The sequence below is a fragment of the Nocardia sp. NPDC052112 genome (genome assembly GCF_040680135.1).
In the GTDB taxonomy this organism is placed as follows: Bacteria; Actinomycetota; Actinomycetes; order Mycobacteriales; family Mycobacteriaceae; genus Nocardia.
Map to the genome: position 1 here is coordinate 76,614 of NZ_JBFAWD010000006.1, position 56,571 is coordinate 133,184.

53 protein-coding genes and 1 pseudogene are annotated in these 56,571 nt (G+C 65.5%); 32 read left to right on the plus strand and 22 right to left on the minus strand.

Translation table 11 applies throughout. The features are described from left to right. The 5 genes from AB0L58_RS12965 to AB0L58_RS12985 all read right to left on the minus strand — a co-directional run. On the minus strand, positions 1-326 hold a 326-nt coding region (locus AB0L58_RS12965; protein WP_364385823.1), incomplete at its 3' end, for a hypothetical protein. A gap of 237 nt (positions 327-563) precedes the next feature. Continuing rightward, positions 564-1,664: a DUF4344 domain-containing metallopeptidase gene (locus AB0L58_RS12970; protein ID WP_364385826.1), complete on the minus strand. Its 1,101-nt coding sequence runs from the start codon at positions 1,662-1,664 to the stop codon at positions 564-566. A 217-nt stretch (positions 1,665-1,881) separates the two neighbouring features. After that, positions 1,882-2,523, minus strand: a complete 642-nt coding sequence (locus AB0L58_RS12975; protein ID WP_364385829.1) for a DUF305 domain-containing protein — start codon at positions 2,521-2,523, stop codon at positions 1,882-1,884. Next, complete coding sequence (locus AB0L58_RS12980; protein WP_364385832.1) at positions 2,520-4,091, minus strand: hypothetical protein; 1,572 nt, start codon at positions 4,089-4,091, stop codon at positions 2,520-2,522. The genes AB0L58_RS12975 and AB0L58_RS12980 overlap by 4 nt, the downstream gene beginning before the upstream one ends. 198 nt (positions 4,092-4,289) lie before the next feature. Continuing rightward, positions 4,290-4,844, minus strand: a complete 555-nt coding sequence (locus AB0L58_RS12985) for a VOC family protein (RefSeq protein WP_364385835.1) — start codon at positions 4,842-4,844, stop codon at positions 4,290-4,292. Positions 4,845-5,356: 512 nt separating this feature from the next. On the opposite strand from AB0L58_RS12985, the gene AB0L58_RS12990 reads away from it, so the two are divergent. The 3 genes from AB0L58_RS12990 to AB0L58_RS13000 all read left to right on the plus strand — a co-directional run bounded on the left by AB0L58_RS12990 (position 5,357) and on the right by AB0L58_RS13000 (position 8,108). Further along, positions 5,357-6,637 carry a lipase family protein gene (locus AB0L58_RS12990; RefSeq protein WP_364385838.1) on the plus strand — a complete coding sequence of 427 codons (1,281 nt, stop codon included), beginning with the start codon at positions 5,357-5,359 and terminating at the stop codon, positions 6,635-6,637. 419 nt (positions 6,638-7,056) lie between these two features. Further along, a complete protein-coding gene (locus tag AB0L58_RS12995) occupies positions 7,057-7,683 on the plus strand; it encodes a hypothetical protein (RefSeq protein ID WP_364385840.1) in 627 nt (208 codons plus the stop codon). Next, positions 7,680-8,108 (plus strand): hypothetical protein, encoded by a 429-nt coding sequence (locus AB0L58_RS13000; protein WP_364385843.1) that lies wholly within the window; start codon positions 7,680-7,682, stop codon positions 8,106-8,108. Before AB0L58_RS12995 ends, AB0L58_RS13000 begins: the two co-directional genes overlap by 4 nt. 15 nt (positions 8,109-8,123) lie before the next feature. On the opposite strand, the gene AB0L58_RS13005 is transcribed toward AB0L58_RS13000, so the two are convergent. Then, a complete protein-coding gene (locus AB0L58_RS13005) occupies positions 8,124-8,531 on the minus strand; it encodes a hypothetical protein (protein WP_364385846.1) in 408 nt (135 codons plus the stop codon). Positions 8,532-8,827: 296 nt separating this feature from the next. Between AB0L58_RS13005 and AB0L58_RS13010 the strand changes: the two genes are divergently transcribed. The 3 genes from AB0L58_RS13010 to AB0L58_RS13020 all read left to right on the plus strand — a co-directional run bounded on the left by AB0L58_RS13010 (position 8,828) and on the right by AB0L58_RS13020 (position 16,268). Then, positions 8,828-14,290, plus strand: a complete 5,463-nt coding sequence (locus AB0L58_RS13010; RefSeq protein ID WP_364385849.1) for a carboxyl transferase domain-containing protein — start codon at positions 8,828-8,830, stop codon at positions 14,288-14,290. A 190-nt stretch (positions 14,291-14,480) separates the two neighbouring features. Then, on the plus strand, positions 14,481-15,122 hold the full coding sequence (locus tag AB0L58_RS13015) for a cutinase family protein (RefSeq protein WP_364385852.1): 642 nt from the start codon (positions 14,481-14,483) through the stop codon (positions 15,120-15,122). 81 nt (positions 15,123-15,203) lie between these two features. After that, positions 15,204-16,268 carry a sulfite oxidase gene (locus AB0L58_RS13020; protein ID WP_364385855.1) on the plus strand — a complete coding sequence of 355 codons (1,065 nt, stop codon included), beginning with the start codon at positions 15,204-15,206 and terminating at the stop codon, positions 16,266-16,268. Here AB0L58_RS13020 and AB0L58_RS13025 read toward each other — a convergent pair. Then, positions 16,255-16,560: a hypothetical protein gene (locus AB0L58_RS13025; RefSeq protein WP_364385858.1), complete on the minus strand. Its 306-nt coding sequence runs from the start codon at positions 16,558-16,560 to the stop codon at positions 16,255-16,257. The two genes, AB0L58_RS13020 and AB0L58_RS13025, sit on opposite strands and share 14 nt — an antisense overlap. Before the next feature lie 59 nt (positions 16,561-16,619). On the opposite strand from AB0L58_RS13025, the pseudogene AB0L58_RS13030 reads away from it, so the two are divergent. Then, positions 16,620-17,216 (plus strand): annotated as a pseudogene (locus AB0L58_RS13030) (phosphoribosyltransferase); the annotation flags it as partial. On the opposite strand, the gene AB0L58_RS13035 reads toward AB0L58_RS13030, so the two are convergent. From AB0L58_RS13035 to AB0L58_RS13055, 5 genes are all read right to left on the minus strand, one after another. After that, complete coding sequence (locus AB0L58_RS13035; RefSeq protein ID WP_364385861.1) at positions 17,197-18,300, minus strand: CapA family protein; 1,104 nt, start codon at positions 18,298-18,300, stop codon at positions 17,197-17,199. The pseudogene AB0L58_RS13030 and the gene AB0L58_RS13035 overlap by 20 nt on opposite strands. Before the next feature lie 236 nt (positions 18,301-18,536). Beyond that, complete coding sequence (locus AB0L58_RS13040) at positions 18,537-18,971, minus strand: ester cyclase (protein ID WP_364385864.1); 435 nt, start codon at positions 18,969-18,971, stop codon at positions 18,537-18,539. A gap of 14 nt (positions 18,972-18,985) precedes the next feature. Next, positions 18,986-19,882 (minus strand): RNA polymerase sigma factor SigJ, encoded by an 897-nt coding sequence (gene sigJ, locus AB0L58_RS13045; protein ID WP_364385867.1) that lies wholly within the window; start codon positions 19,880-19,882, stop codon positions 18,986-18,988. Further along, positions 19,879-21,063, minus strand: coding sequence for an FAD-dependent oxidoreductase (locus AB0L58_RS13050; RefSeq protein WP_364385870.1), 1,185 nt, complete (start codon positions 21,061-21,063; stop codon positions 19,879-19,881). The genes sigJ and AB0L58_RS13050 overlap by 4 nt, the downstream gene beginning before the upstream one ends. 119 nt (positions 21,064-21,182) lie before the next feature. Next, positions 21,183-21,893, minus strand: coding sequence for a TetR/AcrR family transcriptional regulator C-terminal domain-containing protein (locus AB0L58_RS13055; protein ID WP_364385873.1), 711 nt, complete (start codon positions 21,891-21,893; stop codon positions 21,183-21,185). Positions 21,894-21,976: 83 nt separating this feature from the next. Between AB0L58_RS13055 and AB0L58_RS13060 the strand changes: the two genes are divergently transcribed. Genes AB0L58_RS13060 through AB0L58_RS13075 form a run of 4 tightly spaced genes read left to right on the plus strand, consistent with a single transcriptional unit; the run spans position 21,977 to position 26,062 of the window. Then, positions 21,977-23,077, plus strand: a complete 1,101-nt coding sequence (locus AB0L58_RS13060; protein WP_364386665.1) for a hypothetical protein — start codon at positions 21,977-21,979, stop codon at positions 23,075-23,077. A gap of 16 nt (positions 23,078-23,093) precedes the next feature. After that, a complete protein-coding gene (locus AB0L58_RS13065) occupies positions 23,094-23,654 on the plus strand; it encodes an ester cyclase (protein ID WP_364385876.1) in 561 nt (186 codons plus the stop codon). A 27-nt stretch (positions 23,655-23,681) separates the two neighbouring features. Further along, positions 23,682-25,271 carry a zinc-binding dehydrogenase gene (locus tag AB0L58_RS13070; RefSeq protein WP_364385879.1) on the plus strand — a complete coding sequence of 530 codons (1,590 nt, stop codon included), beginning with the start codon at positions 23,682-23,684 and terminating at the stop codon, positions 25,269-25,271. Next, positions 25,268-26,062, plus strand: a complete 795-nt coding sequence (locus tag AB0L58_RS13075) for an MBL fold metallo-hydrolase (protein WP_364385882.1) — start codon at positions 25,268-25,270, stop codon at positions 26,060-26,062. Before AB0L58_RS13070 ends, AB0L58_RS13075 begins: the two co-directional genes overlap by 4 nt. Before the next feature lie 22 nt (positions 26,063-26,084). Here the strand turns inward: AB0L58_RS13075 and AB0L58_RS13080 are convergent, their stop codons facing one another. From AB0L58_RS13080 to AB0L58_RS13090, 3 genes are read right to left on the minus strand one after another with little or no spacing between them, the layout of a single operon-like run. Beyond that, positions 26,085-27,119, minus strand: coding sequence for an alcohol dehydrogenase catalytic domain-containing protein (locus AB0L58_RS13080; RefSeq protein ID WP_364385885.1), 1,035 nt, complete (start codon positions 27,117-27,119; stop codon positions 26,085-26,087). A 33-nt stretch (positions 27,120-27,152) separates the two neighbouring features. Further along, positions 27,153-27,572 carry a cupin domain-containing protein gene (locus AB0L58_RS13085; RefSeq protein WP_364385888.1) on the minus strand — a complete coding sequence of 140 codons (420 nt, stop codon included), beginning with the start codon at positions 27,570-27,572 and terminating at the stop codon, positions 27,153-27,155. Between the two features lie 32 nt (positions 27,573-27,604). Further along, positions 27,605-29,077 (minus strand): MFS transporter, encoded by a 1,473-nt coding sequence (locus AB0L58_RS13090; RefSeq protein WP_364385891.1) that lies wholly within the window; start codon positions 29,075-29,077, stop codon positions 27,605-27,607. 102 nt (positions 29,078-29,179) lie between these two features. Here AB0L58_RS13090 and AB0L58_RS13095 point away from each other — a divergent pair, with 102 nt between their 5' ends. The 3 genes from AB0L58_RS13095 (at position 29,180) to AB0L58_RS13105 (ending at position 31,330) form a co-directional block, all read left to right on the plus strand. Continuing rightward, positions 29,180-30,064 carry a helix-turn-helix transcriptional regulator gene (locus AB0L58_RS13095; RefSeq protein ID WP_364385894.1) on the plus strand — a complete coding sequence of 295 codons (885 nt, stop codon included), beginning with the start codon at positions 29,180-29,182 and terminating at the stop codon, positions 30,062-30,064. A 307-nt stretch (positions 30,065-30,371) separates the two neighbouring features. Then, complete coding sequence (locus AB0L58_RS13100; protein ID WP_364385897.1) at positions 30,372-30,797, plus strand: nuclear transport factor 2 family protein; 426 nt, start codon at positions 30,372-30,374, stop codon at positions 30,795-30,797. Next, positions 30,794-31,330 carry a nuclear transport factor 2 family protein gene (locus AB0L58_RS13105; RefSeq protein WP_364385900.1) on the plus strand — a complete coding sequence of 179 codons (537 nt, stop codon included), beginning with the start codon at positions 30,794-30,796 and terminating at the stop codon, positions 31,328-31,330. Before AB0L58_RS13100 ends, AB0L58_RS13105 begins: the two co-directional genes overlap by 4 nt. Positions 31,331-31,364: 34 nt before the next feature. Here the strand turns inward: AB0L58_RS13105 and AB0L58_RS13110 are convergent, their stop codons facing one another. Continuing rightward, entirely contained in the window at positions 31,365-32,243 is an 879-nt protein-coding gene (locus tag AB0L58_RS13110) for a helix-turn-helix domain-containing protein (protein ID WP_364385903.1), read from the minus strand. Between the two features lie 181 nt (positions 32,244-32,424). Between AB0L58_RS13110 and AB0L58_RS13115 the strand changes: the two genes are divergently transcribed. The 16 genes from AB0L58_RS13115 to AB0L58_RS13190 all read left to right on the plus strand — a co-directional run bounded on the left by AB0L58_RS13115 (position 32,425) and on the right by AB0L58_RS13190 (position 49,029). Next, on the plus strand, positions 32,425-32,637 hold the full coding sequence (locus tag AB0L58_RS13115) for a hypothetical protein (RefSeq protein ID WP_364385906.1): 213 nt from the start codon (positions 32,425-32,427) through the stop codon (positions 32,635-32,637). Beyond that, positions 32,637-33,509, plus strand: a complete 873-nt coding sequence (locus AB0L58_RS13120) for an ABC transporter permease (RefSeq protein ID WP_364385909.1) — start codon at positions 32,637-32,639, stop codon at positions 33,507-33,509. The genes AB0L58_RS13115 and AB0L58_RS13120 overlap by 1 nt, the downstream gene beginning before the upstream one ends. Beyond that, the gene (locus AB0L58_RS13125) at positions 33,509-34,363 is read left to right on the plus strand and encodes an ABC transporter permease (protein ID WP_364385912.1); all 855 of its coding nucleotides are present in this window, start codon (positions 33,509-33,511) and stop codon (positions 34,361-34,363) included. Before AB0L58_RS13120 ends, AB0L58_RS13125 begins: the two co-directional genes overlap by 1 nt. Before the next feature lie 3 nt (positions 34,364-34,366). Then, a complete protein-coding gene (locus AB0L58_RS13130) occupies positions 34,367-35,680 on the plus strand; it encodes an MCE family protein (protein WP_364385915.1) in 1,314 nt (437 codons plus the stop codon). Continuing rightward, positions 35,677-36,714, plus strand: a complete 1,038-nt coding sequence (locus tag AB0L58_RS13135) for an MCE family protein (RefSeq protein ID WP_364385918.1) — start codon at positions 35,677-35,679, stop codon at positions 36,712-36,714. The genes AB0L58_RS13130 and AB0L58_RS13135 overlap by 4 nt, the downstream gene beginning before the upstream one ends. A gap of 7 nt (positions 36,715-36,721) precedes the next feature. Continuing rightward, on the plus strand, positions 36,722-37,774 hold the full coding sequence (locus AB0L58_RS13140) for an MCE family protein (RefSeq protein WP_364385921.1): 1,053 nt from the start codon (positions 36,722-36,724) through the stop codon (positions 37,772-37,774). A gap of 100 nt (positions 37,775-37,874) precedes the next feature. After that, positions 37,875-38,990: an MCE family protein gene (locus tag AB0L58_RS13145; RefSeq protein WP_364385924.1), complete on the plus strand. Its 1,116-nt coding sequence runs from the start codon at positions 37,875-37,877 to the stop codon at positions 38,988-38,990. A gap of 16 nt (positions 38,991-39,006) precedes the next feature. Continuing rightward, positions 39,007-40,125 carry an MlaD family protein gene (locus AB0L58_RS13150; RefSeq protein WP_364385927.1) on the plus strand — a complete coding sequence of 373 codons (1,119 nt, stop codon included), beginning with the start codon at positions 39,007-39,009 and terminating at the stop codon, positions 40,123-40,125. Continuing rightward, positions 40,122-41,396: an MlaD family protein gene (locus tag AB0L58_RS13155; protein WP_364385930.1), complete on the plus strand. Its 1,275-nt coding sequence runs from the start codon at positions 40,122-40,124 to the stop codon at positions 41,394-41,396. The genes AB0L58_RS13150 and AB0L58_RS13155 overlap by 4 nt, the downstream gene beginning before the upstream one ends. Positions 41,397-41,441: 45 nt before the next feature. Next, on the plus strand, positions 41,442-42,311 hold the full coding sequence (locus AB0L58_RS13160; protein WP_364385933.1) for a hypothetical protein: 870 nt from the start codon (positions 41,442-41,444) through the stop codon (positions 42,309-42,311). A 67-nt stretch (positions 42,312-42,378) separates the two neighbouring features. Next, positions 42,379-43,581, plus strand: a complete 1,203-nt coding sequence (locus AB0L58_RS13165) for a cytochrome P450 (protein ID WP_364385936.1) — start codon at positions 42,379-42,381, stop codon at positions 43,579-43,581. 32 nt (positions 43,582-43,613) lie between these two features. After that, positions 43,614-44,450 carry a mycofactocin-coupled SDR family oxidoreductase gene (locus AB0L58_RS13170; protein ID WP_364385939.1) on the plus strand — a complete coding sequence of 279 codons (837 nt, stop codon included), beginning with the start codon at positions 43,614-43,616 and terminating at the stop codon, positions 44,448-44,450. Between the two features lie 15 nt (positions 44,451-44,465). After that, complete coding sequence (locus AB0L58_RS13175) at positions 44,466-45,458, plus strand: NAD-dependent epimerase/dehydratase family protein (RefSeq protein WP_364385943.1); 993 nt, start codon at positions 44,466-44,468, stop codon at positions 45,456-45,458. A gap of 37 nt (positions 45,459-45,495) precedes the next feature. Next, positions 45,496-46,500, plus strand: coding sequence for a LacI family DNA-binding transcriptional regulator (locus AB0L58_RS13180; RefSeq protein WP_364385946.1), 1,005 nt, complete (start codon positions 45,496-45,498; stop codon positions 46,498-46,500). 142 nt (positions 46,501-46,642) lie between these two features. Next, positions 46,643-48,100 (plus strand): aldehyde dehydrogenase family protein, encoded by a 1,458-nt coding sequence (locus AB0L58_RS13185; RefSeq protein ID WP_364385949.1) that lies wholly within the window; start codon positions 46,643-46,645, stop codon positions 48,098-48,100. Positions 48,101-48,678: 578 nt separating this feature from the next. After that, positions 48,679-49,029, plus strand: coding sequence for an Lsr2 family protein (locus AB0L58_RS13190; protein WP_364385952.1), 351 nt, complete (start codon positions 48,679-48,681; stop codon positions 49,027-49,029). A gap of 259 nt (positions 49,030-49,288) precedes the next feature. Here the strand turns inward: AB0L58_RS13190 and AB0L58_RS13195 are convergent, their stop codons facing one another. Then, positions 49,289-50,014, minus strand: coding sequence for an SDR family oxidoreductase (locus tag AB0L58_RS13195; RefSeq protein ID WP_364385955.1), 726 nt, complete (start codon positions 50,012-50,014; stop codon positions 49,289-49,291). A gap of 91 nt (positions 50,015-50,105) precedes the next feature. Between AB0L58_RS13195 and AB0L58_RS13200 the strand changes: the two genes are divergently transcribed. After that, complete coding sequence (locus AB0L58_RS13200) at positions 50,106-50,525, plus strand: MarR family transcriptional regulator (RefSeq protein ID WP_364385958.1); 420 nt, start codon at positions 50,106-50,108, stop codon at positions 50,523-50,525. A 66-nt stretch (positions 50,526-50,591) separates the two neighbouring features. On the opposite strand, the gene AB0L58_RS13205 is transcribed toward AB0L58_RS13200, so the two are convergent. The 3 genes from AB0L58_RS13205 to AB0L58_RS13215 form a co-directional block, all read right to left on the minus strand. After that, entirely contained in the window at positions 50,592-51,722 is a 1,131-nt protein-coding gene (locus AB0L58_RS13205) for a site-2 protease family protein (protein ID WP_364385961.1), read from the minus strand. 89 nt (positions 51,723-51,811) lie between these two features. Beyond that, positions 51,812-52,924, minus strand: coding sequence for a ThiF family adenylyltransferase (locus AB0L58_RS13210; protein WP_364385964.1), 1,113 nt, complete (start codon positions 52,922-52,924; stop codon positions 51,812-51,814). A gap of 121 nt (positions 52,925-53,045) precedes the next feature. Then, the gene (locus tag AB0L58_RS13215) at positions 53,046-53,168 is read right to left on the minus strand and encodes a hypothetical protein (protein ID WP_364385967.1); all 123 of its coding nucleotides are present in this window, start codon (positions 53,166-53,168) and stop codon (positions 53,046-53,048) included. Positions 53,169-53,720: 552 nt separating this feature from the next. Here AB0L58_RS13215 and AB0L58_RS13220 point away from each other — a divergent pair. Further along, the gene (locus tag AB0L58_RS13220; protein ID WP_364385970.1) at positions 53,721-54,266 is read left to right on the plus strand and encodes a hypothetical protein; all 546 of its coding nucleotides are present in this window, start codon (positions 53,721-53,723) and stop codon (positions 54,264-54,266) included. Between the two features lie 222 nt (positions 54,267-54,488). On the opposite strand, the gene AB0L58_RS13225 is transcribed toward AB0L58_RS13220, so the two are convergent. Together AB0L58_RS13225 and AB0L58_RS13230 are read right to left on the minus strand one after the other, a co-directional pair. Next, positions 54,489-55,292 carry a hypothetical protein gene (locus tag AB0L58_RS13225; RefSeq protein WP_364385973.1) on the minus strand — a complete coding sequence of 268 codons (804 nt, stop codon included), beginning with the start codon at positions 55,290-55,292 and terminating at the stop codon, positions 54,489-54,491. Between the two features lie 84 nt (positions 55,293-55,376). Further along, entirely contained in the window at positions 55,377-56,384 is a 1,008-nt protein-coding gene (locus AB0L58_RS13230; RefSeq protein WP_364385976.1) for a hypothetical protein, read from the minus strand. Positions 56,385-56,571 lie beyond the last annotated feature (187 nt).

The following is a 56,571-nucleotide window of genomic DNA, read 5'->3' on the forward strand; positions in this document are numbered from 1 at the left end:
AGGCCGGGGGTCTGGCTCGGCTGGGCTGTGGCGTCCTGTGGATCGATCGTGGTGGTGTCGCCTGGCTGGGCTCCGCCGAGTTGGTTCATGATGTCGTCGAGGCCGGGGGTCTGGCTCGGCTGGGCTGTGGCGTCCTGTGGATCGATCGTGGTGGTGTCGCCTGGCTGGGCTCCGCCGAGTTGGTTCATGATGTCCTCGAGGCCGGAAATCTGGCCCACCTGGGCCGCCCCGTCCTGCGCATTCACCGTGGCATCGCCGAGTAGCGGGGTGCTTTGGGAAACCTCGGCCGAGATCGCCGACGCATCGAATGAGTATTCCTGAGACAATTCATGCCCTCCATGGGTGTCTGTCGTCGAATTGTGGATGGGCCAATCCACGTCTGGACTTCCCGGTACCAATGGCTCGTGATCCATGGTCCGGGCGTACGACGGCCGAAAATAGACACCTGAGGGGGATCAAGCCCACACCCTTGGTAGCGGGCATTCGCCCCGAAGGTTGATGCCGGGCCCGCCCGCGTCGTCGAGCGCGTCCATTGTCGTAGCGACGCAGTCGAGACGACTCGCCTAGCGAGTAGGGGGGGTGGAATGCGTTTGGCTGGTGGTCGCACTCGGGGTGTTGCCGGCGGTGGCGGGGGCACCAAGGCTGGTCTTGATGTAGGGGTTCAGCAGGGTCTCCCACGCCGCCTTCATTCTCTTGTATTCGTCGGGACACCCGGCGGCGCGCTGATATGGCAGGAACCCCTTGACCTCTGGCTCACCCGGTTTGTTCACCAGCACGCCGAGCACATTGGGTTGGGAGCCGTAGGCCCAGCACTCCAGGTTGTACGCGCGTACCTGACTGAGCGAGTGTTCGTCGGCGAAGCTGCGCGCATCGAGACTTCCCGGGTCGTCGGAGACGTCGAACCAGAAGTCGGAAGCCGCAGCCACGCCACCGGCGCCGAGGGGACCGGGGATGGTCAAGAGGACCAGGGCACCGAGCTGGTCCGCGGAGTCCTCTTCGCGTCCTGTCGCGGGGAGCGAATACAGGTTGATCGCCATATGTGCGGACTCGTGGAAGGTGATCATGCGCGTGATGCCGTCGAAGTAGAGGTTGAAAACGTCAGTAGTTCCCAATTGTTCCGTAGGTCGTTCAGCCTGCGCCTTCGCATATCTCTCAGCGACCGCGAACATCTCGTAACAAAGGATGAACGACTGGTTCTGTGGATCCCAGTAGGCGTTGAACTCGCCACATTCCTTGGCGATGACGGGAATGTCCTTGGGTAGCTTGTACATCGCCCCGAGGGCGTCGGTGAGCTCTTCGAGGACCTTGTTGTCTTGAATGGCCTGCTTGCCTTCTTTGGCGAGGTCCGAAGCCATCGCACGCTCGTACTTGGGCACGAACTTTCCGGTGTCCGGCACCTTGCTCGCAGTTGCGGCACTCGCCGTCCCCTGCGATGCCGGCTTTCCGTCGTTATCCGATGAACATGACGTGGTCGCCGCGGCCAATATGGCCACCGCCCCAGCCCATCGACACCATTTGGGAATCATTGCAATACGCCTCTCCAGATCGCAGGGCGCCCACACGCGATGATTGCCAAATGGTAGCAAGGTCTCGCGCTCGGCATGTGTGGTTTTCCCGTGGATCGACGAGGCGTCGTTTCGAGAAGCAATGTTCACTGAGGTCACGACAATTCTTTGGGTCGCTTATCCCCGGTTCGACGCTGTCTTCTCTGTCGTGCTGAAAGGTGGAAATGGCTTAGCTGTCACGTAACCGGACGACTCGAGTGTCGGTGTGTTCGCTGGCCGAGGCCCGGTCGCCGGCGCAGGGGAATCCCCGGGTGCGCTCGGCTCGGAATGCCGCGACGGGGCCGACGGTCACCAGGTCTGCAGCGCCCTCTTTCGGTCAGCTCGGGGTACTTCGCTGTGTCAGCACCAGCATCAGGCCGACTTCACGGCTCTGGGTGTCGATCATCTCGCGGGCCGCCTGTTTGACGATGCCGCTCGACAATTGGCGATCGGCCGCTTGGGCCATCTGGATGCCACCGGCATGGTGACGCTGCATGAGTCGCAGGAACACCACATCGGCGTCGACGCCGCGGGCCGCGGCCAGTGCGTCGAGTTCGGCCTGGGTCGCCATACCGGGCATGAGGTCGGCGGTGCTGGTTGCCGTTGCGTGCTGGTGTTGTGCGAGATTCGGTTGGTCGGTGCGCATCCAGGCCATCGGGTGCGGATTGATCGTGACCACGCGAGCCATTCGGAGCCAGCCGAGCAGCATGCCGATCTCGGTGCGCTGGGTATCCGAAATCTGTTGTGCCAGTGCCCGTACCGTCGGGTCGGCCCCGGCGTCGAGTCGCTGTGCCATGAGCAGTGCCTGGCTGTGGTGGGCGACCATATCCTGCACGAAGCCGATTTCGGTGCCGGTGAGGACGGGCGGCGCGGGCTCGTCATCGGCGATCAGCAGCGGTCGGATGGCGGCGCCGACCGCCAGCAGCAGAACGGCCAGGCTGACCAGTGCCGCACTCTTGGTCCAGGTTCGCCGGGTCATGAGCCGATGGTCGAGTGCTGATCGGCAGGCGGGGTATAGGCGCTCGAATCCAGTTGCAGCGCAAGGAATCCATTGTCGGCACAGGTGGTCCACAATTGATTGCCGCGCCATTCCGGTGCCGAGAAGCACCAATCCGAGGAGAGGTCGCCGAAGGCGAGCATGCCCGAGCGCGGGCCGGTGGCCTCGGACAGATCGAACTGGCCCTGCAACATGGTCTGGACCACTGTCGGCGCCGCGAGCAGCGGCGGGCCGATGATCGAGGCGAGTGCGTGCGGCGAGTTCGTCAGCTCGGCGTTGTGCCCGGTGTGCGCGGGCGGGTTGTAGTAGGCGATCTCGCGGATGTCGAGCGGGTCGCGGACATCGAATACCCGGATGCCGGACGAGGTCCAGCTACAGGCCAGCGCGGTGGGATCGACGGGCCGGTCCGCAGCGCAGTAGTGCGCGTCATAGGCGAACAGCGAGCCGCCCGCGGCGGAAGCCAGCGCGATGTCCTGGTTCTGGGGCAGATCGATCTCCAGTTTGATGGTGTTGCGCAGGCGTGGATTCGTCGCGTCGGACACGTCGAACAGCTTCACGCCGCCGGATCCCGCCTCATTGGTGGCGAAGACATACGGCGTGCCCTGATACGTGACCGGAACACTGTGCTGGGTAGCCCAACCGTCGGTCCAGGCGAGGTCGGCCAGTTGGCGCACCTGCGGATTGGGATCGCGGCGCTGGACGGCGCTGATATCGAGGACCATGAGTCCACCGAAGTTATTGGCGAGATACATGGTGTTGCCGTCGGGACCGAATCCGAAGCCGTGCATGGATAATCCGGGCAGGCTCTGCCAGATGACGCGCGGATGCGCCGGATCGGTGAGATCGACCGCGCTGACCAGGCCGGGTGCGACGCCCGAGCTCCAGTAGGTATTGCCGTCGGGGGAGAACCCGCCCTCGTGTGCGGTGATCGGCAGTGGCATGTTCACACTGGTTCCGGTGCCCGGGTTGAGCAGGCGTGGATGTGCGCAATCGGAGATGTCGTAGACCGAAAGCAGACCCGCACCGGTCAGGAACGGCACACCGGTACCGACGAGCAGCTTGCGAGTTTCGTTGACCTTCAAGCTTTCCCACGTGCCCGCCAACATCGCCGGTTCGCTCAGCGTTGCGGTCGGCACCGGCGCGGAGGGATCGGTTACGTCGAGCACCTGCACACCTTGTTCGGGTCCCATCAGGTTGCCCGGGAAGAAGGTGCCGACGTAGGCGCAGTGATCGAAGCTGACCGAGGAGATACCCCCGCCGCGCCCCGGGTAGTTCCCGAGCTGGGACATATTGCAGCGGTAGCCGAGGGTGCTGCGGCCGCTGTTCCGGTCCGCGGCCGGTACATCGCCCTGGTGTCCGGATTCCGGGGCGGAGCCGGTACCGCATTCGGCGCGGGCGACGGCGATATCGGTGCGGCCCGAGATTTCGCGAACATTGCCGGTCGGATCCGACTGTGGTTGGGCGGCAAGCATTCCGGTCGGCACCAGCAGTACGGTGGCCGCGACCGTCACCAGGGAACGCCGAACCGGAGGGAGCAACGATGATGTCATGGTGGCCCTCGGGGTGGAGGGTTGCCTTTCGTGTGCCTTCGTATGAGTCGATACCGGGTCGGCCGCGGGTGGTCCGTCGATCGGCGGCTGCGGAAATCCGTTGAGGGTGCGACGGCCAGGGTGGCGGCTGTGCGATCTCGCAATCCGGACTGTGCTGTCCGGTTACATTCGGTAGTTTGCGCGAGGCGCCATCCGCAGTCAAGACCCATGTGTTGACTGGTCGGCGTTCTTTCCCGTAGCGAAGCGTTGCCAGACCGTATGGTCGGCACGTGGACCACCGGGTGTATCCGCACCGTGTCGGGTGATCTCCGCCGCGAGGTCGAGCGGCAGGGTCGGCGCGGTCATATCGCTCAACTCCCGCTCGATCGCGGCATCCGGCACCAGCCAGCACACCTCGAATTCGATGCCGTCGGGGTCGACCCCGTACAGCGCCTTGGTGACCGCGTGATTCGACGCTCCGGTCAGGGCACCCGCGGCCCGCAGCGCATCCCGCATCCGCCCCAGCTCGCGCAGCGTGTCCACCTCCCAGGCCAGGTGGTACAGCCCGACCCGTCCGGTGCGATGCGCGACAGCCGGTTCCGTGGATCGGAACAGGCCCAGGTCGTGGTCATTGGCCGAACCGGCCGCCTGCAGAAAGACCCCACCCGGAATCGCGCCGATCTGGCGGAAGCCGAGGACCTCTCGGTAGAACGTGGCCGAGCGCTCCACATCCGCGACGAACAGCACGGCATGGTTCAGGCGATGGATGGGCACGAAAGTCGCTCCGTTTCCTCGGTGCTCGACCGATGCGAAGGCCCGCGGTCGGCGGACCGCATCGGGCCGGTCATGTGCGTATGCGTTTCCGGGCGAACGGTTTATCGACCGGCTGTCCCGCAATCTTCATAGCAACGGATGGACGCCGTATCCCTGGTCGACTTCCGCTGAGCGGAAACCCTGCTGGATCACTGATCACGTCGGCAGGTTCACCGGCATGTCGTGTCCCTGGAATCCGGCGTGGTAACTTGGTTACCACCCGATAACCGGGTTACTTGAAAGCTTCGACGACGCACGCAACTCGTGCGGCGCTCGCCCGGACCGCGATACAGGTCGTGGCGTCGACATCATCGACGCGACCCACCGTGTCCGATTCGTATGGGGCACAACTCCTTTCACTTCAACTAGCGCGCGGTCGGTGCGCGCGGGAGCTCCGCAGAGAAAGAAGCAGGATGTCAGGACAATGGCACTGGTCCGCGTCGAATCGGCGGCAGATGAACATGTTTCGGCATGTGACAGCCGTCGCGAGCGCAATGGGCCTGGCCGCCGTGATCGCCTGCGCCGGGCCGGGACCGGCCGCGGCCGACCCGGTGCACGATTTCTACCTTCCCCCGGCACAATTCGATCCGGCGCGTGGCGCCGTTATCAAGACGGTCGATACCGCGGTGTATCCGGCGCAGCCGACGGACAACGGCCGGTGGCCTATTCCGGCGAAACAGGTCATGTACACCACACGCACCGAGGACGAGGTTCCGGTGGCGGCGACCGGCATCTTCATCGACACCGACCAACCCTGGCATGGGTCCGGCCCGCGACCGACCATCATCATCGCCCCCGGCACCACGGGCCAGGGCGATCAGTGCGCGATGTCGCTGGCTTTCGCCACGGGGGTGTACGCCAGCGTCACGCCGCCGACTCTGTCGGTCAATCAGGAGGCGCTCGCGGCATCGGCGTGGAATTCCTTGGGCGCGCGCGTTTTCGTCACCGACTACATCGGCATGGGCACACCCGGAATTCACACCTACGTGAACCGCATCGAGGAGGCGCACGCTGTCCTCGATGGCGCCCGCGCCGCGAATGCCCTCTCCGGCAGCGGAGCCGACACCCCACTCGCGTTCTGGGGGTATTCGCAGGGCGGCGGGGCAACGGCGGCGGCCGCCGAGATGCAAGCCGGCTACGCCCCCGAACTGAATCTGAAGGGCACCTGGGCCGGGGCGCCGACGGCGGACCTCACCGAGATTCTGCGGCAGGTCGACGGCGTGCTCATCAGCGGTGTGACCGGATTCGCCGTCAACGGCGTCCTCGCCCGCCATCCGGACCTGCAGCCGCAACTCGACGCGCGCACCACGCCGGCGGGCAAGGCGTTGCTGCGCGAGTTGGCCGACGAGTGCATCGCCGATGTCATTCTCCGGCACCCGTTCATGCGATCCGCCGACATCACCGTCGACCACCGCCCGATATCCGATCATCTGCGGGAGATCCCGGAAGTCGTCGACATTCTGGACCGACTGCGTATCGGCGCACTGACGCCGACCAGTCCGGTATTCATCACCAGCGGCCGCAATGACGACACGGTTCCCTACGGGCAGGCCAGGCAGCTCGCGACCGACTGGTGCGGCCACGGCGCGACCGTCACTTTCCGCACCAACGACCTGCCGCCCATCCTGCCTCGGACCACCATCCCGAACCACTTCGGTCCGGAGCTCATCGACGGCTACGGAACCAACAACGCGATCGGCTACCTCGTCGACCGTTTGAACGGAATACCTTCGGCGGGATGCGCTTTCGACTGAAAGTAACGGAGTTGCCATGGAGTGCAACCCCGCCGTGCTCGAGGCCTACTACCACGTCCGGTCGGGCCCCGGCGGACACCAGCTCGACACCCAAGGCATTTCGGCCATGCGTCCTGTCGCCGAAATCGCTGTCGGCGACCTCGACACGGATTACCTGGCGGACATTTCGATAATCCTCGCCAACCTGGCTCCGGCCCTCATCGGCCGATTTCGCCACCGGCACACTGGAAATCACCGGAATCGATTTCGCCCCCCCTCGACGGAATCGCCGAAGTGGCCGAGCGCTGCCTGATGTGAAGGGGCCGACCCGATCTCGATGCCGTGCGCGTATCGCATCGTCGCGCGCTGACAGATTGACAATGAGTGTATTGATGTAACACACTCTCGGGGTTTGCGGTCGTCGGAAGGGAGGCTGGCCGGTGACCGATAACGCCCGTGCGGCGCTGGAGTTGGTTCGTGATTCGAGCCAGTTCAAGTGGTATGTGATCCCGCTACTGCTGATCGTCTTCTACGTGTATGCCACCGAGGTGGAGCGACGGAACTGGAACGTGCTGTTCGGTGGGCTGGCGCTGTGGGGGATGGACTGGTTCAACGAGATCTGGAACGCCGTGGTCTTCCACATCACCGGTCGCGCCCCGGTGTGGGGCGCGAGCGGGCCGACTGCCTATCAGATCCTCATCGGGCTCAATATCGAGATCTGCTTCATGTTCGCGATCATGGGTGTGGCGGCTGCGAAGCTGTTGCCACCGCGCGAGATACGTGTGCTCGGGCTGCCCAACCGTCCGGTGCTGGTCGCGGTGAATGCGGCACTGGCCGTGGGCGTCGAGATCATGCTCAACGGAATCGGCGTGCTGACCTGGGACTGGTCCTGGTGGCAGGCGGGCTTCCCGCCGCTGATCTGGCTGATCGGCTACGTGCCGTTCTTCGCGGCCTGCTTCTGGGTTCACGATCTGCCCACGGTGCGGGCCAAGGCCGTGGTCGTCGGTGCGATCCTCGGCGTCGACGCGGTGGCTCTCGGTGTCTTCGGGGCGCTGGGGTGGTTGTGAAAACTCTCGCTCGTTTCGCGCTCACCACCGCGCTCACGTTCGTATTCACCGGGCTCACCACGTATTCCGCGACTGCCGAACATCCGCCGTGTACCTTGCTCGGCACAGTGGGAACTCCCGAGGCGGTAAGCGATCAGTCCAGCGCGGGCCTGGACCTACTGCCGCCCGCCGATATCGCACTGCCCCCCGACGGGCTGCGCCAGCTGCCGCAGCGGCGGGGGATAACCGATCAGCCGCGCCATCTCGACGGCACCGTGGAGGTCCCGGCCGAGATCATGAATACTCTTGCGGACCAACCCGAACCGATCCGGCACTTCATCGACGAGCAGCTGAGCGGACGCCGGTTCACCGATACCGATGTCACGGTCACCGCGCAGTCGCTCACTGTCGCGGGACTCGGCTCGGTCCTGTCACGCGCCGGATAGCCGCATTGCGGGCCGTCAATTCGCCTTGTCGGTGTTCAGGCTCGCGGCGATGAGGTTCTCGGCAGCGAAACGGGCGATGGTGCAGGCCTGGCGGGTATGGGCTTCCGGGTGCGCGGTGCGCTGCTCCAGCGTGGCCCGAATCCGATCCAACGATGCCGTGGCATCGCTGGTGGCTCGGCGGAGCACGGTGTAGCGGTGGTCTAGTTCGCGGTGCGCGAGGTCGATGTCGTGGCAGTGGCGGCGGAGGTCGGCCACGTAGTTGAGCAGGTCGGCGACCTCACGCGTGGTCAGGGTGAGGGTGGGGTGCTCCGCACCGGACAGGATCGCCTCGCCCGCGACCTCGGCGCAGCGCGCATGCAGTACATCGAGAATGTCGGCCACCCGGATCACCTCCCACACCGCGCTGGAGAACGAGAGAAACATTGCTGGTCAACGCATCCGACTGCGGTTGGTCGCGAATCGACGCTCCCTCTCGCCTGATTGCTTCGATCGACACGCAACTCGACTGCGACCGATCACGGGTACGGTACTGGAAGCCGGCCGGCCGAGGAATTCCGCCACTAGTGTCATAGGCACAGAGGAAGAAATTCCCACGATACGCGCGGGTAACCACCTGACGCTGTGTAATTGCACGCGATCGAGGTGCAAACTACGCGGGACCGGCAGTCGCAAACCGTCGCCCGACCGGGCCAGTGCTGTGGAATGGAAGGAGTTGGCGCGTGTTCAGCCGCATCGCCATCGTGAACCGGGGAGAGGCCGCAATGCGCCTCATCCATGCCGTCCGAGATCTGGCCGCGGAGACCGGGCGACCGATCGAAACCGTCGCGTTGCACACCGATGTCGATCGGAACGCGACATTCGTACGCGAGGCCGACATCGCATACGACCTCGGTCCGGCGTCCGCGCGCCCGTATCTGGACCTGAAGGCGCTCGAACTCGCTCTGGTGACGACCAAGGCCGACGCCGCATGGGTCGGTTGGGGTTTCGTCGCGGAGGATCCCGCGTTCGCCGAGCTCTGCGAGCAGATCGGCGTCACCTTCATCGGTCCGAGTCCGGACGCCATGCGCAAACTCGGTGACAAGATCGGTGCGAAACTGATCGCGGAGGAAGTCGGCGTGCCGGTCGCGCCCTGGAGCCGCGGTTCGGTCGAAACCGTGGACGCGGCCATCGCGGCCGCCGCCGAGATCGGCTACCCGCTGATGCTGAAGGCGACCGCCGGTGGAGGCGGCCGCGGTATCCGGGTGATCACGAACGAGGCCGAACTCGTCGATGCCTATGAGCGCACCCGGCAGGAGGCCGCACGCGCATTCGGCAGTGGCGTGGTGTTCCTGGAGCGGCTGGTGACCGGCGCCCGGCATGTCGAGGTCCAGGTGATCGCGGACGGCCAGGGCACCGCGTGGGCGCTCGGCGTCCGCGATTGCTCGGTGCAGCGGCGCAATCAGAAGGTCATCGAGGAGTCGGCGTCACCGGTCCTGCGTCCCGAGCAGGCGGGCGAACTCAAGGCGTCGGCGGAGCGGTTGGCGATCGCGGTCGAGTATCGCGGCGCGGCGACCGTCGAGTTCCTGTACCACCCGGGCGACGAGCTGTTCGCATTCCTCGAGGTCAATACCCGCCTGCAGGTCGAGCACCCGATCACCGAGTACACCACCGGTTTCGACCTGGTTCGGGCGCAGCTGCTGGTGGCATCGGGCGGCAAGCTCGAGGGCGAACCTCCGGCCGAGCGCGGACACGCGATCGAGGCCAGGCTCAATGCCGAAGATCCGGACCGCGACTTCGCGCCCGCTCCGGGCCGTATCGCGCGGCTGGATCTGCCCGCCGGGCCGGGCATTCGAGTCGATACCGGCGTCAGCGAGGGCGATACGATTCCGGCCGACTTCGACTCGATGATCGCCAAGATCATCGCCTATGGTCGCGACCGTGACGAAGCGCTCGGCCGGCTGCGCCGGGCGGTGGCGCAGACGAGGGTCGTCATCGAGGGCGGCGCGACGAACAAGAGCTTCGTGCTCGACCTGCTGAACCAGCCCGAGGTGATCGACGCCAGCGCCGACACCGGCTGGATCGACCGTGTTCGCGCCGAGGGCCGCCTCGTATCGCATCGCCACTCCGCGATCGCGGTGGCCGTTGCGGCCATCGACGCGTACGAAGAGGACGAGCGCGTCGAGCGGCACCGGCTGCTGTCCACCGCGGCTGGTGGACGTCCCCAGGTACAGCACGAGAGCGGTCGGCCGCACGACCTCAAACTGCGCGGGGTCGGCTACCGGGTGCGTGTCGCACGGATCGGTGCGCATCGGTTCCGCATCGGCATCGAGGCGGGCGGTGAAATGCGCGCCGCAGATGTCGATCTCGAGCGCTTCGACCGCCACACCGGGCAGATCGTGGTCAACGGCACCCGCTACCGCGTGATCACCGGCACGCACGGGCCGATCCATCTGGTCGATGTCGACGGCGTGACGCACCGGATCAGCCGTGACGAGGGCGGCGTCGTCCGCTCGCCCGCCCCCGCACTGGTCGTTGCCACGCCGCTGGCGATCGGTGCCGAGGTCGAGGCCGGTGCACCGGTGCTGGTTCTGGAGAGCATGAAGATGGAAACGGTGCTGCGCGCGCCGTTCCGGGCTCGGTTGAAGGAATGCGCGGTTTCGGTCGGCACCCAGGTCGAGACCGGCGCCCCGCTGCTGCGGCTGGAGCCGCTCGTCGAGGACGACGAGGACGCGGACGCCGCGGAGGTCGCGTCGGTCGAGCTGGACCTGCCCGGCGAGCCCACGCCGGACCGACCGCACGAGCGTACCGCCCGCAGCCTGCAGGACCTGCGCAGTTTGCTGCTCGGCTTCGACGTCGACCCGCACGACGAGCGCCGGGTACTCGACCATTACCTCTCCGTGCGCGGCGCGGCCATCGCCGACAACCGCCGGCCACTCGCCGACGAGATCGAACTCGTGCAGGTGTTCGCCGACCTGTCCGAACTGAGCCACAACCGGTCGTCGGACGAGGACGGCAGCCAGGACCATGTCCACAGCGCCCGCGAGTACTTCCACACCTATCTGCAGAGCCTCGATGTCGAGCGAGCGGGGCTGCCGGAGTCGTATCAGGCCAAGCTCGCCAAGGCGCTCGGGCACTACGGTGTCGCCGAACTGGACCGTTCCCCCGAACTCGAGGCGGCGGTCTTCCGGATCTTCCTCGCCCAGCAACGGCCGTCGGACACCGTCACGGTCATCACCACCTTGCTGCGCGAGTGGCTGCGCGAGCCGGTGCCGGACCGGGCGCTGCGCGAGCCGGTCGGTCTCGCACTGGAGCGGCTGGTGGCCGCGACACAGGTGCGCTTCCCGGTCATCGCCGATCTGTCCCGTGGCCTGGTGTACGCCTGGTTCGGCCAGCCGCTGCTGCGGCGCAACCGTGCCCGCGTCTACACCAATGTCCGCAAACAGCTGAGCCACCTCGACGCGCATCCGGAAACGCCCGATCGCGCCGACCGCATCTCCGAGATGGTGCGCAGCACCGAGCCGCTGGTGCGGCTGCTCGGTCAGCGGCTGGTGCGCGGGCGTGCCGACAACACCGCCATGCTCGAGGTGCTGACCCGCCGATACTACGGAAACAAGGGGCTCTCGGGTGTACACACCCGAGAGGCCGGCGGCTGCACCTTCGTGATCGCCGAGCGCCGGGGCCTGAGTCTGGTGTCGGCGGCGGTGAGTTTCGACGCGCTCGACACCGTGCTGCGCGGTCTCACCGAACTCGCGAGTGTGGCCGCGTCCATCGAGGTCGATATCTACCTGAGCTGGGAGAAGCAGCCGGAGGACTTCGACGCGATGGCGGCGGCGCTGCAGGAAGTGCTCGGTGCGCGGCCGCTGCCGAACCAGATCCACCGGATCACCGCCACCGTCGCCGGCAGCGGTGGTGCGGTGATGCACCATCACTTCACCTTCCGCCCGTCCGCCACCGGCATGGTCGAGGAGCGGTTGATCCGCGGCCTGCATCCGTACATCGCGGAGCGGATGCAGATGAAGCGGCTGCGCAAGTTCGACCTCACCCGGCTCCCGTCCTCGGACGAGGAGATCTACCTGTTCCGCTGCGTCGCGAAGGAAAACGCGTCCGACGAACGTCTCGTCGCGTTCGCGCAGGTACGTGACCTGGCCGCGTTGCGCGAGCACGACGGCCGCCTGTTGGCGCTGCCGACGGCCGAGAGCACCATCGCCACCTGCCTCGACTCGATCCGCCGCGCGCAGTCGCAGCGGCCGTCGGCCAAGCGGTTCCACACCAACCGCATCGTGATGTACATCTGGCCGCCGGTCGAGGTGACCCGCGCCGAACTGGAGACGATCGTCGAGCGCGTGGGGCCGACGACCGCGGGCGCCGGGCTGGAGGAAATCCTGCTCATCGCACGGCACCGGGACCGGAAGACGGGCGAGCTGATCAAGGTCGCCGTGCGCATCTCCTTCGACGCCACCGGCGGCACCGAGGTGACCATCGGCGAGCGATCCGACGATGTGGTCGAGCCGCTCGACGAGTACCGGCAGAAGGTGCTGCGGGCCAGCAGCCGCAACACCGTGTACCCCTACGAGCTGACCGGTCTGCTCGGTGAATTCGCCGAGTACGATCTCGACGCCGACCACACGCTCGTACCGGTCGACCGGCCCAAGGGACGCAATAAGGCCGCGATTGTCGCGGGCGTGGTCAGCACGCCGACCGAGCAGTATCCGGACGGCATCACCAGGGTGGTGCTGCTCGGTGATCCGACGAAATCGCTCGGCGCGCTCTCGGAACCGGAGTGCCGTCGCGTGATCGCCGCGCTGGATCTGGCCGAACGGATGCAGGTGCCGCTGGAGTGGTACGCGCTGTCCTCCGGCGCCCGGATCTCGATGCAGTCGGGCACCGAGAACATGGACTGGGTCGCGGGGGCGCTCAAACGGATCGTCGAATTCACCCAGGACGGCGGCGAGATCAATATCGTGGTTTCGGGCATCAATGTCGGCGCGCAGCCGTATTGGAATGCCGAGGCCACCATGCTCATGCACACCAAGGGTGTGCTGGTGATGACGCCGGACTCGGCGATGGTGCTCACCGGTAAGCAGGCGCTGGACTTCTCCGGTGGTGTATCGGCCGAGGACAACTTCGGTATCGGCGGCTACGACCGGGTGATGGGCCCGAACGGGCAGGCGCAGTACTGGGCGCCGAACTTGCTGGCCGCGCGGGACGTGCTGATGTCGCACTACGACCACACCTACGTGGCGCCCGGCGAGCAGTCGCCGCGGCGGACAAGCACCACCGACCCGGTCGATCGCGATGTCTCCGACTTCCCGCATGTCGTCGCGGACAGCGACTTCACCACGGTCGGCGAGATCTTCTCCGCCACCGCGAATCCGGACCGCAAGAAGCCGTTCGACATCCGGACCGTGATGCGAGCGGTGGCCGACCAGGACCACGCGGTACTGGAACGCTGGGCTGGGATGGCCGACGCCGAGACGGCCGTGGTCCAGGATGCGCGGCTCGGCGGTATCTCGGTGTGCCTGCTGGGCATCGAGTCCAGGGGCGTGCCGCGCCGCGGCTATCCGTCCACCGACGGCCCGGACACCTACACGGCGGGCACGTTGTTCCCGCAGTCGTCGAAGAAGGCCGCGCGGGCTATCAACGCGGCCAGCGGCAATCGGCCGCTCGTCGTGCTGGCGAACCTGTCGGGCTTCGACGGCTCGCCGGAATCGATGCGGAAGTTGCAGCTCGAGTACGGTGCCGAGATCGGGCGCGCGATCGTGAACTTCCAGGGCCCCATCGTGTTCTGCGTGATCTCGCGCTATCACGGCGGTGCGTTCGTGGTGTTCTCGAAGCTGCTCAACCCGAATATGACCGTGCTCGCGTTGGAAGGCTCGTTCGCCTCGGTGCTCGGCGGCGCCCCCGCGGCCGCGGTGGTGTTCGCTGGTGAGGTCGATGCCCGTACGTCGGCCGATCAGCGCGTGCGCGATCTCGAGGCCCGCGCCGCGAATGCGGTCGGTGCCGACCGTGCGGCACTCACCGCCGAACGTGACGAGGTCCGGTCCGCGGTTCGCACGGAGAAACTCGGCGAGGTCGCGGCGGAATTCGACCGCGTGCACAATATCCAGCGTGCCGTCGAGGTCGGTTCGGTCGACGCCATTATCCGCGCCGCCGAACTGCGCCCCCGCATCATCGAAGCCATCGAGGCCGGCCTGCCTGGGTGACCCCTTGATTGCTGAAACAATCGGCCGTTTCGGTGCCTATGTGGGGCCCCGAAACGGCCGATTGTCGTCGCCCCCTTGTGTCTCGCAGCGGAGTACATTGAGACTTGTCGCTGACAAGTGTCACTCGACGCCTCACAACGATGTGAGGGCTGAGGAAGCACTTCTCACAACGGCGTGAGAGGTGAGGAAAATGGGCGACCGAAAGGTGGTTCTGTTCAAGAAGTGGCCGATGGCATCGGCATTCGCGGTCTTGCTGATCGTGGCGAGTGCCGTGCTCGGTCCACCCGCGGCGGCACAGTCGTGTGCTGCGGTGGATCTGGTGGTGGCCAGGGGGACCGAGGAACCCGGGTATCTCGGAACCTTCGTCGGTGATCCGCTGTACGACGCGATGCGGCAGGTATTGCCGATGAGCGTTGGCGCGTATCGGGTGAATTACCGCGCGGGTCTGACAGATGTGGCCGCGGGGAGCGCCGATCTGGTCGCACACGTCGCCGCTCGAGCGGCGGTTTGCCCGCATGAACGGTTCATTCTGGCTGGCTACTCGCTGGGCGCGGGCGTGGTACACGCCGCACTCGGGTCCGGTATCGTCGCCGGACTGCCGGGCGTGGTGCAGTTGCCCGGCGATCTCGTCGACCGAGTGGCCGTCGTACTGCTCTTCGGTGACCCGCTGCGCTCGATCGGGTGGCGCGTTCCCGATCGGTACCTGAACCGCACCGCCGATTTCTGCGCGGCCGGTGACCCGGTCTGCGGCGGCGGAATCGACGCAGGTGCGCACGCCCGCTACGGTGATTTCATCGGTGCCGCAGTGGGATTCAGCGCCGCGCATTTGTAGCGCTGTTCGTACCCTGCCGGGCAGTCCTATACTGGCCCCGGACACTCTGTTCCATCCAGATCAGAACATCAGCCCGAGCCGATGACCCAACTCGTCTCGCGCGCAGAAGGCGTTCGCTTCGATGAGCTCGCGCTGGCGACGCGCAACCACGGCATGCAACTGGAGGGCATGCGGTACGACATCACGCCCATCGGCATGCACTACCTGCTGATTCATTTCGATATCCCGGAGATCGACCCATCCTCGTGGCGGCTGCGGATTACCGGATGCGTCAAGCGCGGACTGGAGCTCTCGCTCGACGACATCAGATCGCGACCGGCGACGACGATTCCGGTCACCCTCGAATGCGCCGGTAACGGACGCACCGCGATGGACCCGCGCAACGTCGGCCAGCCGTGGGGGCTAGAGGCGATCAGCACGGCGGCGTGGACCGGCACCGCACTGGTCGGGATTCTCGACGACTGCGGTATCCGGGACGAGGCCGTCGAGGTCGTATTCACCGGTGCCGATCGGGGAATCCAGGACGATGTCGAGCACAACTACCAACGCTCCCTGAGCATCAGAGAATGCCGCAGACCCGAAGTTCTGCTCGCCTACGAAATGAACGGCGGGGCGCTTCCGCCGCAGCACGGCTTTCCGCTGCGGCTGCTCGTCCCCGGGTGGTACGGCATGACGAGCGTCAAATGGCTGCGAAATATCGAAGTCGTCGACCGGCCATTCACCGGGTTCCAACAGGCAGTGAACTATCGCTACCAGCGCGACGAGGCCGATCCGGGGGTACCGGTGTCGCGCATCAGGGTGCGCGCGTTGATGATTCCGCCCGGCATGCCCGATAACCCGAGTCGGCGACGCACGGTCGACGCCGGTGCGGTCGTGCTCCGCGGCCGCGCCTGGTGCGGAACCTCGCCCGTGGTCCGGGTGGAAGTCGGCGTCGACGGAGTTTGGCACGACGCCCGATTGAATCGCGAGCCTGCCGAATTCGCCTGGTGCAGTTGGAGTTACACCTGGGATGCGCGCCCGGGGGCGCATCGGCTGAGCTGCCGCGCGACCGACGCGGACGGGAATGTGCAACCGGCCGAGCAAATCTGGAACCGTCTGGGCTTGGGGAACAACCTCATTCAGGAGGTCCCCGTCACGGTCCGCTGAGGATCCGGCCGTCCACACCGCCTGCGGTCGGCCCGGATGCCTCGACCACCGGCGGAACATGGTGGGTCGGGATGCCGATGAACAGGTCGTAGGCGAGGTCGGCGGCACCGGCGGCGGCGAAATGGCGTTCCGGATCGAGGGTGCGGGGCCGCCGTCCCGGCGAATTTCGATCCCGCGTCGCGTGAGCGCCTCGACAAGCGCGGCAGCGCCGTTCTCGTAGCCAGCCGCTTGCACATGATCGACCGGACGGGTACTCCGGATACCAGGAGGTGTTCGATGCCGCCCTCCGCATCTGATCCCCTGACGCGGACAGAAGAGATCGTCGTGTCGTCGGAGTCCATCCGGCTGACAGGGATACTGGCCGTGCCGGAGAACTCCACCGGTCTGGTCGTGTTCGCGCACGGCAGCGGCAGTGGCCGACACAGCCCGCGGAATCGGCTGGTCGCCGAGGTACTGAATCGGGCCGGACTCGCGACCATGCTCGTCGATCTGCTGACCGCGGCCGAGGAGGGCGACCGTGCGCGGGTTTTCGATATCGAGCTGCTCGCCGATCGTCTCGTCGCGGTGACCCGTGGGTTGCGCACGCGCTCGGTATTGAGCGGACTTCCGACCGGGTATTTCGGGGCGAGCACCGGTGCCGGTGCGGCATTGTGGGCGGCAACCGAACCCGGCGCCGAGATCGCGGCCATCGTCTCTCGCGGCGGCCGCCCCGATCTGGCCGGTCCGCGGCTGGCGTATGTCCGCGCACCGACACTGCTCATCGTCGGCGGTAACGACCGGCAGGTGCTGGAGCTCAATCGCGAGGCCCAGCTCCGGATGCCGTGCCCGAGCGAGATCGACGTCGTGCCCGGTGCGACGCACCTGTTCGAGGAGCCCGGTGCGCTCGAGCAGGTGGCGGATCTGGCCCGCGATTGGTTCCGTCGCCATCTCAGTGTTGTGCGGTCCTGAACACCACCGGCAGGTCGTCGGGCCGCGATGCGACCCGGGTGCCGAAGTCGTGACTGATGTGCTCGATCGTCTCGCGCAGCCATCGAGATTCATTGCGCGTGGCCGATTCCAGGCGCATATGCCGGATCCGTAGCGGAATCAGTCGCGTCTGCATCGCGCCGGGCTCGATGGACACCAGATATAGCAGGCGAAGATCCGGGCGGTACCGCTCATAACCGCGGATGCCCTCGTAATCATCGATGACGTCACCGCACCCGTACAGAATCGGTTTGCTCCGGTAGATCTCGATCGGCCGGGGATGGTGTGCGGAATGCCCGTGCACGATGTCGATTCCGGCATCTATCAATCGGTGCGCGAACTGCCTTTCGCTCAGCGGCACCCCGTAACCCCAGTTGGGCCCCCAGTGCACGGAGACGATCGCGATATCGTCATCGCGCTTGTGTGCCGATACTTCTGCCGCCACCTCGTCGGCGGCGCGAATATTCGGCGTTTCCCCGATCCACCACAGCCCCGGCCGATCGCGGCGAGCCGCCCAATGGTGCGGCACCCCACTCGATCCCGCGCCGACCGAAACGATCACTACTCGTCGTCCGTCATCGAGTTCCGATATGACCGGGGTCCGGGCGGCATCGAAATCGGCGCCCGCCCCGGTGCGCTGGATGTCTGCGGAATCGAGTGCTGCCACGGTGTCGGTCAGCCCTTGAATACCGAAATCGAGAATATGATTGTTGGCCAGTGCGCAGGCGACGGGTGCGATTGCGGTCAGTACCGGCACATTGTCCGGGTTCATGCGGTAGTGGATGCCCTTGACGGGCGCGAAAGCGCCATCTGCGGTGATCGCGGTTTCCAGATTGATCAGTCGCACCTGCGGGGCGAGCTGATCGAGAATCGGCAGGACCTCGCCCCATGGGTGACGGAAATCCACGGGACGGGCGAATGCACCGTTTATTTGCTCCGCCAACTCCGCATACGTGCGCGCATCCTCGACACATCGTTCGCGCAGCGTCGGATCGCCGGGGTGCGGGAGAATCTGATCGACACCGCGGCCCAGCATGACATCGCCGCCGAGCAGCACCGTCGCCATACCCCATTGTCGATCATTTCCGTCGCATCGTTGCATGCGCGAGCGGCATCGCATCAGGCTCAGGGAACTGCGGTGAACCGGTCGCGGATGGTGGACCGGCGCTGTTGCGTCTGGTTCGCTTCTGGTCACGGCGCTGGACCGATCAGGCCCTCATCCGAACCTCGGTCGAACCGGACGGTGAGCTGCGCCGGATCCAGCGCTCCAGGCCGTCGCGGCTCTGTTGGGAGACATGGCCGCTAGGTGGGAATGGCGCCGAGTTGCTGCAACTGCGCGAAGACGTCGACGACTCCCCAGATCTCGGCGATCCGTCCCTCGGTGAAGCGGACGATGAAGATCTCGTTGTAGGTCACGGATCTGCCGGTTGGTGGCAGGCCTCGGTAGTCGCCCAGGTGGGTTCCGGTCACTGTGTTCCTGAACACGACCTTGTCGCCCTCGGCGATGACATCCTCGACCGCGACGTGGATGTCGGGGAACGCGCGAAGCAGCACTGCCCACACCTGTTTGATTGCTTGTGCGCCCGTCGCGCCCATCGGCACCGGCGCGTGGAACAGCAAGTCCGGGTCGACGACCTCGTCGATCGTCTTGGCGATGGCCTCCGCATCGCCGCTGTTGACGGCGTCATGGATGCGGCGGAACGCGGCCTTGTTGCTGGTTGTTCGAGCTGTCGACATGTGGCTTGTCCTCTCTACCGGCTGATTCGACGCGGAACCGCCGCTGTGATGAGTTTGTCCGGGTTGCGGATGGCGTAGAAGGTGGTGATCTTGCTGTCGATGATCTCCATCAGGAAGACGCCTTCCAGGCGGTTGTCGATGTAGACGACCACCGCGGGCATGTTGTTGCAATTGACCATCTCGATCCGCAGGTTCGGGGTCCTGCTCGCCTTGCGAAACAGGTCCAGGAGGCACCGGGCCACCTTCTCTGCGCCCACCACCGGCCTGCGCACCGCGATGGCCTTGCCGCCGCTGTCCGCGGTCCAGGTCGCGTCCGGGGCGAGGAGCGAGAGCAGCCGCTCCGTGTCGCCGGTGGCCGCCGCGGTCATGAACTGCTCGGTGATCTGGGTGATCGTCGGAGCGTCGGCGGGCTCGAAGCGTTTCCGCCGCGCCTGCACGTGCTCGCGGGCTCGATGCGCCACCTGGCGCACCGTCCCCACGGATTTGCCCACGGCCGCGGCGATGTCGGTGTAGTCGAAGCCGAACACCTCGCGCAGCACGAACACCGCACGCTCGCGGGGATTGAGGGTTTCCAGCAGTACTAGCATCGCCATCGACACCGACTCGGCGAGCACGACATCGGCCGACGCGTCGTGCTTGTCGAGCAGCAGCGGTTCGGGCAGCCACGGGCCGATGTAGTCCTCGCGGCGGCGCGCGCTGACCCGCAATGTGTTGAGCGCCTGGCGGGTCACCAGCCGGGCCAGATAGGACTTGGTGTCCCGCACCATCGTCAGGTCCACCTCGGCCCACCGTAGATAGCTGTCCTGCAGGACATCGTCGGACTCGGTTGCCGAGCCGAGGATTTCGTAGACGATCGTGAACAGCAGCGGCCGCAGCACCGTGAATCGCTCGACGTGCTCGTCGGACGTCATGCGGATGTGACCACCGGAGTCGCGCAGGTCGGCTGCGCGGGGCGCGGGCCGCCCTTGGGCCAGACCAGCGAACCCGGCTTGCGGGCCTCGCGGCGAATCTTCCCCACCCCGATCTTGCAGGTCACCTCCTTGATCCGCGCGCCCATACGGCCGCCGATGTAGAGGTTGACCGAGGTGTCGTCCTTGCGTGCGAGCTGTCGGATGCCCACCCGTCGGCCGAGGCTGACGCACGACCCGATGAGGGCCAGGTCGATCACCGCGGGTTCGGTCCCCGCGATATGGCTCAGTACGGTGTTGGCGGCCTGCGCCCCGAGCGCCCCGGCGGCCTGGCCGCTCATCCGCAGCGGCTGTCCCGACGGTGCGGCGGCATCGCCGGTCGCAACAATGCGGTCGTTGTCGATACTGGTCAGTGTCTCATCGGTGAGCAGCCGCCCGAGCGCGTCGGTGCGCAGGCCGCTCTCGGCCGCCAATTGCGGTACGCCGAAACCCGTCGTCCAAATGGTGAGTGCGCTCGGACGTACGGCCCCGGCGGCGAAGACGACCGCATCCGGCCGTACCTCGGTCACCACATCGCCCTCGAGCACCGCAACCTCGTGCCGGGACAGCCATTTGGCTACGTACCGGCGCCCCGGTGCACTGAGTGACGGCATCAGGCTCGCGCCGCACACCAGCGTGACCGTGCGTCCTTGTTCGGCCAGCTCGGCGGCCGTCTCGATGCCGGTCGGTCCGCCGCCGACCACGGTCACGGGAGCATCGAGGGGCAACTCTGCCAGCCGGGCGCGCAGTCGCTGCGCGGACTCGAATTCGGCGATGGGAAAAGCGAATTCGGCCGCGCCGGGCACGGAAGGTGCTGCTGCGGTGCTGCCGACGGCGTAGATGACGTGGTCGTAGTCCAGCGCACGACCCGATGCCAGGCGCACCGCGCGGGCCGCGGTGTCGATGCGGGTGGCGCCGTCGACAACCAGTTGGATGCCCGCGCCGAGCAGCGTGCCGTAGTCGATCGTCGCAGCGCCGGTATCGGCCACGAACTGGTGCAGCCGGACTCGATCGACGAACTTCGGGCGGGGATTGACCAGTGTGATATCGACATCGGTACGCAGCCGCAGGTGGTTGGCCGCGAGTGTGCCGGCGTAACCGCCGCCGATGACGACGACCTTGTGGGGTGTGTGGTGTTCGGTCATGCCCACAAGACACCGCGGAGTGCCGAGATATGACACGTTCCGACGTGACGTGCGTCACTTCCGAGGGGCGGTGCTGCGATCGCGGCCCAGTCGAAGGGCTGTGAGCAGTAGCCGCGGTGCTACTCGACGGCGTCGCGACGACCGGCGAGGACGTGGACGATGAGATCGAGGGTGTACTCGAACTCGCGATCGCGGTCGAAGCGCGCCAGGTGGGGTGCGGCGAGGGTGACCTGGGGCAGCCCGGATGCTTCGAGCGCGCGTTGGCGTTCGGCGATTCCGTCGGCGTCGTCGGTGCCGAATGTCGGTCCGGCGGAGACTTCGCGGAGCAGGGTTCCGACCAGCGTGGCCAGGACGGTGCGAAGTAGGTGGACTGCCTCTTCGGGGGTTCTCCCGGTCCGGCGCAGCACGGTGAGGACGGCTTCGATCGGTGCGATGCCGGCGAGTGACGAGAGCTGACGCGTCAGGACCAGGGTTGCCGCTTCCGGATGCGCAAGCGTGACGCGCCGGAATTCGTACGCCAGTGCCCGCAGGTCCGCTTCGATCGATTCCGTCGGTGCGGGCATCCGGAGTTGCTCGAAGATGTATTCGGCGACGGCGTCGAGCAGGTCATCCTTGCCATCGACGTGGTGATAGAGGCTTTTGGCGTCCACGCCCAGTGTGCGGCTGACCGATCTCATGCTCACCGCGCCGATGCCGTCGGAGTCGATCACCGCGAGCGCGGCGTCGCGTATCGCCGCGCGGGAGAGCTGCGCTTGCGCCTTGGGTGGCCGTCCCCGCCGAGGTGTGCCCGCGGACGGCTGGGTCGATGCTGGATCGGTCTCGGCCTTCATTGCTCCCACTCTTGCATATTTCCACGGCGTGGGTTTAATCTAAAGTTATTCCCACGCCGTGGGATTAACGACTCGAGGTGAGTATGCAACTGCCATGGCGACAAGACGACGCGCTGGACCTGGCGAGTATCGGTTCGCATGTCGAGTGTTCGGCCGACTTGTCGAAGATCGACGGTGGGCCGGGTGCGCGGCTGACCGCGGCACGCCGTCAAGCCGAGATCTTCCGCGCTGAGTTCGCGCGCACGGGTGTGCCCGACAGCGTGGTGACGTGCGACCTCGTCACGCTGCCCTATCCGACGCGCTTCGGCCTGTTCCGCGCATCCCGCGCGCTGGCCCCGTTCCTCGCGATCACGAACCGGATGTCGGTGATCCGCTGGCGTGAGAGCGACGGGAGGCCGCGGGTGCTGCTGTTCGAGCCCAGTGACGTCGAACTCGGCCGCCACACACCGTATTTCGACAAGCTCGCCCGCCGTACCCCGGACATCGTGGCGCGGCGGATGGTGATCGAGCACGGCACCGTGACCGACCATCTGTCCCGGCTCGGCATCGACCCGGCCGAGGTCGACTACCTGATGTTCGACCATCTGCACACCCAGGACCTGCGCCGCTGGATCGGCACCACGGCGGCGCAAGCCGACCTCGGAACGCAGCCGAAACCGGTATTCCCCAACGCCAAGGTCATCGTGCAGCGGGACGAACTGGTCGCGATGGCCGACCTGCACCCGCTGCAGCGGCCGTGGTACCAGCCCGACACCTACCGCGACGTCGCACCGGATGCCTTCCTGCCCATCGATGGCTCGGTCGTCCTCGGCCCCGGCGTCGCGGTCGTCAAAACGCCGGGCCATGTCTTCGGGAACCAGAGCCTGGTGCTCAATACCTCGACCGGCATCTGGGTCAGCAGCGAGAACGTCATCGCCGCCGAATGCCTGACACCCGAACACTCGCGGCTGCCGGGAGTGGCGCGCTGGGCGAGGGAGTGGGGGCAGGAGATCGTACTCAATGCGAACACCATCGAAACCACAGCCGACCAATACAACTCGGCCGTGTTCGAGATGACACTGGCCGATCGCAGCCAGCTCGACTCACGTTTCCTCCAGTTCTTTCCGTCCAGCGAGTTGACCGGCGCGTGGACGAACCCTGGAACAGCGCCGACATTCACCCACGGCCGCATCACACATCACTGATCCCGCAGGAGATTTCATGACCGACCGCTTCGCCGTGCCACCCGTCGAGGTGCTGCGCGCCCGCGAGAAACTCGTCCTCGATCACTTCCACGACGAGGTCCGCCAGGACTGGGACGACGTGCTGGCCACGTTCCCGCATCCGCATTACGAGATCATTCCCACGCTCACCGTCCATGACGGTGATTCGGAGGTCCGCGGTTACTACCACGACACGCGCGTCGCATTTCCCGATCAGGACCACGAGATCATCGCGCTACGGCACAGCACCGACGCGGTCATTGTCGAATTCTGGCTACTCGGAACACATTTGGGGCCGCTCGGCGGTATTCCTGCCACCGGCTCCCGGCATCGCACCCGGATGACGGCGTACTTCGTATTCGACGAGAACGAGAATCTGATCATCGAGCGGATCTACTTCGACACACTGTCGATGCTCAAACAGCTCATCAGCGGCGTGAACCTGCGCGACCCACGTAAGTGGCCGCTGGTCTTGCGCGGTCTGCGCGGTTTGCTCGCGATGTCGAGCAATCCGAATCCGCTGCTCGTCGACACCGCACCCGCCGACCTCTCGGCCTGATCCCGAACGGGTGAAAGGAATTCGCACATGCGCGCACTCATCGGCGGTGCCGGTTCGAACTGGCAGCTCCGCGACATCGACGCGCCGAGTCAACTCGGTGCGGTCCGTATACAGGTCATGGCCGCCGGTCTCAACCGCGCCGATCTCTACGCCCTGGACGGCAGCTATATCGCCAACTCCCAGCAGGCAGGCGAATATACGGCGGGCATGGAGGTCGCCGGGGTCGTCGAAATCTCCAGTCCGCTGGCACCACATCTGCCTGCGGGTATGCGTGTCATGGGGATTACCATCGGCGCCTTTGCCGATTACGCACTGTGTGATCCACGATTGCTCGTGCCGATCCCGGAGCAGCTGAGTTTCGCGGAGGCGGCGACGTTGCCGGTCGGGCTGATCACCGAACACGACGCCCTGGTCGGCCAAGCCGGATTCGCCGAAGGCAAAAGCGTGCTGATCGTCGGCGGCACCAGCTCGATCGGTCTGATCGGGATCCAACTGGCCAAGGCTCTGGGGGCGAGCACCGTCATCGCCACCACCACAAGCGAAGACAAGCGGTCAGCGCTTACCGCCGCCGGCGCCGATGTCACCGTCAATACTTCCGCCGAGGAGTTGCGCACTGCGGTATCGGCCGCTACCAACGGCAATGGCGTCGACATCACTCTCGATCATGTCGGCGGCGACCTATTCACGGACCTGCCCGCGGCCACCGCCGTCGCGGGCACGATCGTCAGCATCGGCCGACTCGCGGGCGCGGTGACCAGCCTCGATCTCGACACCATCGCATTCCGCCGCCAGCGGCTGCTCGGGACCACCTTCAGCATCCGCACCCGATCCGAGCTGGCTGAGGTCGTCGCGGCGCTGGCCCCTCGGGCGCTGCCCGCCGTCACCGACGGCAAGATCATCCCACGCCTCGATACCGTCTACTCACCCGATCGCGCGGATCTGGCGGCGCAGCGTCTGCGCAGGAATGCCGCGGTCGGCAAGATCGTATTCTCCTTCGCCGATGCGCATACCGGCCCCGCACCCGCGCCCGCGCCGCGCGCGAATATGTTCGGCACGGTGCGACAGCTCGGCTACGTCGTGCGCGACATCGAGGCATCGATGCGGGGATTCGTCGATTGCGGCATCGGGCCGTGGTTCTACCTCGAGGGCGTGCAGCCGGGGAACTTCACCTACCGGGGTCGGCCGTCGGCCATGGCGATGAATGTCGCGGTCGCCAACAGCGGCAAGATTCAGCTCGAACTCATCCAGCCGCTCGACGACGAGCCGTCCATGTACAAGGACTTCCTCGACGCGGGCAACGAGGGCCTGCAGCACGTCGCCTACTGGAGTGAGAACTACCAGGACCTCTACGACCGCGCCCTCGCCGCCGGGTTCACCGTCGGTCAGGAAGGTGAGATCGGCGGCTCCACAGGGCGTTTCGCCTATCTCGAGACCGAACACCACCCGGGAACCGTCATCGAGATCTCCGACCTCGGCGGCACCAAGAAGTTCGTCTTCGACCTGATCGAGCTCGCCGCGGCGAACTGGGACGGCACCAACCCGATTCAGGTCATCGATCCGGCTCTGCTCAGCGGCGATCGTGCCGCGACGGCGGAGATGAAAGCGGCATTCGGATGAGAGTCCACCATCTCAACTGCGGCACGATGCGACCACCCGGAACACCCGGCGGATTGGTCTGCCACGTCCTGCTCCTCGAGACGAATAATGGTCTGGTTCTGGTCGATTCGGGCCTGGGTCTGCGTGACGCCGAAGCACCCGGCAAGCGCTTCGGCCCCGTCCGCTGCTACGTCCGGCCTATGTTCGACCCGAACGAAGCCGCCGTCAACCAGATCCGGCAGCTCGGCTACGACCCGGCCGATGTCCGGCACATCGTGCTGACCCACTTCGATGCCGACCACACCGGCGGCCTCGCCGACTTCCCTTGGGCCCGAGTGCATCTCACCGGTGCCGAAGCATTCGCGGCACTGCACCCCCGCACCCTGATCGAACGAGAGCGCTACCGTCCGGCGCAGCGCGCCCACCATCCGGTGCTCGTCGAGCACGAGCCGTCGGCGGGCGAGTCGTGGCGCGGATTTCCCGGAGCCGAGGAACTCACCGATGTCGCCGCGGGGATCGTGTTGATCAACCTACCCGGCCACAGCCGTGGGCACGCCGCCGTCGCGGTCGACGTCGGTGACCGGTGGATCCTGCACGCCGGTGATTCGTTTTACCACCACGGCCAACTCGACGGCACCGACACCGCGCCCAGGGCGATCACCGCCATGGAACGCGTCATCGCCCACGACTGGAAGCAGGTGCGGGGCAATCACGAACGGCTGGCCCAGTTGTGGGCGAGGGCCGAGCCGGATCTGCTTGTCGTCAACGCACACGACCCGCACCTACTCGACCGGGCCATCGGGCGCGTGTGACGGGGTGTGGTCATCGTTCGCGTCAGGGGCGGACGAGGACTTTGAGGGCTGTGCGATTGTCCATGTCGCGGTAGCCGTCGGCGATGGCGTCGAGACCGATCTCGCGGTCGAACACCTTGCCTGGGTCGACACTGCCGTCGAGGACGCCGGGCAGGAGTCTGTCGATATAGGCTCGCACCGGCGCAGGCCCACCGGTGAGTGTGATATTGGGCCCGAACAGGCTGTCGAATCCCACCGGTGCGTTCTCGTACTGCGGCACGCCGACTCGGCTGATCACACCGCCAGGGCGGACGACGCCGACCGCCTGCTGGTAAGCGGGCATATGGCCGACGGCTTCGATGACGACATGGGTGCCGTCGCCGGTGAGCTCATGAACCTTCGCGATGCCCTCCGCGCCGCGCTCGGCCACGATGTCGGTCGCGCCGAACTCCTGACCGAGATCGGTGCGGTCTTTGTGTCGTCCCATCAGGATGATGCGTTGCGCGCCGAGCTGTTCGGCGGACAACACGGCCAGCAGTCCGACCGCGCCGTCGCCGATGACGGTGACCGTAGTGCCGGCGTCGACGCGGGCTCGGACAGCGGCGTGGTAGCCGGTGCCATAGACATCGGAAAGGGTCAGCAGCGACGGGATCAGCGGCGAGTCTTCCTCGACGGGAACCGGGACGAGGGTGCCGTCGGCCAGCGGGACCCGCACGGCTTCGGCCTGTCCGCCGCCGACGTCGCCGGAGTTCCAGAAGCCGCCGTGCCGACAGGACGTCTGCAAGCCTTCACGACAGAAATCACAGGTGCCGTCCGACCACGCGAAGGGGGCGATCACCAGGTCGCCCTTCCGTACGGTGTGCACGTCGCCGCCGATGTCTTCGACGACGCCGATGAACTCGTGTCCCATCGAACTGCCCTGTGGGGTGGGCGGCATGGAGTGGTAGGGGTGCAGGTCGGACCCGCAGACGCAGGCACGGACCACACGCACCAGCGCATCGGTGGGGGTTCGGATGGTCGGGTCTGGAACATCGATCACCCGGACATCGCCGGGACCGTACATGTAAGTCGCGCGCATTGGTCGAATGCCTCTCTGTTACAAAGTGTTCCGCTACTGTGCGGCCTGCTTGTCCGCCCGGTCGTATTCGTCGTAGGTGACGTGTTCACCCCAGGTGGTCTCGGGAACGTCGGGGTCGCCCGTGCCTTCCCAGATCGCCAGATGGGTCATGAAGTGGTCGGCGGCCGCACCGTGCCAATGCCATTCGCCCGGCGGGGTGTAGACGGTATCGCCGGGCCGCATCACGATGACCGCACCGTCGCGGGAGGCAACGAGCCCGATGCCCTCGGTGACATGCAGGGTCTGCCCGACCGCGTGGGTGTGCCAGGCGGTTCGCGCGCACGGGGCGAAATGCACCGCGCTGACTCGGGCCCGCGACGGCTCCTGTCCCTCATAGATCTGGTCGAACCAAACGTTGCCGGTGAACCACTCGGCGGGTCCGTGCTGCGAGGGCGTCTTGTTCAGTTGTCGCATGGCGCTACTCCTCGAACGGTATGAGCTACTTTTCAGTTATTTGCAAGTGTTGTCGTACCGGGTTGTGGTTTCTGCGGAATGCGCTTACTCGTCACCCGAATCGCAACCCGCGCGGTGGCATGGCGAGCGGGAACGATCAACCCGGCAACGGTGACCAGGCATGCCGCGAGCAGGATCGAACCGGCGGTCAGCGCTGTCGCGACGTGCTCGGTCGGGGTGGCCGATTCGGTTCCGGAATGCGCCGCGACGGTGACCAGCAGGCCCAGGCCGAGTGCCATGCCGAACTGGTGGAAGGTGTTGACCAGGCCGGAAGCAGCACCCGCGTCGCGTGCGTCGACTCCGGTGATTCCCGCCGAAGTCAGCGGAGCGAATGCCAGTCCCTGTCCGGCGCCGATGAGAACCATCGGGCCCGCGATCGCATCCAGATATGAGCTGCCCGCGTGGACCCGGCTCAGCCAGATCATGCCGAGCAGTGTCAGCGCGACACCGACGGTCAGCGGAACCATCTGACCGAATCGGGTGGTCAACCTCGGAATCGCCATGGCGACAACGAAATTCACGATGGTCATCGGGAAGAACGCGAGACCGGCCTGGAAGGAGCTGAAACCGAGCACGCCCTGCAGGAACTGGGTGGTGAAATAGAAGAACCCGATCATCGCGCCCATGTACAACAGCCGGGCCAGATAGGCGCCGACCCGGACACGGCTGCCGAACAGCCGCAGCGGCATGATCGGCTGCCGTGCACGACGCTCGCCGACGATCAGCCCCACCAGCGACAGCGCACCGGTCAGCAGCGCGGCCACCGTCACCGGCGACGTCCATCCGGATTCGGCGGCACGAATCGTGCCGAACACGATCGCGCCGACGCCCAGTGTCGCCGTGACCGCACCGGTAAGATCGAAATGCCCACGGCGGGACGAGGTTTCCGGCAGAAACCGCGGTGCCAGCGCGATCATCGCGGCACCGATCGGCACATTGATGACGAATCCGGCACGCCAGGACACCCATTGCGTCAGCGCACCGCCGATGACCAGGCCCAGACTCGCGCCGAGCCCGGCCGTCGCGCCATACCAGGCGACAGCCCTCGACCGCGCACGCCCCTCGGGGAAGCTCGCGGTCAGCAGCGACAGCGACGACGGGGCGACGATCGCCGCACCCGCGCCCTGGACGGCTCGCGCCGCGATCAGCCACCACCCGGCCGGTGCCGCCCCGACCAGCAGGGACGCCGCCGCGAATAGTGCCAGCCCGGCGACGAACACCCGCCGGCGCCCCAGCAGGTCCCCGGCCCTGGCGCCCAGCAGCAGCAACCCGCCGAACACCAGTGTGTAGGCGTCCTGCACCCACGACAGCCCGGTCGCGGAGAATCCCATCGCGGCGCGGATAGTCGGCAATGCCGTGAAGATGATCGAGGCATCCATCAGGATCATGAAGTAGCCGAGCAACACGATCGCGAGGATCGCCGCGGCGTTGCTGGGGCGGGGTGTCGGTACATCAGTCGTGGCCACGCATCGAGTACACGCCTTCGACCGCACTCGCGGGAGTCACCGCTGTTCCAGGTAATCGCAGTACCTCCCGCGCCCGGCGTCGGCGCGTTTACCGTGGACGCCATGGACGACCAGCGTGTGCAGGTCCGCGAATTCCTCATCTCCCGGCGTGCCCGCATCACCCCCGAACAAGCCGGGCTGCCCGCCTACGGTGGCAACCGGCGCGTGCCCGGACTGCGACGCGAAGAGGTTGCTCTGCTGGCCGGCGTGAGTATCGACTACTACGTTCGGCTCGAACGTGGCAATCTCGCCGGTGTTTCCTACGGCGTCCTGGACAACCTCGCCAACGCCCTCCAATTGGACGAAGCCGAGCGCACTCACCTGTTCGACCTCGCCCGCGCCGCCGCCTCCGCGCCTGTCGCGCGGCAGCGCCGCGCCCACGCACCTGTCGGTGTGACCGCGACGATCCAGCAGGTACTCGACGCCATTACCGACGCACCGGCCTGGGTACGCAATGCCCGCCACGACCTGCTCGCCGCCAATCACCTCGCCCGCGCCCTCTACGCCCCACTGCTCGCCGACCCGCGTCGGCCCGCCAACAGTGCCCGATTCATCTACCTCGACCCCGCGTCGCGCGAGTTCTTCGTCGACTGGGACCGTGCCGCCGACGATATCGCTGCCATGCTTCGCTCCGAAGCCGGACGCAATCCTCACGACAAGCAGCTCATCGAACTCATCGGCGAACTCTCCACGCGCAGTGCGGATTTCCGCACTCGCTGGGCTGCCCACAACGTCCGCTTCCACCGCACCGGCCACAAGAACCTGCACCACCCCGCGGTCGGTCCACTCGAGCTCAACTTCGAAGCGATGGAATTTCCGGCGCACCCCGGACTCACCCTCCTCGTCTACACCGCAGCACCGAACACCCCCGCGGCCGACGGCCTGAAACTTCTCGCTACCTGGGCCGCCACCACCGACGCCATCGATCAGTCCAGCCACCACCGGTAATTCACGCGCAGCACCGGCGCCGAACGCGAAACCCGAATCCGTCCGTCATATCTCGACGGGACGCCGCTGATGACGCCACGCAATCACAGACACCGAGTTGGCCTTGGTTTTCGGCGCGCCGCGCGGTGTCCTCGGCGTTCCCTGGCAAATGCCGAGTTGCGCAGTGTGGCTTGACGTGGTTTCACCGCCAACTTAAGGTGCTATCGAATATGCGATTCAATATATCGAATAGTCGATAAATAGCCCTGCTGCGGGAACTTCTGCACGACGGTGTGGTGGCAGGTCGCGAAAGTCGACAACAGGAAGAGTGGGAACCGCAGTGGATCCGGATACATTGCAGGCGATCAACGCGATCGAGTCGCTCAAGGCGCGTTATTTCCGCAATCTCGATACCAAGGACTGGTCGGCATTCGGCTCCGTTCTCGCCGATGACATCGACGTGGACACGACGGCGGTGGGGGGTGAACGTGTTACGGGAGCAGCGGACTATGTGGCTGCGCTGCAACGCGACTACGGGAATACGGTGACGGTCCATCACGGGCATATGCCCGAAATCGCGATCACCGGTATGGGCGCGGCAACCGGAACGTGGGCAGTGCAGGTGCTGCTGGTCCGGGCGGATGGCGGACGCTTGCTGTCGTTCGGGCACGATCGCGACACCTACGGCATCCGCGATGGCCGCTGGGTGATTACGGCGATGAAATCGACTCGCCTGCAGTCGGATCAGTCATGACCTACACGCGGCGAACGTTCATGATGGGGACCGGGGCGGCCGCCTTTGGTCTGGCTGGCGGGGTGCGGGCACGGGTATCCGCGGACCCGGTTCACGCGGCGGCGTCGGACCCAGCGAGTGTCTACGCGATCAAGCAGGTCAAGGCGCGCTATTTTCGGGCGATCGACACCAAGGACTGGGAGCTGCTCGGGCAGCAGTTGATCCCCGACGTCGTGGTCGACACGACAGGCTCGGCCGGCATCATCACGGTCGGAGCGGACGCCTTCATCGCCTATCTCCAGGCCACCATCGGTTCCGCCCGGACCGTCCATCAGGGGCATATGCCCGAAATCGAGGTGCGGTCCCCGAATGCGGCGACCGGTGTCTGGGCGCTGCAGGATCTGCTGATCTGGCCCGGCAACGTCCGAGTCATCGGATTTGGGCACTATCACGAAACCTACGCGTTCGACGGCGATCGCTGGCGCATCGAGAGTTCGAAACTCACCCGGCTGTACCTGGATCCGATCGCGGAGCAGAGACTGTTCGGCATGTGAGATCACGACCGCTCAGCCCGGGGCGGGCGCACGGTCAGGGCTCGGTGCGCGCACCGGATCGGGCGGTGCCGGAGATCGCGGTGGTCGTGCGGATCAGATGGTTGCCGATGGTGTCGATCTGTTCCGGCGGGATTTCGACGAGAGGGTGGACCGAGAGCAGCAGCGCCACGTGTCCGTGCGGGTCGAGTACTGGCGCGGTGATGGCGGAGACCGCTTGGGGCTGGCCGGAGGTGGTGTCCGGAAATCCGAGCGTGGTGAATTCCACGCGCAATTTGTCGAGGGTCTCCTGGATATTCGATGGCAGTGCGATAGTGCCGGTGTCGAGCGTGCCGATGAGACTGGCGGCTCGTCCAATGGCGGGTGAGGTGTAGTCGACATCGAAGCCGCGGTCGCGAATCCGGGTCAGTGCCTGGTCCAGGCGCTCGGCGATTGCCGTATTCGTCGGCGCCGCCCGCTCGATCCAGGCGCGGCGTTCGCCGGCGGTATCCCAGGCCACGAACACGGCGCCGAACGGCGGCGCATAGGGGATGCGGTCACCGGGCCACGGTCGCTCGCCGCCTTCGAATGCGGTGATCACCAGGGAGTCGGCGACTTTCTCGGTTACCGATGCGGCGTAACCGAATTCGGCCGCGAGCTCGACCGTGGCGGCACGGGCGGCCTCGACGAACGGACGCGTATGCACCGCCGCTGCCACGACAGCGAGCCCGGGTCCGAGCGCGTACGCCTTGCCCGCAGGATCGCGGGTGACCCACCCACGATCGTGCAGAGTCTTCAAGATCGCATGCGTGGTGGCCAGGGTCATATCCAATTCGCGCGCGATATCGCTGTAGCGCAACCGCACGTTGCCCCGACGCGCCAGCAACTCCACGACATCGACGACACGCGCGGTTGGTGCCGATATCGCACCACGCATCTTGACTCCCTTCCCGCTCTGCCCTACCGTCGAACCATCGAATAATTGATAGAGATTATCGAATACTCGATAATGGTACCCGAAGGTGACTCGCGACGCAAACGGAGGCGAGCCCGAGACGGCGCGACCACGATGTCGGCCACCACCTCTGGGGTGCTCGAAGCCGGAAAGGGCCATGTCGATGACAACGACGCTCGACACCGTTCACGAACTCACACAGGCCGAGGCGCGCTACTGCCTGGCCATCGACACCAAGGATTGGGCAGCCCGCACGGACCGGATGAGCCCGGATATCGAACCGGATGTCAGCGACGGCAATACCGGCGTTCCCGTCGTCACGAGGCGAGACAACGCCGAACAGTCCGGTACCACCGATAGCTCCAGGCACACGTGATGTCGGGGGTGACGATGCCGGTCGCTCCGGGTGAGGTCGTCGAGCGGTCCGCGGTCGGGGAGATCAGGCTGTGGGCGGGCGGATATCTGCGCCGTCATCCCGGTGCATCCCTGGAGACCGTCGGCGGACAGGTCGTGCTGGCGGTGCGGGCGGTGCAGTACTTGTTCGTCGACATCGCCCGAGGCCGGTTTCCCTTCCGCGAATTCGTGCAGCAGGCCGTGTTCATGGCCAAAACCGCGTACGTGCCGACCATTGCGGTGGCACTTCCGATCAGTGCGACGATGTCGATCCAGTTCGGCCTGCTGGCCGGTCAGGTCGGGGCGACCTCGCTGGCCGGTGCCGCCGGTGGTCTTGCGGTGATCCGACAGGCCGCACCGATGGTCACGGCCATCTTGCTGGCAGCGGCCGTCGGATCCGCCATCTGCTCGGACCTCGGTGCGCGAACGATTCGCGAAGAGATCGACGCGATGGAAGTCATGGGCGTTTCGCCGCTGCGGATGCTGGTGGTGCCCCGCCTGGCCGCGGGAATCGTGGTCGCCCTTGGACTGACCGGCCTGAGCTGCTTCGTCGGATTCGTGGCCGGATATCTATTCAACGTCTATGTCCAGGGCGGCACCCCGGGAAGCTATCTGGCTACGTTCTCCTCCTTCGCCAGGGTCGGTGACCTCTACCTGGCGATGGTGAAGGCCGTGGTGTTCGCGGTCATCGTCACCGTTGTCTCGTGTGAAAAGGGGTTGAGCACCAAGGGCGGTCCGGGCGGCGTCGCGAACTCCGTGAATGCCGCCGTGGTCGCGTCCATCATCCTGCTCATGCTGGTGAATGCGGGGCTCACCGAGTTGTACACGCTCCTGTTCCCGAGGACGACACTCTGATGGCGTCGCACTACTACCCGCCAGGAATTCGGCCGGTCGTGGTCGCTGGGACGACGGCGTCCGCTCCTGTCATGCGGCTCGGGTATATGGCCACCTTCTTCGTCCGCGTGCTCGGCGGTATTCCGGTGGTGCTGCGGCACTATCGCGCCGAGTTCCTGCGGATTCTGTCGAACGTGACGTGGGGAAACGGCTCCGTCGTCGTCGGCGGCGGAACCGGGCAGGTCATTCTCGTACTCGGTGCCGCGGCGGGAGCCATCGTCGGTGTCGAGGGTTTCAGCGCGCTGAAACTACTGGGGATGGCACCGGCCACCGGGATGATTGCCTCGACGGCGGTGACCCGTGAGTTGGCACCCATCATGGCCTCGATCGCCTTCTCGGCGCAGGCGGGCTGCCGTTTCACCGCACAACTGGGGTCGATGCGCATTGCCGAGGAGATCGATGCTCTCGACGCGATCGCGATTCGACCCATACCGTATCTGGTGACCACGAGGATGCTGGCGTCGATCGTGGCGATGATTCCGCTGTACCTGGCCTGTCTGGCGATCAGCTACCTGACCGTGGAAGTCGTCGTCGGCCTGTCCGGCGGGCAGGCGCCGGGTACCTACGAACACTATTTCCGCTTGGTGCTCAGCGGCACCGACATGGTCTATTCCCTGTCGAAGGCGGTCGTCTTCGTCGTCCTCACCACGACGATCCAAACCTATTTCGGCTTCTACGCCTCGGGCGGGCCGCAAGGTGTCGGAGTGGCGGCGGGACGCGCGATGCGCGCGAGTATCACCGCGATGATCTTCGTGAATCTGCTGATGACGATGACGCTGTGGGGCTTCGACGCCGGCGCGAGAATCAGTGGGTAGCAGATGTCGATTGCGTTCGAATCCGACGGCAAGGTCCTGCCCGACTGGCAGCTGCTGCTGCGGGGAATCGCGTTCCTGCTGGTCCTCGCGGTGGCCACGGTTGTGATGATCGCCGGATCCCAAGGCGCTTTCCGAGAAACCGTACAGGTCACGGCGGTTCTCCTCGATGTCGGTGATGGCCTGCCACCGCGTTCGGATGTGAAGTTTCAGGGTGTTCTGGTCGGTCAGGTCGACAGCGTGACCCCGTCCAGCGAGGGCGGCCCGAACTATGTGCAGATCGACCTGAAACCCGAATACGTGGCGGGAATTCCGGCGACGGTGACCGCGCGGGTCGTGCCGAGCAATGTATTCGCGGTGCCGTCGGTCCAATTGGTCGGCAAGGGCCGCGGGGCGCCGCTCGCCGCGGGTGCGCGCATTCCGCAGGATCGCAGCCTGGAGACGGTCCGCCTGCAGACATCGTTGACCGCGCTGAGCCGAATCGCCGCCGCCGCAGGACGTTCCGGATCGGATCCGACCCTCGGCATCCTGGCCGTTGTCGAACGCGCCACCAGCGGCCACGGTGCCGAGGCCGTGCGCGCGGGTGCCGAACTGACCCGGATCGCGCAAGCACTCGACGCGGCGATGGCGCCTGACGGGACGGCCGCCACACTCGACGCGCTGTCGGATGCGATTGCCGGACTTCGGTCTTCGGCGCCGGACCTGCTGGGTGCGGTCCACAACGCGGTGGGCCCGATGCGCGCGGTGGCAGAGCGCAACGACCAACTGGCGACCTTGCTGACCGGCGGTCTGAACACCTCCGCAACGGTCGCCACCGCGCTGGAGAACAACACCGGCACGATCACCGACATCACCGGCAAACTGTCCCCGGCGCTGGCCACGATCGGCGAGGGGAGTCGCAACTTCACCCCGATGACCATTTCGCTGACCCAGCTGGCCGGGAAATTCCACAAGCTGTGGGATGCCGAGGATCAGAACATGCCAGCCAAGATCATCCTCGAGCTCACTCCACATCGGCAGTACACACGCGCTGATTGTCCCCGCTACGGCGAACTCGAAGGTCCCAGTTGCGCGACGGGACCGGTCGGCGGACCCACCATCATCGGCCCGAATGCCGTTGTACCGGCGAGTTATTCGGCTTCGATCGGTGGAAACGTGGGGCCGGTCGGCAGCGCGCAAGAGCAGCAGGCGATCGCCTCGATCCTCGGCGGCGGGCCCAACGCCGCGGCCGACATTTTGTTCGGCCCGTTGCTCAGGGGCAATGACGTGCAGTTCACCCCGGCACCGGATATCCCCGCTCCGACAGGAGAGCCTCGATGAGTTACCGCAAGCCGTTGCTGGGCCTGATCGCATTCCTGGTGGTTTCGGTCGCGTTGACCTGGACGATGTATGTCACGCTGTCACGCGATGTCAGCGGGGAGACCGATACGTACTCGGCGGTATTCACCGACGTTTCCGGACTGCATGCCGGTGACGACGTGCGCATGGCCGGGGTGCGAGTGGGCCGGGTGCACGCCGTCGAGCTCGACGGTATCCGCGCGAAGGTGACCTTCGAGGTCCAGCGCGGCCAGGTGGTGTACGGCAATACGGCAGCGACGGTCACCTATCAGAACCTCATCGGGCAACGCTATGTCGGACTGTCGCTGCGTGAATTCGGTGATCCGAGGGTCGTGCCGCCGGGCGGGCAGATCCCGGTCGAGCACACCGAGCCGTCGTTCGATATCTCGAAGTTGCTCAACGGATTCGAGCCGCTGTTCAGCGTGCTCGATCCGCAGCAGGTCGACAACATCAGTGCCGCCGTGGTCCGAGCGCTACAGGGCGACGATGGCGCGATCACCACCCTCATCGCCGAAACCGCCTCGCTCGCACAGACATTCGCAGGGCCGGACCAGGTTCTCGGCCAGGTGATCGACAATCTCGGTGCGGTACTGGGTGATCTGTCGAAGCAGAGCGGCAACCTGCGGACGGTGGTGCAGCAGACGCGCAGGATCTTCGATGCGCTGGCGCAACACCGCGATGTGCTGTTCCAACAGGTCGATTCGATCTCCGGTGTGCTGGGGCAGGCCGCGCAGGTGGTGCGCGGTGCGAGTCCAGCGCTGGCCGCGTTCGTCGATCGCCGACCGGGATTCGCCCAGCACTTCATGGACAACCGGGAGAAGTTCGCTTACCTGGGTTTCAACCTGCCGTTTCTGCTGAAGGGATTGGCCCGCATTACCGACAATGGCGCCTTTCTGGATGCGTACGTCTGTGACGTGTCGGTGAGCATGCTCCCTGGATTCGATCCGCTGCTCGTGGCGATTCTGGGGTCGGCCGGCCCCAGCGGCGAGGTCGAGAATTCGGCGATCTGCAGGTGAGGCAGAGATGATGCGACGACCGAAACGACTGTGGCAACGGATGTGCGGCCGTCCGCTCGAGGACCGGAGCAAATTGCGAATCGGCCTGGTCGCGGTCACCGTTCTCGCGGCCGTCATCGGGGTGACGGTATTTGTGAATTCGCTGCACCTCGGCACACAGACCTATCGGGCAGATTTCGCGCAGGCCGCGGGTGTCAGCTCCGGCGATGGGGTGACTCTCGCCGGTATCCAGGTCGGCACGGTGACCGGGACGCGGCTGGCCGGGGACCACGTGGTGGTGACCATGAAACTGCGGCGCGGCCTGCCCCTGGGATCCGATACCGGCGCCGCCATCAAACTGACGACACTGCTGGGGTCGCGCTATATCGAACTCCGTCCCGCCGGATCGGGGCACCTACAAGGCAATTCGATCCCGCTATCGCACACCGAAGTGCCTTACGACCTGCAGACCGCGCTGCAGAACGCCACCACGACCTTCAGCACTATCGATGCCGATCGGGTCGCGCAGACGATGAACGCCCTGACCGAGCAACTGCGCGGTACCCCGGCGTTGATGCCCGAGATGCTGCAGAACATCAGGACCCTCGCCGCCGTGATCGCCGACCGACGCACCCAGATCGGCTCGCTGCTGAGCAGCACCGAGCAGGTGACCACGGTGCTGCGAGATCAGCAGGCCGAACTGTCGGCAATGGTCGATCAGGGCCGGAATGTGTTGCAGGAGATCATTTCTCGGCAGCACGCCATCGAAGACTTGCTGAGGGCCACCACCACGCTGGTCCAACAGTTGAAGCCCGTCGCGGTGGACGACGGGCCGGAAATCCAGCAACTGCTCACCAATCTGACGCAGATGACGGGAATGATCGCCGGTCACGACGACCTGATGCGCAACATTCTGCAGATCCTGCCGGTGCCGTGGCGGCTATTCGCGAATGCCACCGGGACCGGTCAGGAACTGGTGGGCAATGGACCCGATGGCGCCTTCATCGATTCGTTCATGTGTGCGCTGAGCGAATACGCGAAACAAGTCAACCGGCCTCCGTACCTCCAGGACTGCAAATGAAACCAGCCCCAATCGCTCTCAGCGGCGCCGTCGTCGCGGGATGTTCCAGTGGCCCGAACGGGCGGGCTGACCGGTTCATCGATCACCCCCAGGACCGCAAATGAGTTCCGTGATCCGGGGGGTGAAACTGGCGGTCGTCGCGCTGATCGGTGCCGTTGTCGGGGGATGTTCCGGTGGTCCGATCGCCGGGCTGACCGATAGGTCGATCACGATCGTCGCGCAATTCACGAATGCGAACGGCTTGTACACCGGCAACGCCGTCTCGGTACTCGGCATGCGGGTCGGCAAGGTTGTCGAAATTCAAGCGCGGGCGACGCACGTCGACGTCACCATGGATATCGACAAATGGGTCGAGATTCCAGCCGACGCCCAGGCGGTTGTCGTGTCGGATTCCGTCCTGACCGACCGGCATGTCGAACTCACTCCGGTGTATCGCGGCGGCCCGGTGCTGGCCGACCACACCGTCCTGACCACCGATCGCACCAGAACACCGGTGGAATTCGACAGCCTGCTGGCAATGGCCGACAAACTGTCCACGTCGCTGAGTGGGGATGGCAATGGCCAGGGACCGGTCGCCGGGCTGCTCGGTATCGGCTCGCAGATCGTGGCCGGTAACGGGAACGACCTGCGCGATGCGATGAGCGAACTGTCGCGCGCACTGCAACTCGGCCCGGACAATGGGGCCGCGACTCGGGCGGCCATCACCTCGGTCGTCCAGAATCTCGACGCCTTGACCGCGGCCGCCGCCCGCAACGATCAGGCATTGCGTGAATTCGGTTCCGGTGTGCGGACATTGAGCGACATCCTCGCCGACCTGAATCTGGGAGCGGGGGATACCGGTGCCCAACTGAATCAGATCATCATCCAGATGAGCGATCTCCTACAGCGCAATCAAGGCAATCTGCGCGTGCTGGCTTCGAATTCGAACACAATCAGCAAATCCATGGCCGACTACAACGACAATCTGGCGGAATTTCTCGATGTCTTCCCGCTGGTAACGGACAACGCGTACAACGCCATCGACCAGAATGTCGGCGCACTGCGCGGCACGGTCGGCCTGGACAGGTTCTTGCTGGACGGCCAGATGCTCAAATCGGTGTGCAATCTCCTGGGACTGACGGACCTCGGCTGCGCGACCGGAACCGTGCGGGATATGGGACCAGACTTCGGTGTCGGCCAGCTGCTCGCGGCGATCGCGGGAATGCCGCCGAAATAGCAGGGATGACGGGAATATGAAAAGATTCGGTTCGCGCCGCCTCGTGCGCCTCACTGTCGCAGTGGCGGTATCGACCGCTGCCTGGTCTGTCACCGCATGCTCGGTGAGCCTGGACAAGCTCCCGCTACCGGCGCCGGGTATCGGCAGCGACAGCTATTCATTGACGGCCACCTTCGCCAACGCCCTCAACCTGCCGGCCAAAGCGAAGGTCCGGCTCAATGGCGCCGATATCGGGGAGGTCGATTCGATGCGGGCCCAGAACTACACGGCCGTCGTGGTGATGCGGATCGAATCCGGTGTGCGGCTGCCTGCCGGGACCACCGCCGAATTGCGTTCGGCCACACCGATGGGCGACGTCTTCGTCGCACTCGCCCGGCCGACCCATCCCGATCCAGCGGCGCCCGATCTGGTTGACGGCGCACGCATTCCACTGCAGTCGACCTCGGCGGCGGCCACCATCGAGGAAGTGCTCACCAGAGCCGCCCTATTCGTCAACGGTGGTGCCATCGAGAACATCACCAGCCTGGCCAATAGTCTCGGCGCGGCCGTGGGTGGGCGCGGTGATCGCTTGGCCGAGATGGTCGAGCAGACCAAGCAATTGGTGAACAACCTTGCGGCTCGGTCCGACCGGATCCGCGAAATCCTCGTGGCGACCGGCGATTTGAGTGCGACGATGGTGGCGCGGCGCGACGACGTCACCGACGTTCTCGCCGCGGCCGGACCGGCTCTGCGGGTCATCGGCGACAACACCCGCGGGATAGTCGATCTGATCGGGCAGGTGAACCGGATTACGCGGCAGATCGCCCGGTACCCGTCGGTGAACGGCACGAACGACGGCAGCCTGATCGAATCCGTCGATAAGCTGGCCGACGGCATGAACGCCGCGGCGAACAATCCGAATGCGAATCTCGACGCACTCATCGGGATCATTCCGCTCATTATCAAGGTGACGAGTGCTTCGTCCGCGCACGTGAACGTCGATGTCGCCCGGCTCGCCATCGGCGCACTGCCGGATCCGAACACTCCCGCAGATTCCGGGGCGAGAATGCCGGATGCCACGGATTGGGTCGATTTCGTCGGATCGCTGGAATACACCCTCAACCGCTTGAAAGACAAAGTCGAGCCGGGCCGATGAACACAGCCGCCATTCGCAACGTAATGCTGGAGCTACCCGCGCGGGTGCTGGTGCACATGGTGCGCCGACTGTCGCGCCACCGCCAGCTGACCTCCTGCCTCGGCCTGCTGCTGGTCCTGCTCGTAGGTGTCGGGTATCTGCTGTTGGGGTCCTTGCAGCTCAATCCGTTCCGGTCGCAGTATGAAGTGCGGGTCGAACTGACCCAATCGGGTGGCCTGTTGCCCGGTCAGGACGTCACCCTGCGCGGCGTCCGCGTGGGGCGCGTGCGGTCGGTCGACGTCGACGGCGACAAGGTCCTCGCCGTCGCGTCCATCCGGTCCGGCGTGCGGATTCCGCTGTCAGGGAGCGTACGGGTCGCTTCCTTGTCGGCGGCGGGTGAACAGTATCTGGATTTTCTGCCCTCGTCCGAGAGCGGGCCCTATTTGTCCGATGGCGACATCGTCGGCCAGGACCGCACCTCCACGCCGGTCACGCTGGCCACCATGCTCGGCAGCATGAGCGGCACCTTGGCGCAATTGAATCCGGCCGAGATCGAGGCCATAGTGCGCGAACTCGGCGCGAGTTCGGCCGGTCCCGAGAAACTGGCCGCCATCGTCGACGGCGGCATATTCCTGCTCGCCGCTCTGGATTCGGTTCTGCCGCAAACGGTTTCGCTGCTGCACACCAGCAAGGCGGTGCTCGTCATGCTGGGCGACGTCACTCCGGGGCTGCGGGCGAGCGCCGCGAACCTGTCACAGACGATGGCGGGCGTCGGATCGATGACCGGCGGCTACCAGACCCTCGTCGACAACACACCGGGTGCGCTGGCCGCGGTGGACAAGATCATCGCCGACAACTCGCCGACCATGGTGCAGTTGCTCGGCAACCTGGCCACCACCTCACAGATGGCCTATCTACACGTGCCGGCGCTGCGGGAATTCTTCTTCCCACAGCAGCGCACCGGCTCGACGCTCGATGCCATCACCTCCGCCATGCACGACGGCGGCGTCTGGGCCACGGTGAGTACCTACCCGCGGTACTCGTGCGATTACGACGTGCCGCGCCTGCCGGGTTCCATTCCGGATTTCCCGGAACCGTATCTACATGCGCGGTGCACGAATCCCGACCCATCCCTCCTGCCGCGCGGCGCGGCGAACGCGCCGCGGCCGCCCGGTGACAACACCGCGACCATTCCACCCGGCGTCGATCCGCGGCAACGCGCGGATCCGACCCCGACCGGGCCGTACTCCGTTCCGCAGACCTACGGCGGCCCGTTCGTGCCAGGAGGATAGCGCACCGAGTCAAGGGTGCAGGAGATCGTGAAGAGGAGAGCAAGGATGAATACAAGCTCGGTGATAGCCGCTGACCAGGTTGACGATTCGGTCTCGTCCGACGCCGAAGGTGCCGCAGCGGCACCGATCGACGAGGTGTCGGCGGCGAATCCCTCCGCTGAGAGTGTGGCGGCTGAGAGCGCTTCGGTCGAGAGTTTTTCGGGCGCACGTATTTTGGTCGACCGTGCTTCGGCGGAGGAGGGTGCCTCGGTCGAGCGCGCCTCGGCCGCGAGTGTCCTGGTCGACCGTGCGTCGGTCGAGGGTGCCTCGGACGACGATGCTCCTGCTGGAGATCCCAGGGCTGCGAATCCCGATGAGCTGAGTCGTGATTCAGCGTCGTCGACCGCTCAGGCCGAAGTGTCCGACGTCGTCGACATATCCCGGCGGTGGTGGCGTCGATGGTTGCCACGGCCGGTGACGGGGATCTTGATGTTGCTCGTTGTGGTGTCGGTGGTTCTCGCGGCGGTGTTCGGCTGGAAGCTCGAGACCCGCAACGATCGCCAAGCTGCGGGAGCGGCGGCGTTGGCGGCCGCTCAGGACTATGCGGTGGCCCTGACCAGCATCGACTCATCGCATATCGACAGCGATTTCGCGACCGTACTCAACGGCGCGACCGGTGAATTCGAGCACATGTACAGCCAGTCGGCCGAACAGCTCAAACCGATGCTGGTGCAAGCCAAGTCGGTCAGCAAGGGGCATGTGGTCGCCGCCAGCGTGCAGTCGGCCTCGGACAACCAGGCCGTGATCATGCTGTTCGTTGACATCGAGATCACGAACGTGACGAACCCGACGCCGCGAGTCGACCGCAACCGCGTCCTGATGACCGTGGACCGCGTCGACGGTCGCTGGCTGACCAGCAAGGTCGAGCTCCCGTAGGCGGGTCGGCCCCGCCATGCGACGACACACCCGCAATTCGAAATTCGAGAAGGAGAGGTGAGTCTCCGTGACCACCAGTGCGATAAGAGACATCTACTACGACCCATACGATGTCCGGCTCAATGCTGATCCCTACCCGATGTTCCAGCGGCTCCGCGAAGAGATGCCGCTCTATTACAACGAGCAGCACGACTTCTACGCGATCAGCCGGTGGGCGGATGTGAATGCGGGCCTGCTCGACACCGGTACCTACAGTTCCGCACGCGGAGCCATCCTCGAACTGATCAAGGCTGGCATCGAGATGCCGCCCGGAATTCTGATCTTCGAGGATCCGCCGATCCACGATATCCACCGGAAGTTGTTGTCGCGCATGTTCACGCCGCGCAAGATTCGCGAACTCGAGGACAAGGTTCGCCAGTTCTGCGTCCGCAGCCTCGATCCGTTGGTGGGCACCGGTCGGCTGGATTTCATCGGCGATATCGGCGCCCAGATGCCGATGCGCACGATCGGCATGCTGCTCGGCATTCCCGAGGAAGATCAGGAAGCCATCCGCGACTTCGCGAACGAGCAGATGCGGACCGAGGCCGGCCAGCCGATGAAGGCTGCCTCCGAAGGGCTTGCCAACGGCGATATCTTCGCCGCGTATATCGACTGGCGTGCGGAGCACCCGTCCGACGACATCATGACCGAACTGCTCAACGTGGAATTCGAGGACGAGACCGGCACCGTGCGGCGACTGACCCGCGAGGAGTTGCTGATCTACGTCAACGTGGTCTCCGGCGCCGGCAACGAGACCACGACGAGGCTGATCGGTTGGGCGGGCAAGGTGCTCGCCGAACATCCCGATCAGCGGCGCGAGCTGGTGGAGAATCCGCGACTCATTCCGAACGCGGTCGAGGAACTGCTCCGCTTCGAGCCACCCGCACCACACGTCGCGCGCTATGTAGCCCGGGATGTCGAACTGCACGGTCGGACGGTTCCGGCGGGCAGCGTGATGATGATGCTCATCGGGGCGGCGAACCGAGACCATCGGCAATTCCCCACGGACGGTGACGTTTTCGACATCCATCGGGACACCCGCCAACACCTGACCTTCAGCGTGGGCACGCACTATTGCCTGGGGTCGGCGCTGGCTCGGTTGGAAGGGCGGATCGCGCTGGAGGAGATCTTGGCGCGGTTTCCCGAGTGGGAGGTCGACATGCCCAATGCCGAGCTGTCGCCCACCTCGACCGTCCGCGGGTGGGAAACGTTGCCTGCCTTCACTTCCTGACCAACGAATCAACACAACGAATAGAGGTAGTCATGACCGGACGGGTCGAAGGAAAGGTCGCATTCATCACCGGCGCTGCGCGCGGCCAGGGCCGCAGTCACGCCGTGCGACTGGCGCAGGAGGGCGCCGACATCATCGCCGTCGATGTGTGCAAACAGCTGGACAACGTACCTTTTCCGATGCCGACGTCGCAAGATCTGGCGACCACCGCCGATCTCGTCAAGGCCGAAGGTCGGCGCGTCGTCACCGCCGAGGTCGACGTGCGCGACTACGCGGCGCTGAAGGCGGCGGTGGACAGTGGCGTCGAGCAGTTGGGCCGACTGGACATCATCATCGCCAACGCGGGCATCGGCAACGAGGGTGGTCTGCTGGTCGATCTCGAGGAACGGCTGTGGGAGGACATGATCGGCGTCAACCTCGGCGGGGTCTGGAAGACTGTGAAAGCTGGTGTGCCGCATATTATCTCGGCCGGTCGTGGCGGCTCCGTCATCCTCACCAGCTCGGTCGGCGGTCTCAAGGCGTATCCGCATGTCGGGCACTACGTCGCGGCCAAGCACGGCGTGGTCGGCCTCATGCGAACCTTCGCCGTCGAGTTGGGGCAGCACTCGATCCGGGTCAATTCGGTACATCCCACTCATGTCAGCACAGAGATGTTGCTGAACGAGGGAACCTATAAGCTGTTCCGCCCCGACCTGGAGAATCCGGGCCCGAAGGACCTGGAGCCGATCTGCCAAATGTTCCACACCCTGCCGGTGCCATGGGTCGATCCGGTCGATATCAGCAATGCGGTGCTCTACCTGGCGTCGGACGAATCTCGCTACGTCACCGGCGTACCTCTGCCGATCGATGCGGGCAGCATGCTCAAGTAAGTACGTCGGTCGGCCATGACACAGTCGAAGAAACTCGTCATCGGCGCCAGCGGGTTCCTGGGAAGCCACGTGACCCGCCGGTTGGCGGCCGAGGGTGCGGACGTGCGGGTGATGCTGCGCTCCACCAGCTCTACACGCGGGATCGACGATCTCGATGTCGAACGCGTCTACGGTGACATCTTCGACGACACCGCGCTGCGTTCGGCGATGAACGGATGTGACGTCATCTACCACTGTGTCGTGGACGCACGGATGTGGTTGCGTGATCCGAAACCCCTGTTCCGCACCAATGTCGAGGGTTTGCGGCATGTGCTCGAGGCCGCTGTCGCGGCCGGACCGGACAGGTTCGTCTTCACCAGTACCACTGGAACATTGGCCATCAGCGACGGTCATCCGGTCACCGAGGCCGACCCGCACAATTGGGACGGTGGCGGTCCCTACATTGCCGCCAGAGTCGCGGCCGAGGATCTCGTGATGCGCTACGTCCGGGAAAAGTCTCTCCCGGCCGTGGCCATGTGTATCTCCACGACCTATGGCCCCGGTGACTGGGCACCGACACCCCACGGCTCCGTGATCGCCAGGGTCGCCGCCGGGCGGTTTCCGTTCTACTTCGACTTCTCCTCGGAGGTAGTCGGCATCGCGGACGCCGCACGGGCGATGGTCCTCGCGGGCACTCACGGCCGCGTCGGTGAGCGGTACATCGTTTCGGACCGCTACCTGAGCAGCCGAGAGGTCCACGAGATCGCCGCCGATGCCGCTGGCGTCCGCGCACCGCGCATCCGGCTACCCCTGAGATTGCTCTACTCAGCTGCTCGCGGCAATGACCTCGCCGCCCGTTTGGTGCACCGCGACCTCCCATTCGCCGCGGTCGGGTTGCGTATGGCCGAGTTGATGTCCCCGCTCGACCATGGCAAGGCCGAGCGGGAACTCGGCTGGCAGCCCGAGCCGGTGGAGAATTCGATCCGCCGCGCGGCGGAGTTCTTCAAGCAGCGTGCCGGGGGATGGTGACCCGGATGTGGTCGGCGCGGCGTGCCATCATGAGGCCATGGTCGCTCGTGAGGGTGACGCGTCGAGCGTCGAGGACAGGGTCGCGCGGCCCACGAACGCCGATGTGGCGCGGCTGGCGCAGGTATCGACCGCGACGGTCAGCTATGTCCTGAACAATGCCGAGGGCAAGCGGATTTCGGCGCGAACCCGGGATGCGGTCTACGCCGCTGCCGAACAGTTGGGGTATCGGCCGAATGTCGCCGCGCGGAATCTGGCACGCGGTAAAGGCGGTGTGGTGCTGTACGTGGTGCCGCGGGTGGCGGTCGGAGATATGCCGATCGAGGCGGGTAACCGGATGACCACCGAACTTGCCCGCCACGGTTTGCTGCAGGTGCAGATCTTCGAGACCGAGGACGATCAGCAGGTCGTCGATGCCATCGGCAATCTCGATCCGACCGCGGTCGTCAGCATGTTTCCGCTGAGCAGCCGCGTACGCACCGCGGTGCAGGCGGCGAAGGTGCCGCATATCGAGATCGGGCTGCTGCCCGCGCTCGGGGATCCGCTGCTGTCGGTCGGCGCGTTGCGGGTCGGGCATCTGGTCTCGCGTGGGCACCGCAAGATCGCCTTCGCCTACACCGGAATCGCGAAATGGCGTGCCCTGGGCGACTATTGGTTCGAGGGCGTGGCTCAGGCTGCCCGCCTACGCGATCTGCCGTCCATCAGTGTGGGCGAGGTGACCGCGGACAATGTCGCGGCGGTGGTGGCCGGGTGGGTGCGTGACGGGGTGACCGCCGTGTGCGCGCAGAGCGATGAGATCGCGGGCCTGGTGCTGTTCGGTATCCGTGCTGCCGGACTCCGCTGCCCCGACGACCTCGCCGTGATCGGGGTGGACGCCAACCCCATGGGAGCGTTCAGCTCACCTCCTCTGACCACCGTTGAGTTCGATCCGGCCGCGGTCGCCAGCGCCGCGATCGCGGCAGTCCTCGCCGAACTGGGGTATCCGGTGCCGTCGAGTCCAGAGCCCACCGACATCGCCCGGCTCATCGTCCGCGCCTCGACGTAGACCGAGCCGCCGCCGCCCACCGATGCTCGATGTCGCCCCTGGACAGGGGTTGGTTAAGCGCTTAATCTACGAGGTGACGGCGGGTTGCCAGGGCGGGGCCGTCCCGATCGAACAAGTCGCAGACGCGCGAGGAGTGATACTCATGACGGTGCAGTCAGTGTTGGACGAGATCCGTGAACGTCCCGGGACCGGCGAGGTGATTCCGATCATCGATCCCGTTACCGAGGAGCAGATCACCGAGTTCACCGATGGCGGAGCCGAGGCCGTGAATACCGCCGTGGCCCAGGCAAAGTCCGCGTCCAAGTCGGGGGTATGGAAGAACCTGGCGGGCAGCCAGAAGGCTAAGGTGCTCTGGCGTATCGCGGATCTGATCGACGAGAACGCCGCCGTCCTGGCCGAACTCGAATCGCTCAACGCCGGTATCCCGCAGAACCAGGCCGAGACCATCGTGGCCGTCGGTTCGGAATGGTTCCGCTACTACGCGGGCTGGTGCACCAAGATCGACGGCATCGCCCACGACGTGAACACGGGTGGGCTCACCGGTGTGGAATCACATCAGCACGCCTACACCCTCAAAGAGCCCTATCCCGTTGTGGGGCTGATCTTCCCGTGGAACGGTCCGGTCTTCAACTACTGCGCCAAGCTCGCCCCCTCGCTCGCGGCCGGGTGCAGCAGCATCGTCAAACCCGCTGAGGAGACCCCACTCTCGGCGCTGGTGCTGGACAGAATCCTCGCCGAGGCCGGCGTGCCCGACGGTGTGGTCAACCTGATCACCGGCTATGGGCACACCACCGGCGCGGCGATCACCGCCCACCCGGACGTGGACAAGGTCGCCTTCACCGGCTCCACCGAAGTCGGTCGGGAGATCGTGAAAGCCTCGGCGATCAGCAACCTCAACAAGGTCACCCTCGAGCTGGGCGGGAAGTCGCCGGTGGTGATCTTCGACGACGCCGACCTGAACATGGCCATAACCATGGCCGGATTCGGCACCTTCGTGCACTCGGGCCAAGCGTGTGTGTGCGGCTCGCGCGTTATCGTCCAGCGCGGCGTCTACGAACAGGTCGTGGAAGGCGTCGCGAATATCGCGAACAACCTCAAATTGGGCGGGCCGAAGGAAGAGGGCAGCATGATCGGCCCGCTGATCAGCGCCAAACAGCTCACCCGTGTGCTGGGCTACATCGATCAGGGCAAGTCCGACGGCGTCGAGATCGTCACCGGCGGACGGCGTCTCGATCGGCGCGGCTATTTCGTGCACCCCACCGTGGTCACCAACGTCGATCCCGCCACCAGCCGCCTCTTCCAGGAGGAGATCTTCGGGCCCGTCGTCACCATCCTGCCCTTCGACACCGAAGAAGAGGCGATCGCGCTGGCCAACGACAGCACCTACGGTCTGGCCGCCACTGTATGGACCAAGGACCTCGGCCGCGCACACCGATTGGCGAAAGAAATGCAGGCCGGAACCGTGTCGCTGAACTGCCAGATGGTCTTCGACCACTCCATGCCCTTCGGCGGATACAAGCAATCCGGGTGGGGCTACGAGTCCGGTAGGGCAGGTCTGGAAACGTATTTGCAGACGAAGATCGTTTGGGCGCAGATGTAAACCGCTCCACCGGCCGCTGAGCTACCACGACTGTGCGTGTCGAGACTTTTCTCGACACGCACAGTTGCCTGCGCTCTCGCCCGCCGCGGCAAGCAATAGCCAGACCCGGTCACGCCGTCTCCCAGCGGTAGCTCACCTCGACCGTGGTGTGCTGAGGAGAGGGTCAGGCGCAATCGGAGACGCGGACAAGCACTGAGAATCGGTCGTAGCCGTGCTGGTCGGACCGGTAGTGGCGCGAAGTCGGTTCGGCCGTTCGGAAAGTGGGCGGTTTGCATTTATCAGACGATTCCAATGATCGTCGTCTGCCTGCTTGTGCGCCGGTGCGCAGGTACGGGGTCATTCTGGTAATGCTCGTCGGGCGGGTTCCGGCAGATGTCGGGCATCGCTCGACTTTCGCATACGCCGGTGCTCGGAATTGCTTCGGCGGAAAAGTCTGTTCACTAATCGGCGATATCCCGGTCCGCTGTGCTGTAGACCAATGTCTGCCTGTGTAACCAACATATCGTGCTGCAATATTCGATATAGTGGCAGCTACCATCAGCATGCCGCAGAAATGCTCACACATGAAGGGCTGACTCATGGCGAAGAAAGTGACCGTTACCATGGTCGATGACTTGGATGGCGCATCGAAAGCCGATGAGACCGTTGAGTTCTCCCTCGACGGGGTTACCTATCAAATAGATCTGTCGACAAAGAATGCTGGAAAGCTCCGTCAGCTACTGGAGCCTTGGACGGAGAACGCCCGCAAGCTGGGGCGGCTGAAGTCCAGGTCCAAAACCAGAGTCGCTGGGAAGGACATTCGATCACCGGTGGATCGGGACCAATCGCTCGCTATCCGGGAATGGGCTCGCAAAAACGGGCACAAGGTATCGGCGCGGGGCCGGATCTCCGCCGACATCGTCGCCGCGTACAACGCTGCCGGTAAGTAAGCCGGACTCGACGGTGCCGCTGATTTCGTTCGCTCGGCATCGGATCGTATTCGAGGGCATCGGGTCGCACATGTCGAATTCGATAATCGAGTGCCTTTAAGCCGGCGAGATCGGGAGTTTCTTCCAGCCGAATGTGCTGGGTTACATCTCCCGATGAGGTGAATCGGTCGGTCCCGTGTCCGGGGCCGACCGTCATCCGCCAACTCGGTCGCGTCTTTCATCTCGTGGGACGCAAAGGTCCAGCTGATCGGGGCACGGCTCAAAAGAGTCCGCCGCCGGCGTGCAGCGATTGGCCGGTGATCCAGCGGGCATCGGGGGAGGCGAGAAAGGCGACGATATCGGCGATATCGGCGGGCTCGCCGATCCGGGCGAGCGGGGTCTGCTCGATCACCTCTGCGGTGAGTGCCGGGCTGCGCGCCGCGGCGAGCGCCTCGGTGCGGACGGCGCCGGGCAGTACGTTGTTGACGGTGATGCGACGCGGTCCGAGTTCCTTGGCCAGTACTCGAGCGAGTGCCTCGCTCGCGGCTTTGGTGGCGGCGTAGATTCCCGAACCCGGTCGATGTGTCGCCGTCACTCCGGAGGATACGACCACGATCCGTCCGCCGTCGCGCAGTCGATTCGCCGCCGCGCGCAGCGCGATGAAGGTGGCCTTCGTATTGGTGGCGAACATCAGATCGAACTCGTCGTCGGTCGCATCGGCGATCGGACCGAAGGTCGCGGTGCCGACATTGTTCACCAGGATGTCGAGTCCGCCGAAGTGCTGTTCGGCCGTCTCGAAGAGGCCGATCAGTTGGTCCGGATCCGCCACATCGGCCCGGGCGGCGACCGCCTGCCCGCCGCCGGCTTCGATGGTGGCCACGACCTGTTCGGCCGCGGTCCGATCCGAGAGGTAGTTCACGACAACGGCCACACCGTCGGCGCCGAGCCGTTCGGCAATGGCGCGGCCGATACCGCGTGAGCTTCCGGTGACGAGCGCGACCGGCATGACTGCCTCCAATAGATGATGACATCGATAGTTGATAGCATCGACTAGTTCATTCGAGATTGTCAACTGTCGATCATCTAAACTATTGGGCATGACCTCGCAGAATCCGGATCTGGCTGCGGCCTTTGCCGCCCTGTATCGCGAGGTGGGCGTGCTGTACGGCGCCATATCGCGCCGGTTCGGGCTCACCGTGCAACAAGTCGAACTGCTGTGCCTGCTATCCGACCGCCGACCGTCGTTCGGTGAGCTTGCGGGATTGCTCGGCTGCGATAAGACGAATGTGACCGGCATGGTGGATCGCCTGGCGCGGCGCGGTTTCATCGCCAGGGAGACCGATCCCGACGATCGCCGGATCACCCGAGCGGTCCTGACCGATGAGGGCGCCGCCATGCGGGAGAAGTTCCGGTCCGCCCTGGCGACCGAGCTGGAGGCTCGGGTGCCGCGCGCCAACCGCGCGAGGCTCGTTGCACTGATCACGGATTCTGTGACCGCACTCGCCGCGACCCGATGAGTTGACGCCCCGGCCGTCTCGACGATCGGCTCTGGACATCCGGTGTGCGATGACGGCGAGGTTGTCCTACCGCCGTTTCACCCGGTGGCGGCGCCACCAGGTCACGGCCCACACAGTGTGGAGGGTGCCGAGGATGAGCAGAACGACGATGCTGTCGAGGTTGGTCGCTACCGGCTGGCTCGGACCGAGCCTGGTGACTGCGCGGTAGATCAAGGTGAGATCGACGGGCAGGGTGAAGGTCACCATCGCGGTCAAGCACAGTACGGTTCCGACGACCAGAACGATGCTGTAGACGCGCACCGCACGGCGTTCGTGCGGCGGTAGGCGGAGGCTGGGATCTGCTGTCGTCTCGGAGTGTCGAAAGATCGTATGCCGCAGCCGGTTTCCGGCATAGCGCGCGTATGCGAGGCCGTCACCGTACAGGTCGCGGCAAGACGTGAGGTCCTGCAGCACGAAATAGACGTCCGTGCGCATGAACACCATGAACTGAAACGGCAAGGGCAGCAATGCGATCACCACGACCGCGGCCAGCATCCGGTGCGGCGTCGTGGCCGGGGGCGTCGCGGCTGCGAGTATGACCGCGACAGCCGCGACCGAGAAATTTGTCGACATACCGGCCAGATAGGCAGTGAGCCGGTGCCGCCGTGGCGCGAGTTCGATTCCGCTGATATCGGTTTCGGCCACCAAGAACTGCAGGCGCGTACCCAGTCGGATCCGAGCGTGCACGCCGGTCGCGCGCGCGACCACGAAATGCGCCAGTTCGTGAACGAACACCAGCGACCAGCCCGCGGTGACGCTGAGTGCCAATACGATGCTGCCATCAGGACTCCACAGCAGGTTGCGGAAGCCCGGCAGCAGGTCGGGTCGCTCGACAAGGGTCGCCGCCGCGCCGACCATGAGAAAACCGAACAGCACCGGAAGAATCGGGCTGAGTGCGAATCGCACATGTTCGGGGCGCAGCCACGGAAACGACGCCGACCTCGGCCGGGTACATGGCACCGTCCGCCCGTCGACCTCGGCCACGAAATCCAGCCCAATCAGCGCTTCGACGAAGGTCAGCACATCGAACTCGCGGCCCTCGGCATCGGCCAGCCGCCCAGCCGCCTGCTCGATGGTATGACCGGCTCGCAGCAGTTCCAGTGCGGTCACGCCCTCCCGTGGGAGAGCTACGAACTGCCGAGTCTCGAACCTGCCCACGATCCACTCGTCGCGATCCGGTCGAATCGCCAAGTCGTGCGGTCGGATTCGACTGTCCGGTCGCGGGGTGACAGTCGTGTCGGCATCGGTCACGGCGCGCTGCCGCACGCCGGGCAATCCGGCCGAGAGGTGACGCGCTCGGCCGCGGCCGCATCGAGGCGAACCAGGTTCACGTCGTATCGGAACCCTGGTTCGATCGGTGGGGCACCGGTCAGCGTGGCGAGCGCGAAATGCGTGAGGAGCGTGCCGGTGAGGTTCGCCGACACAATGTTGACCGGATGCCAGGGCAGTTGTGGCGCAAGGCTTTCCAGCGTCGTACCGGGAGGCAACCGCATATCCGCCTGTTCGGCTTGGTGATCGTGCAGGCATTCCCAGCAGGCACGCTGTCCGGGGCCGTGCAGGCTGCCCGATACGGTTGGGCCGTGGTAGCCACCGACCACCCACGGCACGCCCGCGGCCAGGCACGCCCGATTGGCCCATCGGCGGATCGCGCGCGGCTGATCAGCGCACAGGGCAAGCAGGTCGTATCCGGGTTCGAGCAATTCGGCCAGGTCGGACTGCTCCGATATCCGACGTTGTGCACCGGTGACCCGCACATCGGAGTTGAGCGCACGCAGCCGCTGGGTCGCGGCCTCGACCTTCGATCTGCCGATATCGTGCTCCCGGAACAGGATCTGGCGGTTGAGGTTGGAAAGTTCGACGAAGTCGGCATCGACGCAATGCAGTCGTCCGACACCGGAGGCAACGAGGCCCTGCGCCACGGTTCCGCCGACACCACCGATGCCGATGAGGAGAACGCGGGATCGGCGGAGTCGAAGTTGCACGTCCCACGCGCTTGCCCGAGCCGTCCGGTCGATCCACCGAAAGAACGCCACACCGCGGGAATACCGTTCCAGTTCGCGCTCCGACAATTCGACCGGAACCGCGGCACCCGCATCTTCCAGGAAGCCCGCGTCCGACAACTGTTGCATCGCGTCGGCCGCGGGCACTCCCGGATAGTTGGAAAGCACCGCGTCGACGACTTCGTCGGGCGATCTGGTGCCATCCAATGCGTCGATCAGGATCCGCACCCAGCCATCCGGATCTTCGATTTCCACACCGAGGCCGTGGACCGTGGCACCGATCCTGACATTGCCATCGATCGTGACGTATCGACCGTGTTCCGGTTTGATCCGTGGCCGCAGCATCTGATCCGCGCGCATCCGGCCTACCGACAGCTAGTTGCCACCATTACCACTGTCGCTGGTGGTCTCTTTCGGGTCCAGCGGCCGGATGACGATGGTCGTGCGCTTGTCGGCGGTGGATTCAGGAACATCTCGGTTGCTAGTTGCCACCATTGCCGCCGCTGTCGCCGGTGGTCTCCTTCTTGTCCAGCGGCCGGATGACGATGGCCGCGCGCTGATGAGCCGTGGATTCGGCAGCTTCCTTCTCGCGCTCGTTCTTCATCTGAACTCCTTTCCTCGGAACCGAGCGACCGGGATGGTCGCCGCTCGTCGAACTGTCCTGCACGGAGCACTGAATGGCCGAGTTACCGACCGTGGTATTCCTTCTTGTCGATAGCCACGGGCCGGTCCACCGCCGGACGAACGGGGGTCTTGTCGACTGCTTTCGCCATGACCACACTCCGTATCATCGGATACGTGTACACCCGAGACGGGTGACTGATGATTCGATGGTTCGCCGCTGGTCGGTGCATGTCAACGACGGTAATCCCAAGGGTGGGAATGGATTTCGCCTAACGTAGGCAGGCTGCCGAGATGGTCGCCGTATGTCGGCGGCCGGGGGTCTCGGCCTCGATTGCGCGACCGGAGACGTTGGGCGGCAACACGATCGGCACTCACCCGACCCGACCGCGAGCCATGATCGTAGACCGCGGGGTTGCTCCCGGACGATACTATTACCTTTCGATCACAGATGTGGTCGACTGAATCACGTGGCCCGGCACGGGCTTTCAGGGACGTGTCGGCGCGTGGCAGCCGATGAAATGTGGGGAAAACTATGAGCGCCATCAAGTTCGCCGCCACCGCCCTGCTCGCGATCGGTGCGACCGGCATTACCGCAGGCGCCGTGCACGCACAGCCGGCAACAGCCGACACCACCGTGCAGGCAACCGATCACGGCATCAACTTCAGCACCGCACCGACAGCAGACCGCCGAGGAGTCAGCACCACCGTCGAGGCCGGACGGTTCACCGTGGCCGCCGATGCGCTTTCCATCACCCTCACCGACGCCGCGGGCAATGCGGTGACCTCGATACCGCTGGGACTGCATACGGCGGCCGGGACCGTCGCCCTCTCGCCGGAGATTGCCAACGACGGCCGAACCCTCACCCTCACCGCGCAATCCGACACCGCCCGGACCGCGCGGGCGATCGATGAAGCCTCCGATACGATCGCCCGCAAGCAGTACAACGCCGGTATCGGCGCACTCATCGGCGCCGGTATCGGCGCGGTGATCGGGTTCTTCCTCGGCGGTGTCGGTGCCCTCGTCACCATCCCGATCGGTGCCGGTATCGGCGCGCTGATCGGCTACTCCACCCCCTGATTCCGGATCACAATCCGTTCGAGTCCCTGTGTGCCGCAAAGCGAACAGCAGCGGCGCACAGGGACTCGTGTCTTTCGGCCCGCTTTCGGTTGCGAACCCTGCTCGGCAGGATTTCCGAACACCGCACCGACGAGCTGATGCAGGAACGCAACGGCTGCGTCGATATCGCTGGCGAGGATCCCGCAGCCGTCGCCTCCGACTGGCTGAAGGTTGATCGAGTAGCTAGTTGTCGGTCGGGGGTCGCAGGCTGATGCGGTCGGCGAGGGCGTCGACGGCATCGGCATCGGCGTATGCCTCGGTGGTCAATTCGAGGAATGCGGCCCAGCGGTTTATGCGTGGCGTCCAGCGTTGGATGAACGCGTGGGCATGTTCGAACTCGCCTCGCGCGCCGCTGATCTGTGCACGCGCCGCAGCCTCGGTGGCGGCTTGTACGGTGTGCTGGGCCAATGCCAATTGTTCTCGGCAGTGGTCGGCGTCGGGGACTTCCTCGCGCACAGTGTCGGCTTCGACGCGCAGGTTGAGGATGAGTCCGGCCAGTCGCGGGTCGGCCGGTCCCGACCGCGGGGCGGAGGTTCCCGCCGCGATGGCTTTATCACGGCGTTCGTGCCGCCGTCGCTCCCGCTTCTCGGCCAACGCCAGTTGCTTACGGTAGGTTTCGGCATCCGTGACGGTGACCACGGGAAAGGTCAATGTAGCTGTCGCCGAGAGCATTTCGACGCCATTACCGTCACGGACCCGCATGGCGACCCGGTCGAGCGGCGGGGTCGGGTCGGTTTCGTTCTCGAGGCGGGCATCGAGCACCGCGTTTCGGTACTCGATCATGATGTCGGCGACGACCCGGTCGAGCACCGCGGTACCGACCTCGACGTGGTTGCTACATGTGCGGCCGGTGCAGTCATCGGGAGTTCCGAATTCGCCGTCACCGGAGTCGACAACGGATTCCCCGGCCGGACCGCTGCCCACGACCTCCCAGCTATAGGTGTTGGATTGTGCTACCTCGGCTCGCTCCACACAGTCCTCGGACATGGCCTGACCGTACTTCATGAAGGCGCTGCGAATCCGGATGTTCTCCGAAGCGGTCCGAACGCGTCCGTCGCCGCAAGGTGGGGTTCACCGGAGGGGGCCGGACCGCGGATGGGCCTGGAAGAAATCCCAGATCACCTGATTGGCGTTGATCGATGCGGTGGTGGTGCCGACCAGCGGTTCGGGGGCGATGGTCGGCGAACCCGGCCAGGTGTGCCCGCCACCGAGCACGGCGTATAGCTCGACGGCGCCGTCTCCGGGACAGGGGTAGCTGAACAGGGTCACATCGGCGGCGATCTGGCGCTGTTGCGGCTCGGGCCCGCAGCCGTTCCGATGCGCCCAAGCGGCGGCCTGCGTCGGGATGGTCGCGGGTCCGGGACCATCGACGCCGCTCGGCTTGGTGCCGCCGCGTCCGGCCGCGGAGCCCGAACCGTCCGCCGACGGCAGTAGCTGGGCGTTGGGACCGGGTCCGCCGGTGTAGGCGACGATCGGGTCGGCGGTGCCGTGGAATGCGATGACCGGCACCGGTCGCGCCGGATGGCACCAGGCGAAGTCCTGCAGTCCGGCCACCGGTGCCACGGCCGCGATCCGATCCGCGAGCTGACATGCCAGCGACGAGGTGGTGAAGCCACCCATCGACAGTCCGGTGACGAATACGCGCCGTAGATCGACACACAGTGTCGATTCCACATGCGTCAGCAGTTCCGACAGATAGGCGACATCTCCGCTGTTCTCGCTGAAATCCCACCGTGGCCAACCGGGGTCGTCGAGTTGCGGGGTGATCGTCGCGAATCCGTGCTCGATTCCGAACTGGCCGACACCGGTGCTGAAGCGCTCGATCTGGGCGGGCTCCAGATATCCGTGGAGATCGACGACCACCGGCAGCGACGCACCCGCTGTCCCCGCGGGAACATCCTGGACGTAGGTACCCGATTTTCCCGCGGCCGCGAATTGCCCGGTGGATGTTCCGGAAGCGACCGCGGGCGATGCGCATCCCGCGGAGGCCACCGGATCGGTTCCGTTCGGTGCCTCGGCTCCCGCCGCGTTTCCACACACGAGTGCCACCGTCATTACGAACGTCGCAGCGGCGCTCATCCCCATCCGGCGGTGTGCCGTTCGCGCAGTTTCAGAAGGATCGTTCTGCTTCATGAGAGGTATGTTCTCATTCAGGCGTCTGCCGTGGGGGCGTGTGTCGATGGGCGGAAGAACTTGTCGGTGGCGACCGCAATACTGTCGCGTGCCGATGAATTCGAGCCGCCGGTCCCGTCTGAACCACTGTGGT

What these genes read in the sequence shown, in the direction of transcription:
- AB0L58_RS13175 (WP_364385943.1), top strand. Translation starts at nt 44,466, where the DNA reads ATGACACAGTCGAAGAAACTCGTCATCGGCGCCAGCGGGTTCCTGGGA.
- AB0L58_RS13190 (WP_364385952.1), top strand. Translation starts at nt 48,679, where the DNA reads ATGGCGAAGAAAGTGACCGTTACCATGGTCGATGACTTGGATGGCGCA.
- AB0L58_RS13110 (WP_364385903.1), bottom strand. Translation starts at nt 32,243, where the DNA reads ATGCGTGGTGCGATATCGGCACCAACCGCGCGTGTCGTCGATGTCGTG.
- AB0L58_RS13085 (WP_364385888.1), bottom strand. Translation starts at nt 27,572, where the DNA reads ATGCGACAACTGAACAAGACGCCCTCGCAGCACGGACCCGCCGAGTGG.
- AB0L58_RS13200 (WP_364385958.1), top strand. Translation starts at nt 50,106, where the DNA reads ATGACCTCGCAGAATCCGGATCTGGCTGCGGCCTTTGCCGCCCTGTAT.
- AB0L58_RS13035 (WP_364385861.1), bottom strand. Translation starts at nt 18,300, where the DNA reads ATGGCGACGGTGCTGCTCGGCGGCGATGTCATGCTGGGCCGCGGTGTC.
- AB0L58_RS13050 (WP_364385870.1), bottom strand. Translation starts at nt 21,063, where the DNA reads ATGACCGAACACCACACACCCCACAAGGTCGTCGTCATCGGCGGCGGT.
- AB0L58_RS13055 (WP_364385873.1), bottom strand. Translation starts at nt 21,893, where the DNA reads ATGAAGGCCGAGACCGATCCAGCATCGACCCAGCCGTCCGCGGGCACA.
- AB0L58_RS13005 (WP_364385846.1), bottom strand. Translation starts at nt 8,531, where the DNA reads ATGTTTCTCTCGTTCTCCAGCGCGGTGTGGGAGGTGATCCGGGTGGCC.
- AB0L58_RS13150 (WP_364385927.1), top strand. Translation starts at nt 39,007, where the DNA reads ATGAAAAGATTCGGTTCGCGCCGCCTCGTGCGCCTCACTGTCGCAGTG.
- AB0L58_RS13195 (WP_364385955.1), bottom strand. Translation starts at nt 50,014, where the DNA reads ATGCCGGTCGCGCTCGTCACCGGAAGCTCACGCGGTATCGGCCGCGCC.
- AB0L58_RS13025 (WP_364385858.1), bottom strand. Translation starts at nt 16,560, where the DNA reads ATGCGGAGGGCGGCATCGAACACCTCCTGGTATCCGGAGTACCCGTCC.
- AB0L58_RS13210 (WP_364385964.1), bottom strand. Translation starts at nt 52,924, where the DNA reads ATGCGCGCGGATCAGATGCTGCGGCCACGGATCAAACCGGAACACGGT.
- AB0L58_RS13065 (WP_364385876.1), top strand. Translation starts at nt 23,094, where the DNA reads ATGACCGACCGCTTCGCCGTGCCACCCGTCGAGGTGCTGCGCGCCCGC.
- AB0L58_RS13215 (WP_364385967.1), bottom strand. Translation starts at nt 53,168, where the DNA reads ATGAAGAACGAGCGCGAGAAGGAAGCTGCCGAATCCACGGCTCATCAG.
- AB0L58_RS13130 (WP_364385915.1), top strand. Translation starts at nt 34,367, where the DNA reads ATGTCGATTGCGTTCGAATCCGACGGCAAGGTCCTGCCCGACTGGCAG.
- AB0L58_RS13095 (WP_364385894.1), top strand. Translation starts at nt 29,180, where the DNA reads ATGGACGACCAGCGTGTGCAGGTCCGCGAATTCCTCATCTCCCGGCGT.
- AB0L58_RS13155 (WP_364385930.1), top strand. Translation starts at nt 40,122, where the DNA reads ATGAACACAGCCGCCATTCGCAACGTAATGCTGGAGCTACCCGCGCGG.
- AB0L58_RS13220 (WP_364385970.1), top strand. Translation starts at nt 53,721, where the DNA reads ATGAGCGCCATCAAGTTCGCCGCCACCGCCCTGCTCGCGATCGGTGCG.
- AB0L58_RS13225 (WP_364385973.1), bottom strand. Translation starts at nt 55,292, where the DNA reads ATGTCCGAGGACTGTGTGGAGCGAGCCGAGGTAGCACAATCCAACACC.
- AB0L58_RS13185 (WP_364385949.1), top strand. Translation starts at nt 46,643, where the DNA reads ATGACGGTGCAGTCAGTGTTGGACGAGATCCGTGAACGTCCCGGGACC.
- AB0L58_RS13140 (WP_364385921.1), top strand. Translation starts at nt 36,722, where the DNA reads ATGATGCGACGACCGAAACGACTGTGGCAACGGATGTGCGGCCGTCCG.
- AB0L58_RS13180 (WP_364385946.1), top strand. Translation starts at nt 45,496, where the DNA reads ATGGTCGCTCGTGAGGGTGACGCGTCGAGCGTCGAGGACAGGGTCGCG.
- AB0L58_RS13020 (WP_364385855.1), top strand. Translation starts at nt 15,204, where the DNA reads ATGACCCAACTCGTCTCGCGCGCAGAAGGCGTTCGCTTCGATGAGCTC.
- sigJ (WP_364385867.1), bottom strand. Translation starts at nt 19,882, where the DNA reads ATGACGTCCGACGAGCACGTCGAGCGATTCACGGTGCTGCGGCCGCTG.
- AB0L58_RS13115 (WP_364385906.1), top strand. Translation starts at nt 32,425, where the DNA reads ATGACAACGACGCTCGACACCGTTCACGAACTCACACAGGCCGAGGCG.
- AB0L58_RS13060 (WP_364386665.1), top strand. Translation starts at nt 21,977, where the DNA reads ATGCAACTGCCATGGCGACAAGACGACGCGCTGGACCTGGCGAGTATC.
- AB0L58_RS13125 (WP_364385912.1), top strand. Translation starts at nt 33,509, where the DNA reads ATGGCGTCGCACTACTACCCGCCAGGAATTCGGCCGGTCGTGGTCGCT.
- AB0L58_RS13105 (WP_364385900.1), top strand. Translation starts at nt 30,794, where the DNA reads ATGACCTACACGCGGCGAACGTTCATGATGGGGACCGGGGCGGCCGCC.
- AB0L58_RS13170 (WP_364385939.1), top strand. Translation starts at nt 43,614, where the DNA reads ATGACCGGACGGGTCGAAGGAAAGGTCGCATTCATCACCGGCGCTGCG.
- AB0L58_RS13080 (WP_364385885.1), bottom strand. Translation starts at nt 27,119, where the DNA reads ATGCGCGCGACTTACATGTACGGTCCCGGCGATGTCCGGGTGATCGAT.
- AB0L58_RS13070 (WP_364385879.1), top strand. Translation starts at nt 23,682, where the DNA reads ATGCGCGCACTCATCGGCGGTGCCGGTTCGAACTGGCAGCTCCGCGAC.
- AB0L58_RS13230 (WP_364385976.1), bottom strand. Translation starts at nt 56,384, where the DNA reads ATGAGCGCCGCTGCGACGTTCGTAATGACGGTGGCACTCGTGTGTGGA.
- AB0L58_RS13015 (WP_364385852.1), top strand. Translation starts at nt 14,481, where the DNA reads ATGGGCGACCGAAAGGTGGTTCTGTTCAAGAAGTGGCCGATGGCATCG.
- AB0L58_RS13160 (WP_364385933.1), top strand. Translation starts at nt 41,442, where the DNA reads ATGAATACAAGCTCGGTGATAGCCGCTGACCAGGTTGACGATTCGGTC.
- AB0L58_RS13145 (WP_364385924.1), top strand. Translation starts at nt 37,875, where the DNA reads ATGAGTTCCGTGATCCGGGGGGTGAAACTGGCGGTCGTCGCGCTGATC.
- AB0L58_RS13135 (WP_364385918.1), top strand. Translation starts at nt 35,677, where the DNA reads ATGAGTTACCGCAAGCCGTTGCTGGGCCTGATCGCATTCCTGGTGGTT.
- AB0L58_RS12980 (WP_364385832.1), bottom strand. Translation starts at nt 4,091, where the DNA reads ATGACATCATCGTTGCTCCCTCCGGTTCGGCGTTCCCTGGTGACGGTC.
- AB0L58_RS13120 (WP_364385909.1), top strand. Translation starts at nt 32,637, where the DNA reads ATGTCGGGGGTGACGATGCCGGTCGCTCCGGGTGAGGTCGTCGAGCGG.
- AB0L58_RS13040 (WP_364385864.1), bottom strand. Translation starts at nt 18,971, where the DNA reads ATGTCGACAGCTCGAACAACCAGCAACAAGGCCGCGTTCCGCCGCATC.
- AB0L58_RS12975 (WP_364385829.1), bottom strand. Translation starts at nt 2,523, where the DNA reads ATGACCCGGCGAACCTGGACCAAGAGTGCGGCACTGGTCAGCCTGGCC.
- AB0L58_RS13075 (WP_364385882.1), top strand. Translation starts at nt 25,268, where the DNA reads ATGAGAGTCCACCATCTCAACTGCGGCACGATGCGACCACCCGGAACA.